Annotated in this window: 36 protein-coding genes, 2 tRNA genes and 1 pseudogene (1 of these 39 only partly in view); 28 read left to right on the forward strand and 11 right to left on the reverse strand. The window is 59.5% G+C overall.

The window, feature by feature from the left end:
• A protein-coding gene (paoC, locus tag ASF70_RS03530) for an aldehyde oxidoreductase molybdenum-binding subunit PaoC (protein ID WP_062454371.1) crosses the window boundary here: on the forward strand, window positions 1-1,857 show its 3' portion. 351 nt of this gene lie to the left of the window's left edge; 1,857 of the gene's 2,208 nt are visible here — the last part of the coding sequence; its start codon lies off the left edge, out of view; it ends in the stop codon at window positions 1,855-1,857.
• Between the two features lie 56 nt (window positions 1,858-1,913).
• On the opposite strand, the gene ASF70_RS24535 is transcribed toward paoC, so the two are convergent.
• Window positions 1,914-2,081 carry a hypothetical protein gene (locus tag ASF70_RS24535; RefSeq protein ID WP_244473943.1) on the reverse strand — a complete coding sequence of 56 codons (168 nt, stop codon included), beginning with the start codon at window positions 2,079-2,081 and terminating at the stop codon, window positions 1,914-1,916.
• A gap of 483 nt (window positions 2,082-2,564) precedes the next feature.
• On the opposite strand from ASF70_RS24535, the gene ASF70_RS03540 reads away from it, so the two are divergent.
• The 3 genes from ASF70_RS03540 (at window position 2,565) to ASF70_RS03550 (ending at window position 6,406) form a co-directional block, all read left to right on the forward strand.
• The gene (locus tag ASF70_RS03540) at window positions 2,565-3,332 is read left to right on the forward strand and encodes an EAL domain-containing protein (protein ID WP_062577464.1); all 768 of its coding nucleotides are present in this window, start codon (window positions 2,565-2,567) and stop codon (window positions 3,330-3,332) included.
• A 561-nt stretch (window positions 3,333-3,893) separates the two neighbouring features.
• Window positions 3,894-5,759, forward strand: coding sequence for a class I SAM-dependent methyltransferase (locus ASF70_RS03545; protein WP_062577466.1), 1,866 nt, complete (start codon window positions 3,894-3,896; stop codon window positions 5,757-5,759).
• Complete coding sequence (locus tag ASF70_RS03550) at window positions 5,726-6,406, forward strand: tyrosine-type recombinase/integrase (RefSeq protein WP_082471731.1); 681 nt, start codon at window positions 5,726-5,728, stop codon at window positions 6,404-6,406. The genes ASF70_RS03545 and ASF70_RS03550 overlap by 34 nt, the downstream gene beginning before the upstream one ends.
• 258 nt (window positions 6,407-6,664) lie before the next feature.
• Here ASF70_RS03550 and ASF70_RS03555 read toward each other — a convergent pair whose 3' ends face one another.
• A complete protein-coding gene (locus tag ASF70_RS03555; protein ID WP_156461741.1) occupies window positions 6,665-7,489 on the reverse strand; it encodes a calcium-binding protein in 825 nt (274 codons plus the stop codon).
• Between the two features lie 409 nt (window positions 7,490-7,898).
• On the opposite strand from ASF70_RS03555, the gene ASF70_RS03560 reads away from it, so the two are divergent.
• Entirely contained in the window at window positions 7,899-8,648 is a 750-nt protein-coding gene (locus tag ASF70_RS03560) for a hypothetical protein (RefSeq protein ID WP_062577472.1), read from the forward strand.
• Between the two features lie 441 nt (window positions 8,649-9,089).
• Window positions 9,090-9,494: a barstar family protein gene (locus tag ASF70_RS03570; RefSeq protein ID WP_062577540.1), complete on the forward strand. Its 405-nt coding sequence runs from the start codon at window positions 9,090-9,092 to the stop codon at window positions 9,492-9,494.
• 40 nt (window positions 9,495-9,534) lie between these two features.
• Here the strand turns inward: ASF70_RS03570 and ASF70_RS03575 are convergent, their stop codons facing one another.
• The gene (locus tag ASF70_RS03575) at window positions 9,535-9,912 is read right to left on the reverse strand and encodes a hypothetical protein (protein WP_062577476.1); all 378 of its coding nucleotides are present in this window, start codon (window positions 9,910-9,912) and stop codon (window positions 9,535-9,537) included.
• Window positions 9,913-9,948: 36 nt separating this feature from the next.
• Complete coding sequence (locus ASF70_RS03580; protein ID WP_062577478.1) at window positions 9,949-10,635, reverse strand: hypothetical protein; 687 nt, start codon at window positions 10,633-10,635, stop codon at window positions 9,949-9,951.
• 88 nt (window positions 10,636-10,723) lie between these two features.
• Between ASF70_RS03580 and ASF70_RS03585 the strand changes: the two genes are divergently transcribed.
• From ASF70_RS03585 to ASF70_RS03590, 3 genes and pseudogenes are all read left to right on the forward strand, one after another.
• The gene (locus tag ASF70_RS03585; RefSeq protein WP_062577480.1) at window positions 10,724-11,041 is read left to right on the forward strand and encodes a hypothetical protein; all 318 of its coding nucleotides are present in this window, start codon (window positions 10,724-10,726) and stop codon (window positions 11,039-11,041) included.
• A pseudogene (locus tag ASF70_RS24540) lies at window positions 11,038-11,286 on the forward strand (hypothetical protein). Before ASF70_RS03585 ends, ASF70_RS24540 begins: the two are co-directional and overlap by 4 nt.
• A complete protein-coding gene (locus ASF70_RS03590) occupies window positions 11,286-12,389 on the forward strand; it encodes a tyrosine-type recombinase/integrase (RefSeq protein WP_062577482.1) in 1,104 nt (367 codons plus the stop codon). The pseudogene ASF70_RS24540 and the gene ASF70_RS03590 overlap by 1 nt, the downstream one beginning before the upstream one ends.
• A gap of 91 nt (window positions 12,390-12,480) precedes the next feature.
• Here the strand turns inward: ASF70_RS03590 and ASF70_RS03595 are convergent.
• From ASF70_RS03595 to secA, 4 genes are all read right to left on the reverse strand, one after another.
• Window positions 12,481-12,565: transfer RNA gene (locus ASF70_RS03595), tRNA-Leu, on the reverse strand.
• An 82-nt stretch (window positions 12,566-12,647) separates the two neighbouring features.
• Complete coding sequence (locus tag ASF70_RS03600) at window positions 12,648-13,877, reverse strand: GNAT family N-acetyltransferase (protein ID WP_062577542.1); 1,230 nt, start codon at window positions 13,875-13,877, stop codon at window positions 12,648-12,650.
• Between the two features lie 53 nt (window positions 13,878-13,930).
• On the reverse strand, window positions 13,931-15,343 hold the full coding sequence (locus ASF70_RS03605; protein ID WP_062577484.1) for a lipopolysaccharide biosynthesis protein: 1,413 nt from the start codon (window positions 15,341-15,343) through the stop codon (window positions 13,931-13,933).
• 170 nt (window positions 15,344-15,513) lie between these two features.
• On the reverse strand, window positions 15,514-18,225 hold the full coding sequence (gene secA / locus ASF70_RS03610) for a preprotein translocase subunit SecA (protein WP_062577486.1): 2,712 nt from the start codon (window positions 18,223-18,225) through the stop codon (window positions 15,514-15,516).
• Window positions 18,226-18,486: 261 nt separating this feature from the next.
• Between secA and ASF70_RS03615 the strand changes: the two genes are divergently transcribed.
• From ASF70_RS03615 to ASF70_RS03640, 6 genes are all read left to right on the forward strand, one after another.
• Window positions 18,487-19,365 (forward strand): peptidylprolyl isomerase, encoded by an 879-nt coding sequence (locus ASF70_RS03615; RefSeq protein WP_062577488.1) that lies wholly within the window; start codon window positions 18,487-18,489, stop codon window positions 19,363-19,365.
• Window positions 19,366-19,422: 57 nt separating this feature from the next.
• Complete coding sequence (gene argJ / locus ASF70_RS03620) at window positions 19,423-20,664, forward strand: bifunctional glutamate N-acetyltransferase/amino-acid acetyltransferase ArgJ (protein ID WP_062577490.1); 1,242 nt, start codon at window positions 19,423-19,425, stop codon at window positions 20,662-20,664.
• An 8-nt stretch (window positions 20,665-20,672) separates the two neighbouring features.
• Window positions 20,673-21,443 (forward strand): GNAT family N-acetyltransferase, encoded by a 771-nt coding sequence (locus ASF70_RS03625; protein WP_062454968.1) that lies wholly within the window; start codon window positions 20,673-20,675, stop codon window positions 21,441-21,443.
• An 8-nt stretch (window positions 21,444-21,451) separates the two neighbouring features.
• Complete coding sequence (gene mutT / locus ASF70_RS03630; RefSeq protein WP_062577544.1) at window positions 21,452-21,856, forward strand: 8-oxo-dGTP diphosphatase MutT; 405 nt, start codon at window positions 21,452-21,454, stop codon at window positions 21,854-21,856.
• 111 nt (window positions 21,857-21,967) lie between these two features.
• Window positions 21,968-22,288: a hypothetical protein gene (locus ASF70_RS03635; RefSeq protein ID WP_062454284.1), complete on the forward strand. Its 321-nt coding sequence runs from the start codon at window positions 21,968-21,970 to the stop codon at window positions 22,286-22,288.
• Window positions 22,289-22,349: 61 nt separating this feature from the next.
• Complete coding sequence (locus tag ASF70_RS03640) at window positions 22,350-22,523, forward strand: Flp family type IVb pilin (RefSeq protein WP_062454283.1); 174 nt, start codon at window positions 22,350-22,352, stop codon at window positions 22,521-22,523.
• A gap of 27 nt (window positions 22,524-22,550) precedes the next feature.
• Here the strand turns inward: ASF70_RS03640 and ASF70_RS03645 are convergent, their stop codons facing one another.
• Complete coding sequence (locus ASF70_RS03645) at window positions 22,551-23,429, reverse strand: methyltransferase domain-containing protein (protein ID WP_062577492.1); 879 nt, start codon at window positions 23,427-23,429, stop codon at window positions 22,551-22,553.
• Window positions 23,430-23,522: 93 nt separating this feature from the next.
• Here ASF70_RS03645 and ASF70_RS03650 point away from each other — a divergent pair, with 93 nt between their 5' ends.
• From ASF70_RS03650 to ASF70_RS03670, 6 genes are all read left to right on the forward strand, one after another.
• Window positions 23,523-24,281 (forward strand): ComF family protein, encoded by a 759-nt coding sequence (locus ASF70_RS03650; RefSeq protein WP_062577494.1) that lies wholly within the window; start codon window positions 23,523-23,525, stop codon window positions 24,279-24,281.
• Window positions 24,282-24,337: 56 nt separating this feature from the next.
• Window positions 24,338-24,595 (forward strand): glutaredoxin 3, encoded by a 258-nt coding sequence (gene grxC / locus ASF70_RS03655; RefSeq protein ID WP_062454280.1) that lies wholly within the window; start codon window positions 24,338-24,340, stop codon window positions 24,593-24,595.
• 12 nt (window positions 24,596-24,607) lie between these two features.
• A complete protein-coding gene (locus ASF70_RS03660; RefSeq protein WP_062577496.1) occupies window positions 24,608-25,468 on the forward strand; it encodes a carbon-nitrogen hydrolase family protein in 861 nt (286 codons plus the stop codon).
• Window positions 25,465-25,893 carry a DUF1178 family protein gene (locus ASF70_RS03665; protein WP_062454278.1) on the forward strand — a complete coding sequence of 143 codons (429 nt, stop codon included), beginning with the start codon at window positions 25,465-25,467 and terminating at the stop codon, window positions 25,891-25,893. Before ASF70_RS03660 ends, ASF70_RS03665 begins: the two co-directional genes overlap by 4 nt.
• A 143-nt stretch (window positions 25,894-26,036) precedes the next feature.
• Window positions 26,037-26,110: transfer RNA gene (locus ASF70_RS23860), tRNA-Ala, on the forward strand.
• 151 nt (window positions 26,111-26,261) lie between these two features.
• Entirely contained in the window at window positions 26,262-27,347 is a 1,086-nt protein-coding gene (locus tag ASF70_RS03670; protein ID WP_062577497.1) for an acyltransferase family protein, read from the forward strand.
• A 3-nt stretch (window positions 27,348-27,350) separates the two neighbouring features.
• Here the strand turns inward: ASF70_RS03670 and ubiG are convergent, their stop codons facing one another.
• Window positions 27,351-28,097: a bifunctional 2-polyprenyl-6-hydroxyphenol methylase/3-demethylubiquinol 3-O-methyltransferase UbiG gene (gene ubiG, locus ASF70_RS03675; protein ID WP_062577499.1), complete on the reverse strand. Its 747-nt coding sequence runs from the start codon at window positions 28,095-28,097 to the stop codon at window positions 27,351-27,353.
• A 292-nt stretch (window positions 28,098-28,389) separates the two neighbouring features.
• Here ubiG and ASF70_RS03680 point away from each other — a divergent pair, with 292 nt between their 5' ends.
• The 7 genes from ASF70_RS03680 to clpB all read left to right on the forward strand — a co-directional run bounded on the left by ASF70_RS03680 (window position 28,390) and on the right by clpB (window position 39,547).
• A complete protein-coding gene (locus ASF70_RS03680) occupies window positions 28,390-29,289 on the forward strand; it encodes an SH3 domain-containing protein (protein WP_082471734.1) in 900 nt (299 codons plus the stop codon).
• 293 nt (window positions 29,290-29,582) lie between these two features.
• Complete coding sequence (locus ASF70_RS03685) at window positions 29,583-30,857, forward strand: aspartate kinase (RefSeq protein WP_062577503.1); 1,275 nt, start codon at window positions 29,583-29,585, stop codon at window positions 30,855-30,857.
• Between the two features lie 81 nt (window positions 30,858-30,938).
• Window positions 30,939-33,206 (forward strand): phosphoenolpyruvate--protein phosphotransferase, encoded by a 2,268-nt coding sequence (gene ptsP / locus ASF70_RS03690; protein ID WP_062577545.1) that lies wholly within the window; start codon window positions 30,939-30,941, stop codon window positions 33,204-33,206.
• A gap of 32 nt (window positions 33,207-33,238) precedes the next feature.
• A complete protein-coding gene (gene prfA / locus ASF70_RS03695) occupies window positions 33,239-34,321 on the forward strand; it encodes a peptide chain release factor 1 (RefSeq protein ID WP_062577507.1) in 1,083 nt (360 codons plus the stop codon).
• Entirely contained in the window at window positions 34,318-35,232 is a 915-nt protein-coding gene (gene prmC / locus ASF70_RS03700) for a peptide chain release factor N(5)-glutamine methyltransferase (RefSeq protein ID WP_062577510.1), read from the forward strand. The genes prfA and prmC overlap by 4 nt, the downstream gene beginning before the upstream one ends.
• A gap of 314 nt (window positions 35,233-35,546) precedes the next feature.
• The gene (locus tag ASF70_RS03705; RefSeq protein ID WP_062454272.1) at window positions 35,547-36,554 is read left to right on the forward strand and encodes a DUF4167 domain-containing protein; all 1,008 of its coding nucleotides are present in this window, start codon (window positions 35,547-35,549) and stop codon (window positions 36,552-36,554) included.
• A gap of 392 nt (window positions 36,555-36,946) precedes the next feature.
• Window positions 36,947-39,547, forward strand: a complete 2,601-nt coding sequence (gene clpB, locus ASF70_RS03710) for an ATP-dependent chaperone ClpB (protein WP_062577547.1) — start codon at window positions 36,947-36,949, stop codon at window positions 39,545-39,547.
• Between the two features lie 68 nt (window positions 39,548-39,615).
• On the opposite strand, the gene ASF70_RS03715 is transcribed toward clpB, so the two are convergent.
• Window positions 39,616-41,553 carry a M23 family metallopeptidase gene (locus ASF70_RS03715; protein ID WP_062577514.1) on the reverse strand — a complete coding sequence of 646 codons (1,938 nt, stop codon included), beginning with the start codon at window positions 41,551-41,553 and terminating at the stop codon, window positions 39,616-39,618.
• Window positions 41,554-41,995: the final 442 nt, after the last annotated feature.

The following is a 41,995-nucleotide window of genomic DNA, read 5'->3' on the forward strand; positions in this document are numbered from 1 at the left end:
GAAACCTTTGAGCAGGCTCGCGCCGCAGCGAGCCTCATCAAGGTGGATTACGTTCGCGCTCCCGGTTCCTACGATCTGGAAGCAGCGAAGGACACGGCCAAGAAGCCGGAGGGCTCCGAAGGTGAAGACGCAGACACCTCTGCCGGCAACTTCGACAAGGCGTTCGCCGAGGCAGCGGTCAAGTTCGACCAGACCTACACGACACCCGACCAGTCACATGCGATGATGGAGCCGCATTCGTCTCTTGCCATGTGGGACGGCGACGAAGTTACGGTCTGGACCTCGAACCAGATGATTGCCTGGAACAAGTCAGAAATGGCGATCACGCTCGGCATCGATCCGGAGAAAGTCCATATCATGTCGCCGTTTGTCGGCGGTGGTTTCGGCTCAAAGCTTTTCCTCCGGTCGGATGCGGTGCTTGCAGCGCTTGGTGCGAAAGCGGCGGGACGCCCCGTCAAGCTTGCGCTTCCGCGTCCCTTCGTGATGAACAACACGACGCACCGCCCGGCAACGATCCAGCGTATCCGCATCGGCACCACGCAGGAAGGCAAGATAACCGCGATTGCTCACGAAAGCTGGAACGGCAATCTGCCGGGCGGCAGCCTGGAGACAGCCGTGGCGCAGACTCGTCTTCTCTACGCCGGCGAAAACCGGATGACGTCGATGCGGCTTGCGGCGCTTGATCTGCCAGAGGGCAATGCGATGCGCGCACCGGGCGAAGCGCCTGGTCTCATGGCGCTTGAAATCGCCATGGACGAACTGGCCGAGCAGCTCAACCTCGACCCCGTCGAATTGCGGATCATCAACGACACGCAGGTTGATCCGGAAAAGCCTGAACGGAAGTTCTCGCACCGTCAGCTGGTCGAATGTCTTCGCCGGGGTGCTGAAACCTTCGGCTGGGACAAGCGCAACGCCGAGACGGGTCGCGTCAAGGACGGACGCTGGATGGTTGGCATGGGTGTTGCGGCAGCGTTCCGCAACAACATGAACATGAAGTCTGGCGCCCGCGTGCGGCTCGATTCCGAAGGCGTCGTGACTGTCGAAACCGACATGACGGATATCGGTACGGGCAGCTACACGATCATCGCCCAGACCGCGGCCGAAATGATGGGCGTAACGATCGATAAAGTTGCCGTAGAGCTCGGCGATTCCCGCTTCCCGGCGTCGTCGGGATCGGGCGGACAGTGGGGCGGAAACAGCTCCACCGCAGGCGTCTATGCCGCATGCGTGGCGCTGCGGGATGCGATCTCGCAAAAGGTCGGCTTCAACTCCGCAGATGTCACGTTTGCGGACGGCCAGATCCGTTCCGGCAACCGCAGCATTGCTCTCGCAGAGGCAGCTGGCAAGGACGGTGTCGTTGCGGAAGATACGATCGAGTATGGCGATCTTGCAGAAGAGATGCAGCAGTCGACATTCGGTGCCCATTTCGTCGAGGTCGGCGTCGACATGTACACGGCTGAAATCCGCGTTCGGCGCATGCTGAGCGTCTGTGCAGCAGGGCGCATTCTCAACCCGATCACGGCCCGCAGCCAGGTCATCGGTGCGATGACGATGGGCGTCGGCGGCGCCTTCATGGAAGAACTGGCCGTCGACAAGCGTCGCGGCTTCTTCGTCAACCATGATCTCGCCGGCTACGAAGTTCCTGTCCATGCCGATATTCCGCATCAGGATGTCATCTTTCTCGATGAGACGGATCCGACCACTTCGCCGATGAAGGCAAAGGGTGTTGGCGAACTCGGCCTTTGCGGTGTGGCGGCAGCGCTTTCCAACGCCGTGCACAACGCAACCGGCGTGCGTATCCGGGATTACCCTGTCACGCTCGACAAGCTGCTGCGGGACATGCCGCAGGTCGGCTGATCCGCTCGGAACGATTACGCAAACCTCTGGCCGGAGCATTCACGGATGCTCCGGCCTTAAATTTTTAGAACCTCGTCGCGCCAGAAGACGATAACATAGCCGCCGCGTGCTTCAGCGTTGGATGCCCATGCCTTGAACTGCGGCATATAGGGCGGATGACGCCACAGATCGGGATAGTCCGGATCGGCAAGGACCGTAATCTGCTGTCCTTCCCCATAGACCATCAGGTGGGATCTTTGAGGAGCCCACTCGTCGCCCAGTCCTTCGCGCGTTAGCCAATGGCACACGAAGTCGCGGCAAAGCATCGGTCGATCCTGGTAGATGGAACAGCCTTGTCCGGCAACGCAGTGCCTGCACCACTCGTCCGCAGGCTTGTTGAGATCATCGATGTCCGGCAACCGGCAGCAAAGAGTGCAGGTTCCGCACGCGCGGCCCTCGACAATGGCTGGTGTCATTCTTGCGATACGCTTCCTGCGTCTTGGGGATACCCCCGGTCTGCGACCTTCAAACAGTTTCGTTCAAGAGCCGCACGCGATTGAAGAGGCTGCCGGATCCAGAGTTGGGTGCGGGAGGCCGCAAAACGGCACCGCCCGGATATCACCGCAGGGGTGTGTGACGCAAGAAAAGCGCTTTGGTTTCGACGCATGCGGGAAACGGAAGTTTAATCGATGAGCCTTAAGTCTGATGCAAACGGAGATTTTTCCATAATGACGACGAGTTGCCAAGGCTGCCGCGACGGCGCAGCATTCGAACTACCGTTCTCGATGGCATTCCAGCCGATCGTCGACATCGCAACAGGCAAGATTTTCGCCCACGAAGCGCTTGTTCGAGGTCCAAGCGGAGAAGGTGCCGGCTCTGTCCTGTCGCAGGTGCAGGCCGACAACCGCTATGCGTTCGATCAGCAGTGCCGGGTCAAGGCGATCGAACTTGCCGCGCAGCTCTACGACCCCGCTGACGACGTGAAACTGTCGATCAACTTCATGCCGAACGCCGTCTACGAACCGCGGGCGTGTATCCGCCTGACGCTTGCCACGGCCATGAAGACGGGTTTTCCGCTTGATCGCATCATCTTCGAGTTCACAGAGAACGAGGAGTTGGATACCAAGCACGTCCTTCACATCCTACGGACATACCGGGATATGGGCTTTAAAACTGCGATCGACGACTTCGGTTCAGGCCACTCCGGCCTCGGCCTCCTCAGTCATTTCCAGCCCGATATCGTCAAGCTGGATATGGACATGATCAGAGGGATCGACACCGATCCGGTCCGGCGCACCATCGTCAAGCACACGTTGCGGATGCTCGAAGAACTCAACATCGTGCCGCTCTGCGAAGGCGTCGAAACTGTCGGCGAAATGTCGGCCCTGCGGGATTTGGGCGTGTCCCTCATCCAGGGCTACCTGCTCGCCAAGCCAAGCTTCGAACACCTCGCCATCCCGGCTTCCGCGAAGGCGATGCTTGCTGCGGCGGCCTGAGAAACGGTGGGATAGGCGAACCAAAGCGGAATGAAAGGTCCGGTATCGGTTTCGACGCAGTGGAAACAGGCAGAGATGCCGACTGGACACTGGCAAGGGCAAGCTCAGAGCTCGATTTGACAAGTGAAACAGCGCGTTCGTTCACGTTCGAGACAGCTTGACGTCAATCGAGACAGTACTTTTCGCGCCGGAATGCAGGTGATGAAAGAGGAGGCGAAAGCAACTTTCTCGAGAGCGAGCGGTGCCACATGCTGGCGCACCTGAAGCCAAGAGAGACAACGATTTCAGCGAGCATCTGGACAAGTTTTCGCCTGCACACGCATAATGTTTTTTTGGAAGATGTTCGAACAACTCAAGAGCGAGGATCAACGACGATTGGTATCGCGCGGCTGCTTAGGATATTTCACAACAAAACGCGATTCTGTCTCGGTTAACAAAATGGGAACGGATCGGTGAAAATGCTTGCGCGTCGGCAGCGAAGCTGGCGATATTAGGCGCGATCGACATGACGATCCGAGGCGAGATCGCAAACTCGGCATGCTCGAAAACGGAAGCTAGCCGATGACTATCTCCGCCAGCGACGAGAGCGAGCCTCTCACATCATCTGCTCTATCGACCTCGCTTGGCGAGCTATTTTCCAAACTGCGAGCGACACAGCTCACAAGTACGATTTTTTGTGACAGCCATGGCGCTTTCGACGGCTTTTTGGGTTGTGGATACATTTATTATGGTCTCGCCGCCGCCATCCGCAGTCAGGTCAGCGTTTGCATTGGATCCGGTGGCGGGTTTGTGCCGGAAATCCTAAAGCAAGCCCAGCGCGATCACGGTATCGACACGGCCGCAACCTATCTGATCGATGCAAACCTTTCAGACCTTGGCTTTGGCAGCCCCAGCCAGAGTGGCGGCTGGCTCGACGTCAACAACGATTTCACCAAGCGCGCAGGGGACGTTATCATCCTCAAGATGCTGTCTACGGACGCCGCGGCCCTGTTTTTTAATCAGGGCGTGCTGATCGACTATCTCCACATCGACGGGGACCATTCGAAGCGGGGAGTCATCGCCGACTTCGAGGACTTCGCTCCAGTTTTGTCCCCCGGTGCGATCGTGAGCCTTCACGATACGACAATGCCAAGCGTTACCGCAGCGATGGACGTAATTCGGTTGCGCAACCCGGAGTGGGAATACTTTACGCTTGGAGAGGTCGGCGTGGGAACCGCATTCATGCGAAGGCGAACGACAGTCGCGCCTAAGCGGCTGGCTGAGAACCGAGCAGCCTTTTCAGATACAAACCGGCAGGTCCTGTTCCGCAAGCCCGAGGAAGTCGACGAAGCGATTCAGGCCAGTCGGAGGAAATCAAGCTTCGAGCGCTGGCATTACCTCAGCACCGCAGCATACCGTATCCGCTATCTGATCGCCGCGGACCTCATCGATGAGCCGGGCGCGACCGTAATCGAAGTCGGCGGTTTTCCGAACTCGGTTGTCGATTTTCTAGACAAATCGCGTCGTGTGATCGCGTTTGATCCTTATACACCGGCTGATTACATCGAGCGCGTGAGCAAGACGGCAGCTGGTAAGGATATGGCCTTCATGTTCTCATCGCGGCCGATTTCCCAGGCAATTGAGGAAATCGACAATATCGGAGCCTATAATGTCGTCTGGCTTGGCTTGGACATCAGTGCCGATATTCACAGTACCCAAGTCTACCGTGCAGAGCTCAAGGGCATGCTCCAGATTATGGGGAACGCAAAAGCGTGCGTCATCGAACTGCCGCAATATGTCCCATCCGCGCTGACGTGGAAACTGGTTCTGGACTGCCTGCACCCTCAAATCCTGCGCGATGTTAAACTCGATTTGTCGGAGGACCCAGTTGCCGACGAATTCTTTGTCAGAGACGGTCGTTCGCAGCGGCGCGTTATTGTGTTCAATGCAAAAAGGCCATTCAGCGGAGAAGTGCATTCGGGTCTGATTGACCAATGTGCGTCCGACCTGATGGATGTACGCAACAAGCAAGCCGGCACGACTGCCGATGGCGCCAACCGGCTCTATCGTTACTGGGCGTCCGAATTGCCAGCCCGTGGCGGTAAGATCATCGACGGGCTTGAACGGTTTGCAGAGGTCGGAAAGGAGTCAAAGGGCTGCCTTACCTTTGGGCCCTATCTTCGCTTGGCTTCCGGCAATTACGCATTTGAAATCATCTATCGGAGCTGGGGGGACATGGAAAGGACGCCGGATCGATGGGACGTATGCGTTGGGGTGAGCAATGTCATTGCGGCAGGTGATTTGCCCGCCAACGATGCAAGACTGTCGACCGCCCGAGGCCATTTTACCTTGTCAAGCGATCACAGCTTGATGCCCGTCGAGATTCGAACCCACTTTGCGGGAGCCGGCGACTTGTGTATTCGACAGATCGTCATACATCAGCTTTAGTAGCCTTGCCGCGTCATAACGTCGAGGATCCGACAAACGGTGTTGAAGCAGTCAAGTACAAGTCGGATGCCTTCGAACCTTGGGTGGCGGAAGACGTTGCGAAGTTCTGCACCACATGGCAGATAGGCACCCGCCAGCGACTGGCCTTCGAGCTACTGCTGTGTTCGGGCCTCCGGCGATCGGACATCGTGAGGGCAGGGCGCCAGCACATGGTTGGCAATACCTTCAGCATGCGAACGCAGAAGACGGGTGCTGAGATGACCGTAGAGTTTCCCGACCGGCTGATGAGCGTCATCGCTCAGACACAGACTGGCGATCTCGCCTTTATCGGTGGGGAGAACGGTCAACCGTTTACGACGGAGTCGTTCGGAAACTGGTTCCGGAAACATTGCACTAAAGCAGGCGTCGAAAAGAGCGCTCATGGAGTGCGCAAACTATCGGCAACCTTGGCCGCCAATGCCGGCGCATCGTCTCATGAGCTGATGGCACAATATGGATGGGCAACATCTCGCCAGGCTGAAACCTACACGAAGCAGGCGGATCGAAAGCGTCTTGGAGTCAGAGCCTCTAAGCTGGTTGCAGAACAAATCGAGGTCGAACTTTCCCCGCACCTAAATCCGAGTGCGAAGAAAACTGCGAAAAGCTGAATGAAATCAACGCTCTCTAGAGCGAGTGGTGCCCCATGCCGGCGCACCTGAAAGCAATATAAACAATGGGGTTAGCAAGCGTCTGGACACTTTCGGACCCCACGCGATCATTATGTTTTTTCGGAAAGTGTCCAGACGTCCTAAGAGCAAAACTTTGGAGTGACGACATGAAATTAAGGTTTGTTCTTTGCCTCGGAAGAATTTTGTGATCGACCGGCGCACGCGGAATGCGGGCGCCGGTTCTGTAGCGAATACGGATCAGATCAAGTCGAAGTCTGCAGCAGTGAGCTTTAGCCCCGGATCGAGGTGCGCGAAACGCACGGCCGGACCGGCGCCACTACCGTCCGCATCGTAAAACAGGTCGCCGGTCTTGGAATTGTATATGACCCTGTCCGACGCATCATGCGCCTTACCGGTGGTGCTGGAATGAAATGCTGCATCTTCCAGATCGCCGACTTTGCCGACGGTTCTGAAAACAAGGTGATCGAGAACGATTGTGTCGTCGCGACCCGAGAAATCGTCGATGGTGTCCATATTTTTGGGACCGGCCTTCGTGTCGAACACGAACATGTCCTTACCCGATCCACCGATGAGGAAATCGTTTCCAGTGTTACCGTTGAGGATATCGTTTCCGGAACCCGCATCGATCCAGTCATTGCCAGATCGCGCATCGATGTTGTCATCGCCGCCGAATGTAGCGATGCGATCGTTGGCAAAGCCTGTGGTCACTTCATCGTCACCTGCAAAGATGGTCTTGAAGATCTTTGCTCCGGACTCCGCCGTATTTTGACGCATCAGGCTGCTTAGAACCTTCGCACTGATCTCGATGTCAGCGATGTAGAGGCTGTATTGACCATCGACAACAGTGATTCCGGAAACTTCTCCCGAAATCAGTTTCTGGTTTTTGTAGGCAAGGTCGGTTCCGTGAACAATGAAGTAAGGGCCGTTAAGGAGCTCGTACCCAGGAGCAAGAGTGATGTAAGTCGGTTGATTATGCCTCACCTCCCAGTTCGCAAGATGCCCCCATCTTTCGGCTGCATCATATGACCAGTTGAAGCCAGTCCGTAAATCCATAGTCGCCATTTCGCCCCCACGCGTGGTTGTATTTTTGATCTATGTCGCATCGAAATGACGATGAAAAGCCCCATCAAAACGAGCTTTCCTAATTATCGAGGGAGACGGGTTTTTGCCACAGCGCGATGGTAGGCTAGTGCTTAGATATTTGAATCCCAATTGGACAGCGAAATTTCCGAAATTTGCGATTAAAAACAACTAAAATCATGATCGGTGAGGGGTTTGAAAGCCCAATTGATATCACTTCGAAATTTTAAACACTCCCCGCACCGCTCTAACCTATCATTTTCTCGATGCTCGTTGTGCGCTATTCAGCGGGACATTAGGAAGATCATTGAATTTCATGCTGGAGGATTAGCACTTCCCGTACCAGTGAGGCCCTGCAATGATGATTTGATCTAAATCGCGAGGGTCTAAGATGCAATCTTCTGTCTACGACGACGCATGGTGGATCGCACTCGTTCTACCTCTCATCATCTCACTGTTTATCTTCCTGACTGCTACAGCTATCAAAGCTACGCGTCGGACATCAAGTCTAACCTATGTACTTCAAGAGGAGAGGAATGCGCAGATCTCATCCGTCACGACGTCTACACTCACTGTCTGGAATGATGGAACCGAGATTATCGAGCTATCAAATTTCGCAAGAACGGCACCTTTTGCTATCCACCTAAGCGGCGCCAACATATTCCGCAGCGAGCTCATCCGGGTTTCGAGACCCGAGAACGATGTCTCAATTACGGAGGCCGATCCATTCGGAAATGTATCTATAGACTTCGACTTCCTTGCACCAGGTGATGGGTTCAGGTGGCAAGGAGACCACGATCTGACTCCAGGGGTGTTTAGGCTCGAAGGTTGGATCAAGGGTGCGGGCCACCCCGTACACGATTACAGGCCAACACCGTATCAGCTCAAGTTAGGGCTAACCATAGCAATGTTTGGCGTGTGGTACGACATGCTGGTGTTGGGAACCAACCTGATCATACACGAAGGCATAAGGTCATGGATGTTTATCACATGGCTGCCGGCTCCGATCTTCGGTATCTTAGGTTCAGCGATGTCAATCGCGAGCTTAATCAACGAATGGAGAGACCCAGGGCCTAAACTTCTCAGGGCTTGGGATAGAGACGCCCTTGGAGGGAAGCTGCCTGAGCTTGCAGCTCGGTAACGTTAGATGAAGCATTGCGCCACCTCTCCATACTCAGCTTGGGAAGCTTCCAGAACAAGCAGGAAAATCAAGTCGTCGTTTCACTGAACAGCGACCTCGTCGACTTCCCGTCGACGGGGTTACTCGTTCACAGATCGGGCCGTTCGCTGGAAGCCGCCGTGTCATGACAGCGCGTCTGCGCTGATCTCGCTTTCAGCATCCTCTGGATCAGGGTCCTCCTCGTAGGCGGCGGCCCTGTTCCAAGCTACGCTCTGCAGCGCAACCATGACGGTTCGCGTATCCCACACAGATTGTACGGCGTTATCGATCAAATCCTGCACAGGCAGATTGAGATCCCGCAGTCGAAACTCACGGTCAAACGACACCCCTCACGCCGGAAAATCGTTCAGGCAGATCACGACAGCATTGTGGAATCAAGCTCTGTCCAGCATGGTCAGGCTCATGACCAAAGAATACATTCTTGATGGATCGAAGATCACATCGCTCGAGGCGTTTTATGATCAAGTAAGTGAAGTGCTCATTCCCGACACATATTGGGGCAACAACCTGGATGCCTTCAACGACATTCTGCGCGGGGGCTTCGGCACACCTGAAGAGGGATTTGTCCTTCGGTGGACCCATTCAGAAGTTTCTCGCAAAAACCTGAGCCACTTAGAAACGATAAGGCAGCTAGAGAAGCTGCTGGAGAGTTGCCACCCTAGCGGTGAAGCGCGTTTCCGTAATGACCTAATCCGAGCGCGACAAGGGCAAGGGTCCACGGTTTTCGACTGGCTTATCGAAATCTTCCGAATTCATGGTGCTTGGGGTGATGAGGCCCAACATCATGTCAGACTCGTTTTGGAATGACCTGAGTTTTCCCACACCTGCGGCCTTGAGCGTGACTTGATCACTGCTGGCCGATCCGCTCCCGCTCGACGCGGTCTAGGCGCTGTCTCAAGTCCATGATGACGTCTCTCGCCCCATAGACGCTGCCTTGAGCTTGCTTCAGCTCATCGACCTGGCGCTGCTGATCCTGGAACCGCTGATCGTAGTTCGCCCAGACGCGAGCGTGCTCGTCTCTCGGCACCAACCCCTCCCGAAGTTCCTTGATGGCAGCTTCCGTTCGCTGGCGATCCTCTTGGCCACGAGCTGTCCGCCACTCCATCTCTTTCTGCGTGACCATGCTCGCGACGATCGTCGACAAGCTGTCCTTTGTCTCGATCGCGCGCAGCCGTACGTCCTCGCGCATCGTGACGATGTTATCCTTGATCGGCTGTAGCGCCATGAAGCCCAAGCCGCCTACGAGGGAAAGTCTATGAGCTTAGAATTGAACTTTTCCGCGCGTGCTCAACAAGATCGTTCGTGCATCGCTACCTTTGAGTATGCATTCCAATTCGACGCTGTAATCGTACTCATTCCAACGTTCGATATCTCGGGCATCTATGTCAAAAATCTTCTCGTCGCGATAAATGTTACAGAGAATGACACAACGCTCCGCAGCAGCGCCGTCTTCCTTGCCGTCCAATACTTGGCTGACACCAGTATTCCGGAAAGAACGAGGGAAATAGGCGCGCTTGACCTCACCCCGGTGTTCGACTTGGCGGACACCAAATTTGAGTTTCTCGTCTATTCCTGCAGTCAGTTTTTTGACCTCGAGCGGTCGTCTATTCCTGTTGATTACCGTGATTCCGATTGCGGGGTACCATTCATTGTCTTCTTCGTAGGCAGTTCCAGTCGCGTAGATCTCTGGTTCCGCATTTCCCATCAAGTGGTCTGTTTGGCGCTTCTGCTCGGCGAGCTGTTCTCGCATCACCGCTACAGTCAAAAGGGCGCCAAAAAGGGCCGCCCACCCGCTCAACGCGCCCACCCACGTCGCTATGCAGTTTTCGGTCGTACTGCAAACGAGGATTTGTCCACGCGGACTTCCGACAATGAACAGAGTTCCTATCCCGATGATCACAGAAGGTCCGAGCCATCGGATGATGTTGTCGGGAGTACGAAAATTCATGGTAGCCCCCGCCAGTTAGACGGCGAACTAATCATTTCGCGCCGAGAACTTCAATGCGCGTCCCCAGTTGAAATGGAGGGCCAGCCTAATGGCTAAACTCACTGCCAGCGAGGTCCAGCCAGCACCGCCGCAAACGAATTTGCACGTGGCAACAGCAGAACTGAAAGGCATCGAACTGGCTGGCGTAGCAGAGCAGCTTGAGCAGGACGCTGGCGCTTGGAGGGCTTGCTCCGGTTGCCATGAGTTAATCGAGGGCCACCCGACCGGCCCATGGAGCGAAACGCTGAAGAGCTACATGGGCGGCGGTTGCCGTGAGTGCGGTGGCATCGGCGCGATCTGGGACAACACCGATTATAGCCAGGTCAATGACCCCGCACCGATCGCGAGAAGGGACGGGGACAGATGAGAGCACAGCGCGCAGAAGTTCTACCGATCTCCCTCCCGCCACTCGGTTTGGCACGTGACTAGGCTGCGGCGTACATCGGCGTATCTTCCAGCCTATTTGACGAAATGGTTGGCGATGGCAGAATGCCAAAACCAAAGAAGGCCAACGCCCGGACAATCTGGGACCGTGTGGCACTTGACCGGGCGTTCACGCGTCTGCCTGGTGGAGATCCTGACGACGCAGACGATTGGTCCGTGGAAGTGTGATGCCGAAGAAGTTTGCAAAGAAGTACGTGATTGAGGATCGCACGGACGGCGTCCTGCGCTTCTATTTCCGAAAGCGCGGCCAGAAGAAGATCCGGCTTCCTGGCGTGCCGGGTAGCGACGAGTTCAATGAGGCCTATTATATCGCTGTGAATGGCACCGCGGTCGAAGAGGCGAGGGGACCGAAACTATCGACGAAAAACTCCCTTCGTTGGCTCTGCGAGCAGTACTTTCAGTCATCTGAATACAAGCGCCTGGACCAGCGGACCCGGCATGTCCGTAAACTGATCATCGAGCACATGTGGGCCGAACCCCTAAAGAAGGACAGTACGCGCCTTTTCGAAGACATGCCGATCGCCGCCATCACTGCGAAAGCCGTCCGAGTTTTGAGAGACCGCAAGGCAGAGAAGCCGGAAGCGGCCAACAGCAGAATCAAAGCGCTCCGCGCTATATTTGCATGGGCCTGCAAAAGCGACGTCGAGCTGATGCTGACAAACCCGGCGAGGGACGTGTCCTTTTTCGCTCAGCAAGGTGACGGCTATCATTCCTGGACGGAAGACGAGATTGCGAAGTTCGAGGAGAAGCACAAGGTCGGGACGAAGCCTCGGCTAGCGCTGGCGCTGATGCTCTACACCGGTCAGCGTCGAAGCGACATCATCCTGTTCGGCCGGCAGCATCTCAGCAACGGCAGCCTCAAATTCACCCAGTTCAAAGGCCGGAAGAAGAAGCCAATTACGCTGGAGATCCCGGTTCATACGAAGTTGCAGAAGATCATTGATGCATCGCCTGTTGGCGATCTCACGTTCCTTGTGACCGAATTTAACAAAGGCTTCACCGCCGCAGGGTTTGGAAACTGGTTTCGCAAGCAGTGCAATGCTGCGGGCCTTCCACACTGCAGCGCGCATGGCCTGCGGAAATCCGCATCAGCCAGGCTGGCTGAGAGAGGTGCCACCGAGAAACAGATTATGTCCGTGACCGGTCATACGACATCGAAAGAGGTGTCGCGATACACGAAGGCGGCAAATCAGAAGCTACTGGCGGAGAGCGCCATCAGCCTGTTCGACGACATCGACGACATCGACGAACGGAGCGAGGGGGGGAAATAAGAACAAAAGTGTCCAGCTTTTTCAGGCAGTTTAAGTTTTCTGGACGTTTAGGACCAAAATTCACAGTAAAAACAATGGTTAAAAAAGTGCGTGGTGCCCCATGCCGGAATCGAACCAGCACTCCTTTCGGAACTCGATTTTGAGTCGAGCGCGTCTACCAGTTCCGCCAATGGGGCACGGAGGGTATGGTGAAGGCCTCTAACATGGCCTCGGCGGCGGATGCAAGAAGAACTATTCGGATCCTTGCAAACCGCGATGTCAGGTATTGCGTCCGGCAATTGCCAGGATCTTTTCGCGCAGCAGACGCGCCATGTTGCGGGTGTTGCGGTAGAGGTGAAGCTGTGTCGCCACCTGTCTCACGTCGCGGTCGCTGTTGCGGGCAAGGCCGATCACCAGCGTTCCCATTTCCTCGCGCTCTTCCCATAGCCTGCTCATGATAGGATGGTCGGGCACGGCGCAGCTGTCGGTGCGCAGGATGTTGGCATCATCAAGGTGCCAGTCGGTCAGCTTCATGACCAACAGCTTGCCGGGCGAATAGCGGCTGAGGCTCTCGTCATAGGCGGTCTTCCAGGTATAGGCCTCGCCGGCCATCAAGAAGATCACGATCGAGGCGATCGCGCGGCCGTCGAGATTGATCGTGTGGATGCGCACGGCGTCCACTTCGGCAAGATTGGTGATCGCTTCGCGAGCAAAGGCTGCGCGGTAACGGTCGTTGATCAGGGCCGAACGCTTGCGGCCTTTCCAGCCTGTCGATTCGAGCGCCAGGAATTCCTCCATCCGCTGGCGCACCTCTTCCGGCTGACGGGCGACGGCGTATTCAAGCCTTCCCAGCTGTCCGAGCTTTCGCCACTGGCGCTGCATCTCGCGGTAATGGTGCGGCGAGACGGAGGCCTTCATATAGGTTTCGCCGTCCTGAAGGCTTTCCAGCATCGGCCGGCGAAAGCTGTCGGTGACGGCAACGGGCAGGTCGCGGCCGATGGCAACGGCGCGCGCAAGCTGGGCAAAGCGGCCGCCTAAGCGCACATCGGGCAGAACGAGAACGGAGGGAAGTTTTGCTTCCCGGGCAGTCAGGGCCTCCAGGAGGTTGTCGATGGTTTCGGCCGCATCTTCGGCATCCACCAGTGGCGTACCGAGCGGACCGAACGGATTGGACCAGACGCGGATGATCGGAGCACCCATGGCAAAGCCTGGTTTCTCCACGGTAAACGGCATCAGAAGGCGAAGGCGGCTATGGCTTTCGCCTTCGTCACGGATAAGCGCCAGTCGCACCTGGCGGTCATCGATGCGCGGCATGGCGGGGGCAAGAAGCCGCGCCGAGAAGAAGATGTTGGGCTCCATCGCGCGGTGAGACAAAAATTCGAGTTCTTCCTGCAGATCGTAACCGAGACCTGCCGGATAGAGGCAAAATTCGCGGCCGGGCCGGCCGATTTCTACCCGTGTATCGGCATCCGGGCGGTCTGCACGAAGACGCGACGCGACGTTCGGCATTGTGACGTCGTCGTATTCCTTTTCGCTCCTGTTCGGGGGAAGAGCCATTGTGTCTATCGAACCTTGAACGAGGGTCTGGGCAGTGGATCGGAAAAAGCGAATAGCACGATTCCGAGCGTGCGGCGTACTGCTATGTGCAGCAACGTCGCCTCGATCATCATGGCGCCGGCGGTCGCCATCGCCGCACCGACCAGCCCATAATGTGGTATCAGCACGACATTGAGGACGATGCTGCCGGCAAGCGTTGCCGTATAGACTGCAACGCAGAGCTTTTGCCTGCCCGCCATGCTGAGCAGAACTTCTCCGGGGCCGACGAGCGACTTGGACAGAATGCCAGCAAACAGGATCACCATCAGGATATAGCCTGAAGTGAAAGCGTCGCCGAACAGCGACAGAAGCAGTTCACCCGCAGCAAGCGTGGTCAACCCGACGACGAGCGACGGCCAGAAGGTCCAGCGGACGGTCTGGCCCGCGAATGTGGCCAACGCCGTCATGTCGCCTTCCGCCATGATGGCGGCGAAACGGGGAGCCGCGGCCGCCTTGATGGAGAAGTAGACGAACTGCACGAGGACGATCGTTTTCGACGCCGCAAAATAGATCCCGACATCGTCCGGCGGCAGAAAGATGCCGACCACGACCACGTCCGCATTGGTCAGCAGGAAGCCGATGCCGTCGACCACAAATAGCGGGATCGAGTATCTGATCCATGAGCCAAGCCGGTAGCGCCGCGATGCATTGCCGTAGCTGCCTTTCAGCCGAAGAATGAGCTGGGTCAGATGCGCAAACGTTGTGGCGTATGTGGCGGCAAGCGCGGCCAGCATGGCGGTCTGCGCATCGCGCGGCGCATCGGACAGGACGGCTGCCGTCATGAAAGTGAGGATCAGGATGGGCCTGAGGATGTAGGTTGGCGCCAGCGCCGATATCGTCCAGCCATGGGTACGGGCAAGCCCGTCGAGGATGTCGCCGATGCCGATCATCGGAATGATGAAGAGAGCGATCGCAACCGGCACGATGTAGTAGGGCTCGATGCTGCTGCCGAACGCCCAGAGAAAGGCAAAGCCGAGGCCGCCGATCACGGTCGAGGTGACGAGCGCGACAAGGCAGGCGGCAAGGCTCAAGCCGCGGATCTCGCCGTTTTCACCCTCTGCCGAATGTTGTTGGATGAAGCGGATGATCGAGGTGTGAAAGCCGAGGCAGGAGAGATTGCCGACGAGGATGACAATCACCCAGACGAAGGCGAACAACCCGTATTCGAACTCGCCCATCAGCCTGGCCATGACGATCTGGGACAGGAAGGCGATAGCGGCGCTGAAAATGCGGATCGCAAACGCGGTCATGGCCTGGCGTTGCGCCCGCGCCGTATCACTGTTTTCGGTCACAGTGGCTCTGATCCTGCCCGTCAGCGGTGCGACTCTGGCACGCAAACCGGCCGGCAGCAGTCTTTCCGCTGTTTCGATCACCGCCATGATGGGCACGCAATACTCGTTACGCTACAGGAGCCATGCTCGCAAATCTGCCACAGCAGGGTTAAGAAACGGTTGGCTCAGCCGACCCGAACGTTAAGAGGGCGACGATCCCGCAAACGAAAAACGCCGCCCGAAGGCGGCGTTCTATCGATAACACTGGTGTTGCCCGATCAGGCCTGTTCGAAGGCGCCGTGGCAGTGCTTGTATTTCTTGCCCGAACCACAGGGGCAAGCCTCGTTGCGGCCGACGCGCCCCCAGGTAGACTGGTCTTCGGGATGACGATCGGCAGGCGCTGCGATGAAGTCGCTGCCGTCTGCGCCCGACACCTGGTCTTCGCCGGTCGTCGGGTCGAAATGATGCTCCTCGAACACCGATGGCGGTACCGGCGGCTCGGGGTTCTGCACAAGCTCGACGCGCATCATCTGGGCGGTCACGGCTTCGCGCAGGTTCGCAAGCAGCGCCTGGAACAGCTCGAAGGCTTCCGCCTTGTATTCCTGCAACGGATCGCGCTGCGCATAGCCGCGGAACCCGATGACGGAGCGCAGGTGGTCGAGATTGACGATATGCTCGCGCCACAGGGCGTCCAGCGTCTGCAACACCACGGAGCGTTCGACGTAGTTCATCACGTCGGCACCAAACCGCTCTCGGCGATCCTTGACGGAAGCTTCAGCGGCGGCGGTGATCCGCTCGCGGATATCGGTTTCGCCGATACCCTCTTCGGTCGCCCAGTCTTCGATCGGAAGATCAAGGTTCAGCAGGCGATCAACGTCTTCGCGCAGTTCCTTGACGCTCCACTGTTCGGCATAGGCCCGCTCAGGGATGTGCTTGGCAACGAGAACCTCGATCACTTCGTTGCGCATGTCCTCGATGGTCTCGGATACGTCTTCCGAATCCATCATCTCGATACGCTGTTCGAAGATCACCTTGCGCTGATCGTTGGTGACGTCGTCGTATTTCAGAAGGTTCTTGCGGATGTCGAAGTTACGCGCCTCGACCTTTTTCTGGGCCCGCTCGAGCGCCTTGTTGATCCAGGGGTGGACGATCGCTTCGCCTTCCTTGAGACCAAGCTTTTGCAGCATCGAATCCATCCGGTCGGAACCGAAGATGCGCATCAGATCGTCCTGGAGCGACAGGTAGAATTTAGAGCGGCCCGGGTCACCCTGACGGCCGGAACGGCCACGCAGCTGGTTGTCGATGCGGCGGCTTTCGTGGCGCTCGGTGGCGATTACGTAGAGGCCACCGGCTGCCAGAGCCTTGGCCTTGAGTTCTTTCACCTCGGCACGGACGGCAGCCTCCTTGGCAGCGCGTTCGCCCTCGTCCTCGATGCCTTCGAGCTCGCGCTCAAGGCGCATGTCGATATTGCCGCCGAGCTGAATGTCGGTACCGCGACCGGCCATGTTGGTGGCGATCGTGACGGCACCGGGCACGCCGGCCTGCGACACGATATAGGCTTCCTGCTCGTGGTAGCGGGCGTTCAGAACGTGGAATTTCTCAAAACCGGACTCGCGCAGCATGGTTGCCAGAAGTTCGGACTTTTCGATCGACGTCGTACCGACCAGAACCGGCTGGTTGCGTTCGCTGGCCGCCTTGATCTCGACGATGATCGCCTTGAACTTTTCCTCAAACGTCCGGTAGACTTCGTCATCTTCGTCGATACGCTGGATCGGCAGGTTGGTCGGAACCTCCACCACTTCCAGCTTGTAGATGTTGCCGAATTCTTCCGCTTCCGTCTGCGCCGTACCGGTCATGCCGGCAAGCTTGTCGTACATGCGGAAGTAATTCTGGAAGGTAATCGAGGAGAGCGTCTGGTTCTCCGGCTGGATCTGCACCTTTTCCTTGGCTTCCAGCGCCTGATGCTGACCTTCGGAATAGCGGCGGCCCGGCATCATGCGGCCGGTAAACTCGTCGATGATGACGATCTCGTCGTTGCGGACGATATAGTCCTTGTCGCGGGTGAAGAGCTTGTGGGCCTTCAGCGCGTTGTTGATGTGGTGCACGATCGCCACGTTCTCGACATCGTAGAGCGATTCGCCCTTCAGCAGGCCGGCCTGACGCAGCAGGCCTTCGAGCTTTTCGGTTCCCTCTTCGGAAAAGTTGGCCGAGCGCTGCTTTTCGTCGATTTCGTAATCTTCCGGAGACAGCAACGGAATGTAGGCGTCGATCGTGTTATAGAGATCGGAACGGTCGTCCAGCGGGCCTGAGATGATCAGCGGGGTGCGGGCTTCGTCGACCAGGATCGAATCGACTTCGTCGACGATCGCGAAGTTGTGGCCGCGCTGCACCATCTGGCCGCGCTCGTATTTCATGTTATCGCGAAGATAATCGAAGCCGAGCTCGTTGTTCGTCGCGTAGGTGATGTCGCAGCCATAGGCCTCGCGGCGTTCGTCGTCCGACAGGCCGTGGACGATGACACCGGTCGACAGGCCAAGGAACCCGTAGAGGCGGCTCATGATGCTGGCGTCGCGCTGTGCGAGATAATCGTTGACGGTCACCACATGCACGCCCTTGCCCGACAGTGCATTGAGGTAGACGGGCAGGGTTCCCACCAGCGTCTTGCCTTCGCCGGTCTTCATTTCGGCGATTGCGCCGTCGTGAAGGATCATGCCGCCGGTCAGCTGGACGTCGAAGGGTCGCATGCCGAGTACGCGAAGGGCCGCTTCGCGAAGCACCGCAAAGGCAGGGATCTGGATATCCTCCAGCGTCTTGCCGTCTGCCAGCATCTGGCGGAACTCCGCCGTCTTGTTGGCGAGCTGCTCATCGGTGAGCGCCTTGGTGGCTTCCTCGATTGCATTGATCTTCTCGAGCATCGGCTTGTAGCCCCGCACGCGGCGCTCGTTTGCAGATCCGAACAGTTTGCGGGCAATGCCGCCAAAGCTGACCATACGAATGGCCCTTTCTGATGTCAGTCCCTGATGTCACTCGTCGAGACCACGATTGAGCTTGTCGGCCGGCGGCGCCTCTGACAATTCGACCCGTGGCGCCCGCAAAGCTTCTGGACGCGAAGTTGCGTGACAGATAAGAGGGGGTCCGAATTATGTCAACGGTGACGGCCGATACAGAATGGCCACAATCCGGTGTTTGTGAAGGTTTTCCGGCCGGTGCCAGACGTTCTGGATCCGGTTCACCAATCGAAAGGTAACTCGATGCTGCGCCACAAACTTCTCGTATCGGCTGCTATTGCCGCTGCGATCTTCGTCCAGGCCCCGGCTTTCGCCGCTGACGATACGGTCGTCGCCAAGGTGGGCAGCCTGAACATCACTCAGGCCGAACTCGACGTCGCGGTCCAGAACCTCGACCCGCAGCTGGCCCAGCTTCCCGAAGAACAGAAGAAGGTTGCGGCCCTTTCCGGCGCAATCGACGTGAAGCTTCTGGCAAGCGGTGCTGCCGCCGAAGGCCTTGGTAACACCGAGGACTACAAGAAGCGCATGGCCTATATCGGCGATCGCGAGCTGCACAACGCCTACTTCCGCAAGCACGTGGTCGATGCCACGACGCCCGAAGAAGTAAAGGCACGCTACGACAAGGAAATCGCGTCGATCCCGAAGCAGGAAGAGGTCAATGCCGCCCATATCCTGGTAAAGACCGAGGATGAAGCAAAGGCCGTGATTGCCGACCTCGACAAGGGTGGCGATTTCGCAGCCATTGCCAAGGAAAAGTCGCAGGATTCGAACAAGGACGAAGGTGGCGATCTCGGCTGGTTTGCCCAGGGCCGCATGGTTCCGGAATTCGAGCAGGCCGCGTTTGCCCTCGAAAAGGGCGCCTACACCAAGACCCCGGTCAAGACCCAGTTCGGTTTTCACGTCATCAAGCTGATCGACAAGCGCGAAGCCGCTCCGCCGGCACTCGACCAGGTCGAAGACCAGGTCAAGCAGCTCGTGATGCGCGACAAGTATGTCGCCATCATCGAAAAGGCGAAGGCCGACCAGAAGATCGAGATCATGGATGAGGGCCTGAAGAAGGGCTACGAGGACGTGAGCAAGATGCAGGACGGTGCAGAAGCGCCGGCACCGGCACAGCAGTAAAATTCGCATCTGGGCCCGGTATATCCGGGCCCTTTCCTATTCAGCCAGGTTGTTCAGATGTCCTCTTCCGTCTCGCCGCTCGCCCCGAAGTCCTATCCCGAAATGCCGGCCCTGCGCGGCGTCCGCATGGCGACAGCTGCCGCCGGCATCAAATACAAGAACCGTACCGACGTGCTGTTGATGGTGTTCGACGCACCGGCAGCGGTGGCCGGCGTGTTCACCAAGTCGAAATGCCCGTCGGCACCGGTGGATTTCTGCCGCGCGAACTTAGCCCATGGCACCGCGCGGGCCGTGGTGGTCAATTCCGGCAATGCCAACGCGTTTACCGGCGCCAAGGGCCGCCAGGCAACGGAACTTACCGCACAATCGGCAGCGGCTGCTGTCGGATGCAGCGAGAATGAAATTTACCTCGCATCGACAGGCGTCATCGGCGAACCGCTCGATGCCACGAAATTTGCAGGCGTGCTTGGCGATATGCACGGGTCGGCCACGGGCGATTTCTGGCAGGAGGCTGCCAAGGCGATCATGACCACGGATACCTATCCGAAGGTCGCGACCCGCATGGCGGAGATCGGCGGCGTCGCGGTTACGATCAACGGCATTGCCAAGGGTGCTGGCATGATCGCGCCTGACATGGCGACGATGCTGTCTTTCGTCGTCACCGACGCCGATATCTCGTCTTCGGTGCTGCAGTCGCTTCTCTCTGCAGGCGTCGAGCCAAGCTTCAATTCCATGACGGTCGATAGCGATACGTCCACGTCCGATACGCTGATGCTGTTTGCAACGGGGGCTGCTGCTGCAGACGGCCAGGCGCAGATCACCGATCCCGCCGATCCGGCGCTGTCGTCTTTCCGGGATGCGTTGAACGCGCTTCTGAAGGACCTGGCGATCCAGGTTGCCCGCGATGGCGAAGGCGCCACCAAGATGCTGGAAATCACTGTCACGGGTGCTGAAAGCGATGCTAGCGCCAAGACGATCGCGCTGTCGATCGCCAATTCGCCGCTGGTCAAGACCGCCGCCGCCGGCGAAGACGCCAACTGGGGCCGTATCGTCATGGCCGTCGGCAAGGCCGGCGAAGCGGCGGACCGCGACAAGCTGGCGATCTGGTTCGGCGATGTCCGCGTTGCCGTTAATGGCGAACGCGATCCTTCCTATTCGGAAGAGGCCGCGTCCAACGTGATGAAGGGACAGGACATTCCGGTCAAGGTCGAACTCGGACTTGGCTCCGGCACCGCCACGGTCTGGACCTGCGACCTCACGAAGGAATACGTCGCCATCAACGGAGATTACCGGAGCTGATGACGGATATGACCGCATCTCCCGTTCAAGCCGATCTGCCCCTGGTTCGAAGGCTGGAAGCGGTCGGCTTCCGGGCCTGGCCCGCGGCGTCCGTGGTCTATGACGGCAGCTGGCAGGTTCGGTTGACGGGGAGCCATCCGTCGAAGCGGTTGAACTGCATCGTGCCGCTCGACCCGTCGGATTATCGGGACATGGACCTGCGGCTCTCGAAGGCCAGAAAGCGTTTTGCCGATTACGGACGGTCTCTGGTGGTGCGCGAAACGCCGCTCGCACCGCCGCACCTGATCCGTCATCTGGAGGATGATGGCTGGCAGATGTTCGAGACCGCAGATGTGATGATCGGCGATCTCGCCCACCTTCCGCTGCCGCCGACGCTCGGTCATCTTCCCAGCCACGATATCGGCCGTTTCGTCGATGCCTGCATTGCAGTGGGGCAGGACGACGCAGCGCTGAAGCCGGCACTGGCGGAGATCCTCAGTTCCATCAAGCCGCAATCGGGCTTCTTCATCAAGGAAAGCCCACGTCACGGCGCCGTCGCCGTGGCGCTTTGCGTGCAGGACAACGATCTTGCGGGCGTCATGTCGTTTGCCGTGTCGCAAACGGTTCGGCGGCAGGGCATCGGCTCGGAAATACTTGCCTCGGCACTGCGCTGGGCGCGCGTCAGCGGTGCCCGTTCGGCATGGCTGCAGGTGGAGGCAGACAACGAACCGGCGATTGCCCTCTATCGCCAGTTCGGCTTTCGCAAGGTCTATGAATACCGCTACTGGCGCAAAGGGTGACCGATCTCATGTCGAGGAAAATTCTTCTCGTTGCAGCCTGCGCGCTGATCGATGCCGATGGCCGCATCCTGCTTGCGCAGCGCCCTGAGGGCAAGTCGCTGGCCGGGCTCTGGGAGTTTCCGGGGGGTAAGGTGGAGCCTGGCGAAACGCCCGAGGAGACGTTGATCCGTGAACTCGACGAGGAGCTCGGGATCCAGACGAAGGAAGCCTGCCTCGCGCCGCTGACATTTGCGAGCCACACTTATGAAACCTTCCATCTGTTGATGCCGCTCTATGTCTGTCGCCGTTTCGAGGGCATTCCGCACGGGCGCGAGGGGCAGGCGATCAAGTGGGTCAAGCCGAACGCGCTTCGGGACTATCCGATGCCGCCCGCCGACGAGCCTCTGATCCCGATCATTCAGGATCTTGTCTGATCGAGATCAATCGAATTAGCGCAGTCGAATTCAGAGCCTGTTAACCTTTAATTCAGCCCATCGTGGCATCGTCAGGGGGATCAGTGACTGCGTTGACGAGGCTTTTCAGCGATGGAAGACGAATTCTGGAAAACTGTGCAGGCCCGCCAGCGGGCAAAGCACAGATCCGGTAGGACCGGCGCCCTCAATATTGCTCTGCTGTTTGGCACCGCTGCGGTTGCGCTTGCGCTGATCGTGACGCCGATGCTCGCCGGTCACGATGACCAGCAGCGGCTGGCAACGGTCAAGCAGGACTTCGACATGATCACCACCGGCTCGATCAAGCCGGTCGAGAAGGGCACGAAAACCTACACGATCCGCCGTAGCGTACTTCAGGACACGCCGGGCTCCGTCTGCATCGTACAGGGCTACGGCGCAAACGATGGCTGCTAATTAACGATTAGTCGCTATAGTCGGGCGACAGATCAGCGGTTTACCGGATAAAGGGCAAGTCATGCGTCTCCTGCGTTCCTTCATGCGCGATGAATGTGGGGCGACGGCTGTCGAGTACGGCCTGATCATCGCAATCATATCGGCCGCCTTGCTCGCCGGCTTCGGCGCTTTTTCCTCGGCGCTCAGCAATATGTTCAGCTTCCTCGGCGGCAAGGTCGACAAGCCGATTACCTGAGCCTCCCCCGATCGTTACCCTGACCTATCAGTTTTCGTTCTGCGATCCGCGCAGCGCATCTTCCAGCCGCATCTTGGCCGATCCCGGCTTCAGGGGCTTTTGCTGGCTTTCATGCGGCGCCCATCCCGATGCGTAGATGATCGAAAACGTGGCCCGGATGCGCCCATCCGGATCCGAGTAGCGCTCGGCATAAAGCTCGGCGGCTTTCAGGAAAAAGCTCTTCGTCAGCGGCTTGCGGCTGCGGCCAGCGAGCGCATTGGTCATGCCCATGCCGCGCAAGTCCCGCATCAATGCAAACAGGTTGTCGTAGCGCACCGTATAGGTTTCCGCATCGATCACGGGCAGGGCAAAACCCGTCCGCTGCAGTAGCCCGCCGACGTCGCGCACGTCCGCAAACGGAATGACACGCGGGCTAGCGCCCCCGGTCATTTCCACCTCGGCCGACAGAAGTACATCGCGCAGCTCGGCAAGCGTGCCGGATCCGGGAATGGCGGCAAGGAACAGCCCATCCGGTTTCAGCGCCCGGCGGATGCGGACCAGCGTGCCGGGAAGATCGTTGATCAAGTGAAGGGCGAGCGGTGAGACGATGAGATTGACCGTATCCGGCTCAAGCGGCACATCGTCGAGCGGTGCGACCGTGATGTCTTCGCCAGAGACGGCGAAGGTAGGATCGCTCTCGACCCGGACCATGTTGTCGATCTTGCCGGTTGCTTTCGCTTCGCGGGCTGCAGTGCCGGTACCGCCATGCAACTCGACACCCTGTTCGAACTGCCGTTCGACCACGGACAGCCGCTCGGCCAGTTCGCGTCCGGCTATATCCAGCAAAAACGCCGCGTTGTGGTCGCCAGCGGTAATCGCACGCCGGCGCCGTGCTTCGACCAGTTCGGCGTCAAAAATGATGTCCATGTTTTCCACTCAATTTCCGCGGGTCGCAAAGTCGCTCTCCATCGATTAATGTCAAGCATGTCTTCGTCCCACGCCTTGCGATCGCTAAGGAGCATGGTATCGGCCGCGTCCGTCTGGACACGCCGGATAGGCGACGTCGTCTACCCGCCAGCCTGTCCCGGATGCGGCGTGATCACCGGCAGCCATCGCGGTTTCTGTGCACAGTGCTGGCGCGGTCTGCGCTTCATCGAACGTCCTTACTGCGAGGTTCTAGGCCTTCCGTTCTCCTATGATCCTTCCGATCCCGCTTTGGATGAGCAATTGCTGATCTCGCCGGAAGCGATCGCCAATCCCCCGGTGTTCGACCGCCTGCGGGCTGTGGCAATCCACGAAGGTGCGGCACGCTCGCTCGTCCATGCGCTGAAATATAGGGATCGCACCGACCTCGCCGCAATGATGGCCGGGTGGATGCTGCGCGCTTGCGAGACCCATGTGGCCGATTGCGACGCTATTCTCCCGGTGCCGCTTCATCGCTCGCGCATGTTCTGGCGCCGGTTCAATCAGGCAGCCGAGCTCGGCCGGCATCTCGCCGCTCAATCCGAAAAGCCCTTTCTTGCAGCAACATTGCTGCGCACGAAGAGCACGCGGCGTCAGGTGGGGTTGACCGCGCGGGGCCGCGAGGAGAACGTCCGCGCCGCGTTCAAGGTGGCCGCGGGTCGCGAACAGGACGTGTTCGGCAAGCATATCGTACTGGTCGACGACGTGTTCACGACCGGCGCGACAGTGTCTTCCGCAACCCGGGCGCTGAAGCGGGCCGGGGCTGCCGAGGTGACGGTTTTGACCTTTGCAATGGCCATTGCCGGGCCTATATGACAGAGACGGCAATTGTGACGCGCTGCACAAAGTCCTGACAGTACGTGGAGAAAATCATGGCAGATGTGATCATTTACACCCGCGAATATTGCGGTTACTGCGCCCGCGCCAAGGCGCTGCTCGAATCCAAGGGCGTTGCCTTTACCGAGCATGACGCGACCTATTCGAAGGAACTGCGCGCCGAAATGGTGCAGAAGTCGAACGGCGGTTCGACATTCCCGCAGATCTTCATCGATGGTCGGCATGTCGGCGGTTGCGACGACCTGCATGCGCTCGACCGTGCCGGCAAGCTCGATCCGCTTCTGGCGGCCTGAGGAGATTTTTCAATGACCGCGGTCAAGGTTGCAGCGATCCAGATGTGTTCGGGCGTCGATCCGGTCAGGAATGCGGCCGACATGGCGCGCCTTGTCCGTGACGCTGCAGCCTTAGGCGCGACCTATATCCAGACGCCAGAAATGACTGGCATGCTGCAGCGCGACCGCAAGGCAGCGCGCGAGGTGCTCCGGGGCGAGGCGGACGACGTGATTGTCTCGACGGGCCGGGATCTGGCGAGAGAGCTCGGCGTCTTCCTGCATATCGGCTCGACCGCCATTGCCCGCGACGACGGCAAGATCGCCAACCGCGCTTTCTTGTTTTCGCCGGACGGAGCCACCGTCTGCAGCTACGACAAGATCCACATGTTCGATGTCGATCTCGACAACGGTGAAAGCTGGCGCGAGAGTTCGGCCTATGAACCCGGCAACGAAGCGCGGGTTGCCGACCTCGGTTTCGGCAGGCTCGGTTTCGCGATCTGCTACGATGTGCGGTTTCCGCAGCTGTTTCGGGCCGAGGCCTTGGCCGGCGCCGAAATCCTCACGGTTCCGGCTGCCTTTACCCGCCAGACGGGCGAGGCGCATTGGGAAATCCTGCTTCGGGCCCGCGCCATAGAGAACGGCACGTTCCTAATAGCTGCGGCGCAGGGCGGCACCCACGAAGATGGCCGCGAAACCTTCGGTCATTCGATGATCGTCGATCCCTGGGGTAAAGTTCTGGCGATGGCTGGCGGCACCGGCGAAGAGATCCTGATCGCCGAGATCGATCTCGACCAGGTCCGGGCGGCACGCCAGAAGATCCCCAACCTCAAGAATGCCCGGGAGTTTTCCGTGGCGATCGTCCCCGGCCGCGGTGACGGGGAAGAGGCGGCGTGATCAAATATTCGCTCGGCTGCGAGAACGGACATGCGTTTGAAGGCTGGTTTGCCCAAAGCGCCGATTTCGACCGCCAGGTGGAAAGCGGCTTTTTAACCTGTCCGGTCTGCAATTCCACCGCGATCTCAAAATCCCTGATGGCGCCCTCCGTTTCGACAGCACGGAAGAAGGAAGCCAAGCAGGAGTTGGCGATGAATATGGCGCGCCATGAGGTGATGGCGAAGCTCAAGGAAGCCGTCGCCGGTATCCGCGCCAGTTCCGAAGATGTCGGCGAGAAATTTCCGGAAGAGGCGCGCAAGATCCATTACGGCGAGGCCGATGCGCGCGGGATTATCGGCAAGGCAAGTTTCGACGACGTGCGCGAGCTGATTGATGAGGGCATCGACATCGCCCCCTTGCCGACGCTCCCGGAAGACGGCAACTGACGCCGGTCTTCAAGTTCATTAGCGATGTCGGAAGTATCTTGTAAGTATTTCTTCCAAGACATGCATCTTTACCATGCCGGTTTACCGAACTCTAACCTGACTGCGCTATCTCTGCGGACGGGCTGCCGAAAGCCGTCCGTGATGAACTGGTGCCAGACTGAAATGGAGCGGGCCCGCAAGCCCGTACATGCAGGTTCAAATCCTGCCCAGTTCTCCAAGGGCCACACTCCGGCGACGAATTGGCAGACGTTGACACCAACATCGCATTCGACATGACCCTTTGGATTTAGACCGAACAGGCCGGATCGTTGCGATCACATCGCAAGGGCGTCCCCGTAACCTTGATCAGACAGAAAGTGCTCTGCAGCATGGAAAAGATTGATCGTTTAGCGTGGGTCGACGCCGCCAAAGGTGTCTCGATCATCCTGGTTGTGATGATGTACTCGGCCTACAATACCGGCGAATATACCGGGCAGGTCGGCTTTCTACACTATGTCATCGGTTTCGCCACGCCATTCCGGATGCCGGAATTCTTCCTGATCTCGGGTCTGTTCCTGTCGCAGGTTATCGCCCGCCCGTGTTTGCAGTTCGTCGACCGCCGGGTGGTCCATTACCTTTATTTCTACGTGCTCTGGGTCACGATCATGCTTGGCCTCAAGATCGGGGTCTACGAGCTCGATCTCAGCAAGATGCTGAAGGAGCTGGCGTTTGCGATGGTCCAGCCCTACGGCGTTTTGTGGTTCGTCTATCTGCTTGCCATTTTCGGACTGGTGACGAAGCTGTTCTACCAGCTGTCTGTCCCGGCCTGGGTGGTTCTTCCGGTCGCGATCGGCCTTGAGGTCTGGTCGCCGCACTCGGCGAGCTACGTGGTGACGCAGTTTGCCGCGTATTTCGTCTTCTTCTATCTCGGCTTCCTGACGGGTCCCGCTATTCTGAAGCTGGTCGATCTCTGCCAGCGCTATCCGGCGAGAGCCTGGGCTGCGCTGTGCGTCTGGGCGCTGGTCAACGGAGTGCTCGTGTTTTCATCCGGCTATGCGGTTCAACCGGTCGGGATGCAGATGGGGTCTGCGGTGTTGCCAGGGATGCATTTCGTGCTTGCTGTCGCTGGAACGCTGGCGCTTTGCATCGCTTGCGGCCTCGTCGTCCAACTGCCGTTCTCGCGCTGGCTGGTCTGGCTCGGCAAGCATTCGCTTGTCGTCTACCTCGCCTTTACCATTCCGATGTCTCTGTTCAGGGCAGTGGCGCTCAAGACCGGACTGATTACCGACACGGGACTGCTGAGCGTTTCGGTGATGATCGTGTCGATCGTGAGCTCGCTCATCGTCTACGCGATTGTCAGGGCGACAGGGATCGGCAACTTCCTGTTCGAGCGGCCCCGTTGGGCCTCGCTTTTGCACCGCAAGGGTGGATCCGTCGACGCCGCAACACCCGTCACGGCTGTCGTCAAGAACTGAAGGTCAGCCCGGACGCCGCGCCAGCAGCATGTAATTGACGTCCATGTCGGATGACAGGTTCCAGCGGTCGCTGAGCGGGTTGAAGAACACGCCGGTGCGGTGAATGATCTCCATGCCGCTTTTTGACAGCGGCTTTTCGATCTCTTCCGGGCGCACAAGCTTGTCGTACTGATGGGTGCCGCGCGGCAACCAGCGGAGAATGTTTTCCGCAGCAAAGATCGCCAGCGCGCCGGCTTTCAGCGTGCGGTTGATGGTCGCCACGAACATCAGGCCGCCTGGCTTCACCAGCGACGCGCAAGTCGTGATGAAAAAATCGACGTCAGCGACGTGTTCGACTACTTCCATGTTCATGACCACGTCGAACATTTCGCCGGATGCGGCCAGGTCTTCGGCGGTGACTGCGCGATAATCGACGGTGACGCCGGTCTCAGCGGCGTGGGTGGAAGCGATGCCGATGTTCTTTTCTGACGGGTCCGCGCCGACAACGGTCGCACCCATGCGGGCCATCGGCTCCGACAACAGACCGCCGCCACATCCGATATCGAGGATGCGAAGACCGGCAAGCGGCTGGTGACCGTTGGGGTCACGGCCGAAATGCTCGCAGATCCGGTCGCGAAGATAGGAGAGGCGGACCGGATTGAACTTGTGGAGAGGCCGAAACTTCCCTGTCGGGTTCCACCACTCAGCTGCCATTTTCGAGAACCATTCAACCTGGTCCTTATCGACTGTGCTGCGTGTGGTTTCGGTCATATCGTCATCCTCTCGTACTAGGGCCTGAAGTCGGATGATCCCGGGTTGATGTCAAGGGGTGACATCGCCGCGGAGGTCGCGCGACAGCTTAGTCATTGTTTTCCAGTGAGCAGGCGGGGATGAACCGTTGCTTACGGCGAGGAGAAAAAGGGTGAATGACAGTCAAATACATCATTCATTCGCCATTCAGCCGACAACTGGAACAATAGGCCGTTCCGAGCATTTAGGCTGAAAATTACGGGGCGCAAAACGGAAGCAATTCCGACCGCTTATGTTTTCCAGGAGGAAACAGGTGAAAAAGTTACTTTTACGGGTAGCCGCTCTCGGCGCCTTGATGCTGGCGCCGTCGATTGCTTCGGCTGCCGTGCAGGGATTCGCAACCGCGAACGTGAACATGCGGTCAGGTCCGAGCACCGCCTATCCGGCGGTCACAGTGATCCCGGTCAGCGCGACCGTTACCATCAACGGCTGCATGAGCAGCGTGAACTGGTGCGACGTTTCGTTCTACGGCGGTCGTGGCTGGGTGTCGGGAAACTATGTCCAGGCGGCGTACCGTTCGAACCGCGTCTATGTCGCGCCCGACTACTATCAGGGTCTCGGCATCCCGACGGTGACCTTCGAAGTCAACGACTACTGGGGCCGCCATTACAGAGAGCGCAATTTCTATCGCGAACGTGATCGCTGGCGCGATTACAATTGGCGCGCCGATCGTCAGCCGCCGCCACCGCCGCGTTGGGATCGTGACAGACGTCCGCCGCCACCGCCTCCGGGTTGGGACCGCGACCGCGATCGTGACCGCTGGGACAACCGTCCCGGTTGGGACCGTGATCGCGGTGACCGCCGCGACCCGCCACGCGTCGACCGAGACCGAGACCGGGACGATCGTCGCCCACCGCCGCGTATCGATCGTGACGACGACCGTCGCCCTCCACCACCGCGTATCGACCGCGACCGGGATGACCGCCGTCCGCCACCGCGGATTGATCGCGACGACGACCGTCGCCCACCACCGCCGCGCATGGATCGTGGCGATGACCGCAGGGACGATCGCCGCCCGCCGCCGCGTGCCGAGCGCAATGACGAACGCAGAGAAGAACGTCGTCAGGAACCGCGTGCAGAGCGTAATAACGACCGTCGCGCCCCGCAGGGTGAAACTGAGCAGTGCGTCGGCCCGGGTTGCCGCAATCGCTAAGGCGATAACGGTGGACGAGCTCCGCCGTGAACGGTTATAGTTGATGATAGTCGGGGGCCGCGAAAGCGGCCCTTTTCATGTTCGGCGATTTTCCGCGGATAATCGCGAAATACTGCCTCCGGTTTTTGCCGGGCGTACCGTTCTGGCCTGTTCCGGCCATTGCACCGCCAGCCCCTTTTCGATATGAGACCCCCGCAACTTTGTGACTCCAGGCCTTGAGGCCTGGATAGCAGAGAAACGGGAAGCAGACGTTCCAGCGGTTCGTGCCGGGACGAAACAGTGGTTTTTGTCGAATGGCTCGCATCGTGATGAAGTTCGGCGGCACGTCCGTCGCCAATCTTGACCGTATCCACAATGTGGCACGCCATGTGAAACGCGAGGTCGACGCGGGCCATGAAGTGGCCGTCGTCGTTTCCGCCATGTCGGGCAAGACCAACGAGCTGGTGGGCTGGGTACAGGACACGCCGAAGGTCAATGGTGCTGACTCTCCCTTTTACGACGCGCGCGAATACGATGCCGTCGTCGCCTCCGGCGAGCAGGTGACATCAGGTCTGCTTGCGATCGCGCTTCAGTCGATGGGGATCAACGCGCGTTCCTGGCAGGGCTGGCAGTTGCCGATCCGCACCGACAATGCGCACGGCGCGGCACGCATTCAGGAAATCGACGGTTCCGACATCATCAAGCGGATGGGCGAGGGCCAGGTGGCCGTCGTTGCCGGCTTCCAGGGCATCGGCCCGGACAACCGGATCGCGACGCTCGGTCGCGGCGGTTCCGACACTTCGGCGGTGGCGATTGCTGCCGCTCTCAAGGCCGATCGTTGCGACATCTATACGGATGTCGATGGCGTCTATACGACGGACCCGCGCATCGTGCCCAAGGCGCGGCGCCTGAAGAAGATTTCGTTCGAGGAAATGCTCGAAATGGCATCACTCGGCGCCAAGGTGTTGCAGGTGCGTTCTGTGGAACTTGCCATGGTTCACAAGGTCCGCACCTTCGTGCGCTCCAGTTTCGAGGATCCCGATGCACCGGGCATGGGCGACCTCATCAACCCGCCCGGTACTTTGATTTGCGACGAGGAAGAGATCGTGGAACAGGAAGTCGTCACCGGCATCGCCTACGCCAAGGATGAAGCGCAGATCTCCCTGCGTCGTCTCTCCGACCGGCCCGGCGTTTCTGCCGCCATCTTCGGCCCGCTGGCCGAAAATCACATCAATGTCGACATGATCGTCCAGAACATTTCCGAGGACGGATCAAAGACCGACATGACCTTTACGGTGCCTTACGGGGACGTGGCGAAGGCCATCAGCGTTCTCGAAGACAACAAGGACAAGATCGGCTTCGACGTCGTGCAGAGCGAATCGGGTCTCGCCAAGGTGTCGGTGATCGGCATCGGCATGCGCAGCCATGCTGGCGTTGCGGCGACCGCTTTCAAGGCACTTGCCGAAAAGTCGATCAACATCAAGGCGATCACCACCTCGGAAATCAAGATTTCGATCCTGATCGCCGGCGACTACTCGGAACTTGCAGTTCGGTCTTTGCATTCCGCCTACGGTCTCGATAAGACTTGATCGTCAACCGGTTCGCCGCGTGGGTGTGAAACTCGCGCGGCCACTTCCGGATTAAAGATGCATTCGGGAGCAATGATGCCGATGAGAGACATGTCGGCCGGGCCGCGCGTTCTTCTGAAGCGGCTCCGCGAGTTGATGGCCGAGCCACTTGAGCCGCAGGAGCGGCTTGACCGGATCGTGCGCCAGATCGCCAGCAACATGGTGGCGGAGGTTTGCTCCGTCTATGTATTGCGCTCCGATGGTGTGCTCGAGCTTTATGCCACCGAGGGCCTCAACAAGGAGGCTGTCCATACATCGCAGCTGAAGATGGGGCAGGGTCTGGTCGGCACGATTGCCGCCTCGGCACAGCCGCTCAATCTTTCCGATGCGCAGGCGCATCCAGCATTCCGCTACCTGCCCGAGACCGGCGAAGAGATTTACCATTCGTTCCTTGGCGTGCCGATCCTGCGCGCCGGCCGCACGCTCGGCGTTCTCGTCGTGCAGAACAAGGCCAGCCGCAACTACCGCGAAGACGAGGTCGAGGCGCTCGAGACGACGGCGATGGTGATCGCCGAGATGATCGCGACCGGCGACCTGAAGAAGATCACGGCACCGGGGCTGGAGCTGGACCTCACCCGCGCCGTCACGATCGCGGCCAACGGCTATAACGAGGGCATCGGGCTCGGCCATGTCGTGCTGCACGAGCCGCGCATCGTCGTTACCAATCTTCTCAACGAGGACTCGGACAAGGAAATCCTCCGTCTGGCCGAAGCGCTCGGATCGCTCCGGATCTCGATCGACGACATGCTGCAGCGCCGCGACGTGGCGCAGGAGGGCGAGCACCGCGAGGTTCTCGAGACATACCGCATGTTTGCGCACGACCAGGGATGGGTGCGCCGCATGGAAGAGGCGATCCATAACGGGCTGACAGCGGAAGCCGCTGTCGAAAAGGTGCAGAGCGACACGAAGGCGCGGATGATGCGCCTGACCGACCCATATCTGCGCGAGCGGATGCACGATTTCGACGATCTGGCCAACCGGCTGCTGCGCCAGCTGACCGGCTATTCCGGCCGGGCGACGGACGAAAACTTCCCGATCGATGCGATCATTCTGGCGCGTGCCATGGGTGCGGCGGAACTGCTCGATTACCCGCGCGAGAACCTGCGTGGTCTTGTGCTGGAAGAAGGCGCTGTCACCAGCCATGTGGTGATCGTGGCCCGTGCCATGGGCATTCCTGTTGTCGGCCAGGCGACGGGTCTGGTGGCGCTTGCCGAAAACGGCGATCCGATCATCATCGACGGCGACGACGGCCAGGTGCATGTGCGCCCGATGGCCGATCTGCAAAAGGCCTATGAGGAAAAGGTCAAGCTGCGGGCCCGGCGCCAGGAGCAGTTCAAGGCGCTGCGCTCGGTCGAACCCGTCACCAAGGACGGTAAGGCGATCAGCCTCAACATGAATGCCGGCCTGCTGGTGGATCTTCCGCAGCTTGCCGAATCCGGCGCGCAGGGCATCGGCCTGTTCAGGACCGAGCTGCAGTTCATGATTGCCTCGACCATGCCGAAGCTTGAGGAGCAGGAGGCGTTCTATCGCGCCGTGATCCGTCAGGCGGCTGGCCTTCCCGTGACGTTCCGCACGCTCGATATCGGTGGCGACAAGGTGGTCTCCTACCTGCGCAGCCAGGAAGAGGAAAACCCGGCGCTGGGATGGCGGGCGATCCGCCTGTCACTTGACCGGCCCGGCCTTTTGCGCACCCAGATGCGCGCGCTGCTGCGGGCATCCGCGGGTGCAGAGCTTCGCATGATGCTGCCGATGATCACCGAGGTTTCAGAAATCCGCGCGGTGCGCGAGCTGTTCCAGAAGGAAGTCCAGCATCTCTCCAAATTCGGCCACAGCCTGCCGCGCAAGCTGCAGTTCGGCGCGATGCTGGAAGTGCCGTCGCTGATGTGGCAGCTGGATGAACTGATGGCGGAAGTGGATTTCGTGTCGGTCGGTTCAAACGACCTGTTCCAGTTCGCCATGGCCGCCGACCGGGGCAATGCGCGTGTTTCCGACCGGTTCGATATTCTCGGCAAGCCGTTCCTGCGCATTCTGCGCGACATCGCGCGTGCCGGCGATAAGAACCGCACGCCGGTGACGCTGTGCGGCGAGATGGCCGGCAAGCCGCTTTCGGCCATGGCGCTGATCGGCGTCGGTTTCCGCTCGGTGTCGATGGCGGCAACCTCGATCGGGCCGGTGAAGGCGATGCTGCTCGGTCTCGATGCGGGCCTGCTCGCTGAGGAACTGAACGCCGCGCTGGACGACGTGCGCTCGGACGAGCCGATCCGCAATTTGCTGTTGCGGTTTGCGGAAACCAACAACATTCCCGTATAGAAAAACACAAAGAACAAGAGTGGAGTGATTGGGTGGCGAAGCTTCCTGTCGAAAAGATGCGCGAACTGGAACGCCGGTTCGGCGAGATCGAGGCGCGCATGTCGGAAGGTCCGGCTGCCGATGTCTATGTAAAGCTTGCGTCGGAATATTCCGAGTTGCAGCCGGTGGTCACCAAGAGCCGTGAATATGAAAAGACGCTGACTGAAGTCGCCGACCTTCGGGCGATGCTTGTCGACAAGGCGACCGACCGCGAGATGCGCGAGTTGGCCGAGATGGAGCTGCCGGATGCGGAAGAGCGCATCGAGCAGCTGGAAAAGGACATGCAGATCCTGCTGCTTCCCAAGGATGCAGCCGACGAGCGCAGTGCTATCCTGGAAATCCGCGCCGGCACCGGCGGTAACGAGGCGGCGCTGTTTGCCGGCGACCTGTTTCGCATGTACGAGCGTTACGCGAGTGCCCATGGCTGGAAGGTGGAAGTGCTGTCTGCCAGCGACGGCGAAGCGGGCGGTTTCCGCGAAGTCATCGCCACCGTGACCGGCCGCGGCGTGTTTTCCAAGCTGAAATTCGAAAGCGGCGTGCACCGGGTGCAGCGCGTGCCCGATACGGAAACGCAGGGGCGCATCCATACCTCGGCTGCGACAGTCGCAGTTTTGCCCGAAGCGGAAGAGATCGACATCGAGATCAAGGCGGACGATATCCGCATCGATACGATGCGGGCATCCGGCGCCGGCGGCCAGCACGTCAACACCACCGACTCTGCCGTTCGCATCACCCACCTGCCGACGGGGCTGGTTGTCACCAGTTCGGAGAAATCGCAGCACCAGAACCGTGCAAAAGCCATGCAGGTCCTGCGCTCGAGGCTCTACGACATGGAGCGGCAGAAAGCCGACAGCGAACGCTCCGCAGACCGCAAGAGCCAGGTCGGCTCGGGCGACCGTTCGGAGCGCATCCGCACCTACAATTTCCCTCAAGGACGTGTGACCGACCACCGTATCAACCTGACGCTCTACAAGCTCGACCGGATGATGATCGGCGAGATCGACGAAGTCGTCGATGCGCTGATTTCGGATTATCAGGCCGGACAGCTGGCGCAGCTTGGCGAGCAGCACGGATGAGCCAGCACCCGGCGTCTGTGCTGAAGGCGGTGGTGGCGGATGCAAGGGCGCAGCTTGCCGCAGCAGGGATCGCCGATGCGGCCATCGAGGCAAGGCTTCTGATCGGCGGCTTGCTGGGACTTTCCTCGACCGAGGTGTTCGTTGATGGCGACCGTGTTGTCGATGCCCTCGACATGGCCCGGATTGCGGACGCGGTGGCCAGGCGGCTGGGTCACGAGCCGGTTCACCGTATTCTAGGAATGCGGGCGTTTCACGGGCTGGACCTGTTGCTCTCGAAAGAGACGCTGGAGCCGCGGCCGGATACCGAACTCCTGGTCGAATGCATGCTGCCCGTGCTCAGACGGATCGTTGCGGATAAGGGCCATGCCCGCGTGCTCGATCTTGGCACCGGGACCGGCGCCATCATTCTGGCACTGCTGAGCGAGGTTCCGCAAGCGACGGGCGTCGGCTCCGATATCTCTGACGATGCGCTTTCGACGGCGACGCGCAATGCGCAACGTCTTGATCTTGGCGAGCGGTTTCAGGGCGTCAGAAGTCATTGGTTTGACGCAATTGACGGGCGTTTCGACATAATCGTGTCAAACCCGCCCTATATCAGAAGCGATGTCATTCCTGAACTAGAGCCGGAAGTTCGCGATTTCGATCCGCCGGCCGCGTTGGACGGCGGACCCGATGGCCTGGATGCCTACCGGGCAATCGCATCGCAGGCCGAGCACTTTCTCGAACTGCGCGGTCCACAGGAAGACGGCTCGTTTCCCAAGGACGAAGGGTCGATCGGCGTCGAGATCGGGTTCGATCAGCGAGACACGGTGACACGTATCTTTGAGGATGCAGGCTTCATCTTGACGCAAGCAAGACGTGATTATGGTAACAACGATCGCGTGCTTGTCTTTACGAGAGGTGGCCCTTGATTATCCAGGCTTTCGATGTTGCAAAGCAAAAGAAAGGGCTTGGAATCCTTCAGGAAGCGAGTTAGCGTAAATCACGCATCGGGGCGGCTGGGAGTGAACAACGATTCGTTCTCGCTAAAAGGTCAACCGTAGAACCGGCTCTTTTCGAAGACCGAGCAGGTTGAGCAGATCCAGTGCGTGATCAGGTAATTTGACTTTGAAAGCGGCAGGCCGCCTTGGTCGACCTGCGCATGGCACGCGAAGTCCTGTTCCGGCGATGACCGGCGGGCCGCGTGGCCTTTTATCAGCGAAGACAGAGAGTTGGTGAACGATATATGAGGCCAGGACAGCAAAACAAGCGCGGTCGGGGGCGTGGCAGCAACAATGGCGGCAGCAGCAATGGCGGCGGCGGCGGCAGCGGCGGTGGAAACAACAATTTCAATCGCAAGGGCGGCAACCCGCTCAGCCGGTCCTATGACAGCTCCGGCCCGGATGTAAAAATCCGCGGCACCGCTCAGCACATCGCCGAAAAATACTCGACGCTTGCTCGTGATGCGCAAAGCGCAGGCGACCGTGTCATGGCCGAAAACTACCTGCAGCATGCGGAACACTATTACCGCATCATTGCTGCAGCGCAGGCACAGATGCAGGACCGTTTCCAGCATCAGGAGCGTGGCGAATACCAGGACCGCGACGGCAACTCGATCGATCAAGACGATATGGATCAGGGTGACGGCGACGATATGGGCTACGCACCACAGCCGATGATGGACGAGCAGCCACGCCGCGAGCATAATTCCAGCCAGAACTCTGGACAGCACTCAGGCCAGAATTCCGGTCAAAACTCTGGACAGAACCCGGGTCAAAACTCTGGGCACAACCAGGGCAGCCAGTCCGGCCAGGACCAGCAGCCGCGCGAAAACCGGCGTGACCGAAACGAGCGCCGCGAGCGTCGCCCGGAACGTCCCGACCGCCCAGAGCGTCAGGACCGTGCAGAGCGCGCACCTGAACAGGGCAGCGAGCAGCCGATGGAGCAGCCTGCTGCACCGGCTGCCGAACAGCCGGTCGCTCCGACACGGACCAGACAGCGCGCGCCTCAGGTCACCGAAGCTCCGGTAGCCGTTGCGCCTGTGGTCGATGGATCCGGCCCGCAGCCTGATATCGAGGGCACGCCGGTCGAGGTTTCGGTCGAAGAGGAATCGCAGACGGAAGCCACGCCACGCCGTCGCCGCACGGCAGGTAACCGTCCACGTCGCCAGACCCGCAAGGATGCCGATGCGGCAGACGGCGGAGATGCCGGCGACGGTGACGACAAGCCGGCCTTGGCAGAAGCTGGCGAATAAGCCGGTCTGACACTACGATTGATATGAAAACTCCGGTCGAAAGGCCGGAGTTTTTCTTTGAGGGGTAGCCGAATGCTCGTGCGGGAGATCGCCATGCTGCACCTGGCTCGTCTTGGATCCTGTCCCTTGCACGTTTTGCACCTGTTACCTTGCCGGTCTTACCCGGGTGCGGCGGCGAGTTGTCGGCTCGACGACATCGCGCGATCCCGGCTCGATCGACGCCGCGCCAATATCGCCTAAATCCTCTTGTCCGCTTCTTTAAATCGCAAAATCGCGCTCCCATATCTTCATCAAGGCCGGTTGGCCGGCCGGGTTCGCCTTTGAAGGGAGCCCCATCTCAATCATCGGTCTGTGCCTCCATGGAGGGCAGGGCGATTCAGGAGGTTTATCTTATGAACATCGAAAAATATTCCGAGCGGGTACGGGGCTTCCTTCAGTCTGCCCAGACCCAGGCCCTGTCCGCTGGTCATCAGCAGTTTACGCCAGAGCACCTGCTCAAGGTTCTGCTCGACGACGACCAGGGCATGGCTTCCGCATTGATCGAACGCGCAGGCGGCAGCGCCAAGGATGCGCGGATTGCAAACGATGCGGCGCTTTCCAAACTGCCAAAGGTTTCCGGCGGCAATGGCGAGATCTATCTTTCGCAGCCGCTGGCGAAAGTGTTTTCGACGGCCGAGGAAGCTGCCAAGAAAGCCGGTGACAGCTTTGTCACGGTCGAACGACTGCTGCTGGCGCTTTTGATCGAAAGCTCGGCCTCGACATCGGCCAGCCTGAAGAAGGCGGGGCTGACGGCGCAGGGTCTCAACCAGGTCATCAATGACCTGCGCAAGGGTCGCACCGCCGACAGCGCGACCGCTGAACAGGGCTTCGAGGCTCTGAAGAAATATGCTCGCGACCTGACGACCGAAGCGCGCGATGGCCGGCTTGATCCGGTGATCGGCCGTGACGACGAAATCCGCCGCACGATCCAGGTTCTGTCGCGCCGCACCAAGAACAATCCCGTCCTGATCGGCGAGCCCGGCGTCGGCAAGACGGCGATCGCCGAAGGTCTGGCGCTGCGCATCGTCAATGGCGACGTGCCGGAAAGCCTCAAAGACAAGAAGCTGATGGCGCTCGACATGGGTGCGCTGATTGCCGGTGCGAAATACCGCGGCGAGTTCGAAGAGCGGCTGAAGAGCGTGTTGAACGAGGTGCAGTCGGAAAACGGCGAGATCATCCTGTTCATCGACGAAATGCACACGCTGGTCGGAGCCGGCAAGGCGGATGGCGCGATGGACGCGTCCAACCTTCTGAAGCCCGCCCTTGCCCGCGGCGAGCTGCATTGCGTCGGCGCGACCACGCTCGACGAATACCGCAAGCATGTGGAAAAGGATCCGGCGCTTGCCCGTCGTTTCCAGCCGGTCATGGTCGAGGAGCCGACGGTCGAGGATACGATCTCGATCCTGCGCGGCCTCAAGGAGAAATACGAGCAGCACCATAAGGTCCGCATCTCGGATTCGGCGCTGGTCGCGGCCGCGACCCTGTCCAGCCGCTACATTGCCGACCGGTTCCTGCCGGACAAGGCAATCGACCTGATGGACGAAGCCGCATCGCGGTTGCGGATGCAGGTGGATTCCAAGCCCGAAGAGCTGGACGAACTCGATCGCCGCATCATGCAGCTGAAGATCGAGCGCGAGGCGCTGAAGAAGGAAACCGACACTGCTTCGGCCGACCGGCTGGTGCGGCTGGAAACCGAAGTGACGTCGCTGGAAGAGCAGGCAGATGCGCTGACCGCGCGCTGGCAGGCTGAAAAGCAGAAGCTTGGACTTGCCGCCGATCTCAAGGGCAAGCTCGACGAAGCACGCAACGAACTCGCCACTGCCCAGCGCAAGGGTGAGTACCAGCGGGCCGGCGAGCTGACCTACGGCGTCATTCCCGATCTCGAAAAGGAGCTCGCACAGGCGGAAGCACAGGACAGTTCCACCAATGCCATGGTGCAGGAAGTGGTCAATCCCGATGCGATCGCGCATGTGGTGTCCCGCTGGACTGGTATTCCCGTCGACAAGATGCTGGAAGGCGAGCGCGACAAGCTGCTGCGGATGGAAGACGAGTTGGCGAAATCGGTCGTCGGTCAGGGCGATGCAGTTCAGGCCGTGTCGCGCGCGGTTCGCCGTTCGCGTGCCGGCCTGCAGGATCCGAACCGGCCGATCGGCTCGTTCATCTTCCTCGGCCCGACCGGCGTCGGCAAGACCGAGCTCACCAAGTCGCTCGCGCGCTTCATGTTCGACGACGAGACGGCGATGGTGCGGCTCGACATGTCGGAATACATGGAGAAGCATTCGGTCTCGCGTCTGATCGGCGCGCCTCCCGGCTATGTCGGATATGACGAAGGTGGAGCACTGACCGAAGCCATTAGGCGCAAGCCCTATCAGATCGTTCTGTTCGACGAGATCGAGAAGGCGCATCCCGACGTGTTCAACGTTCTCCTGCAGGTTCTCGACGACGGGCGCCTGACGGACGGGCAGGGCCGCACGGTCGACTTCAAGAACACGATGATCATCATGACATCCAATCTCGGGGCCGAATATCTGACCGGCCTTCGCGAGGACGAGGATTCTGAAATCGTGCGCGAGCAGGTGATGGGCGTGGTGAAAGCCTCGTTCCGGCCTGAGTTCCTCAACCGCGTCGACGAAATCATCCTGTTCCACAGGCTGAAGCGCAACGAGATGGGTGCGATCGTTGATATCCAGCTGCAGCGCCTGCTGAAGCTTCTGGCCGATCGCAAGGTCGAACTGGAACTGGACAGCGATGCCCGCGAATGGCTGGCGAACAAGGGTTACGACCCGGTCTATGGCGCTCGTCCGCTGAAGCGGGTGATCCAGAAGTTCGTGCAGGACCCGTTGGCCGAGCAGATCCTTGCCGGACAGATCCCGGACGGATCGACGATCAACGTGACGTCGGGCTCAGACCGGCTGCTGTTTCGCATCAAGGGCAGCATGAGCGAAGCGGCATAAACGCAAACCGCGATCGAAAAATGAGGCCGCACCGGAAACGGGGCGGCCTTTTTCGTATTAGGGCAAGATTAGCGGCTGGCGACTTCGGCCGGTTTCGATGTGCTCTTCAGCAGCGCATCGATGCGGGTGCGTTCTTCCTCGAACCGCGCCAGTGCCTTGCCGTCGAGCGACTTGCCGCCGGGCAGGCGCACCTTCATCGGATCGACCTTGGTTCCGTTGACCACGAGTTCGTAGTGCAGATGGGCGCCCGTCGACTGGCCGGTCGAGCCGACATAGCCGATCACCTGACCCTGGGTTACCTTGGCGCCTTCGCGCACGCCCTTGGCGATTGCGCTCTGGTGATTGTAGGACGAGACGTAACCGTTGGCATGGCGCACGAGCGTCTGGTTGCCGTAACCGCCGCTGTCCCAGCCCGCCTTTTCGACGGTGCCGTTGCCCGTCGCGATGATCGGCGTGCCGCGCGGGGCCGCCCAGTCGGAGCCGGTATGCATCAACGCACGGCCGAGGATCGGATGGTTGCGCATGCCGAAGCCGGATGTGAACCGTCCGTTCGGAACCGGATTGCGCAGCAGGAACTGCCGGACACTGCGGCCGTCCTGATCGAAGTAGTCGACCGAACCGTCATCCTGGTCCTGGAACCGGTAAAACCGGGTGGTCGTGTCGCCGAACCGGGCGTTTACATAGAGAAGTTCCGAATCCCGGCTGGCCTGGCCCTTTTCGTCCGCGACGGAGAAGAAGGCCTCGATCATGTCGGAGGGGCGCAGCTGTGCCTGGAGATCGACATTGCTGGCCAGAAGCTTGACGAGCAGGGACGTCATATCGCTGTTCATGCCGTAGGAGAGGGCGGCGCGATAGATGCCGTCATAGACGTCGGGCAATTCACGACCGGCGACGATGGCCGGTTGCTCGCTGAACGCGGATGCCACCGCATCCAGCATCTGCGGTTCCTTGCCGTCGATGAAATGACCCTTGTCGTCGGCGGCAACCGTGATCTGGTGATTGCCGCGGCGATAGATGCTGGCGCGCACGACGAGGACCATCTGGCCCTCCTGGATCACGCCGATGCGGATCACGTCGCCGGCGGCCACATCCTCGCTGCCGATCCGCGACTTGAGATAGCCGGCAATTTCGCGGGCCTTGGTCTCGGGGTAGCCGACGGAGGTCATTGCCTGGGCGATCGTGGTCGGCTGGCGGACCGGGATGATATCGTCTGCATATTCGCGGCTGCGGGCGGTAAACGGTTCGGGCGTCGAGACCGACATGTTCTGCTCGACGATGCGCGCAGCGAGACCCGATGTCAGGTCGACATCCTCATCTTCGGAGGAGAAGCGCTGCGGGTCGACATAATAGAGCGCCGAGAGCTGCGTATTGCCCGAAGTCAGCACGGATCCGTTGGAGCGGACGTTTTCTTCCACTTCCTCCAGCGTCATCGGCGCCGCATAAGCATAAGTGCCGCCCTTCACGGGGAAGGGCACGGTCTGCAGGCTGACATCGGATTCCACATTGGATCCGTAGATCACGCCGGTGCGGCTGTTGGGCGGCGGCGGCGCTTCGCTGGAAGAGAAGATGCTGAGCGGATCGAATTTCGGATAGGCTTCCGGCGCGACGTTGTTGACGGCAAGGTTCATCTTCACATGCGCGAAGGGCCGGCGGCGCACGACTTCCTTATTGCCCTCGTGAACGACGGTCGACACTTCCATGATCCGTCGATCGGTCGGCATGGCGACGATATTGCCGCCGAGCAGGCGCTTGCCGCGCGACGTGATGTCGTCGTCATGATCCGAGGGGACCGCGGCAGAGGCTTCGGCAGGGGTGGCAAGCTGCTGGCGCCCATCAAGCGCTGCAAACAGCGCGACGCCCATCAGGAGAGACGATGTAATGCCGGTCAGGAACGTGCCGGAAAGCCAGCGCATTGAAATTTCGCGCCGATCCGGCGCGCGACGGCCATCGGCGAGGATCGGCGGTTCGTTGCCGAGCGTGCGTATCATGCTGCGGGCCGTCATCATGCCAGTCTTTGCCAGTCCCGTGATGCGTGTTCTTCCATAGACAGCAAGGGAATGCTGCCTGCAGTACCTTGGGCCAAACATGTGCCCGTTTCAGCGCCATGAGTCAAACTCGGCTCGGGGGTCGAAGACCCTGGCCTTCGCGCGTACTCTATAGGGGCGAAATCACTCTTCATATGCAAAGCTCTTCCCATGCGATTGTGAAGATGTCGGGGCGGTTTCAAGGCGGGGCCAAAGACAGGGTGGATTGCACACATAAACCTGGCGCCAAATACCCCGTTTTGGGGCTCTTTCTGGTGGATTCCGATTTTATAGCGTCAAATCAGCAACTTACCGTTTTCTTGAAGTTTTTGCGACTAGGCCTGTTGACTTGTTCTGGGGGTCGGATCTATAACCCGCTCACTGAACGAGGGCGGCGGCGCTGCTAGCGACGGACTTCTTCGTT

The organism is Rhizobium sp. Leaf321, from assembly GCF_001423215.1.
Classification (GTDB): Bacteria; Pseudomonadota; Alphaproteobacteria; order Rhizobiales; family Rhizobiaceae; genus Neorhizobium; species Neorhizobium soli.

What these genes read in the sequence shown, in the direction of transcription:
- ASF70_RS24535 (WP_244473943.1), bottom strand. Translation starts at nt 2,081, where the DNA reads ATGGTCTATGGGGAAGGACAGCAGATTACGGTCCTTGCCGATCCGGAC.
- ASF70_RS03540 (WP_062577464.1), top strand. Translation starts at nt 2,565, where the DNA reads ATGACGACGAGTTGCCAAGGCTGCCGCGACGGCGCAGCATTCGAACTA.
- ASF70_RS03545 (WP_062577466.1), top strand. Translation starts at nt 3,894, where the DNA reads ATGACTATCTCCGCCAGCGACGAGAGCGAGCCTCTCACATCATCTGCT.
- ASF70_RS03555 (WP_156461741.1), bottom strand. Translation starts at nt 7,489, where the DNA reads ATGGCGACTATGGATTTACGGACTGGCTTCAACTGGTCATATGATGCA.
- ASF70_RS03560 (WP_062577472.1), top strand. Translation starts at nt 7,899, where the DNA reads ATGCAATCTTCTGTCTACGACGACGCATGGTGGATCGCACTCGTTCTA.
- ASF70_RS03570 (WP_062577540.1), top strand. Translation starts at nt 9,090, where the DNA reads ATGACCAAAGAATACATTCTTGATGGATCGAAGATCACATCGCTCGAG.
- ASF70_RS03575 (WP_062577476.1), bottom strand. Translation starts at nt 9,912, where the DNA reads ATGGCGCTACAGCCGATCAAGGATAACATCGTCACGATGCGCGAGGAC.
- ASF70_RS03580 (WP_062577478.1), bottom strand. Translation starts at nt 10,635, where the DNA reads ATGAATTTTCGTACTCCCGACAACATCATCCGATGGCTCGGACCTTCT.
- ASF70_RS03585 (WP_062577480.1), top strand. Translation starts at nt 10,724, where the DNA reads ATGGCTAAACTCACTGCCAGCGAGGTCCAGCCAGCACCGCCGCAAACG.
- ASF70_RS03590 (WP_062577482.1), top strand. Translation starts at nt 11,286, where the DNA reads ATGCCGAAGAAGTTTGCAAAGAAGTACGTGATTGAGGATCGCACGGAC.
- ASF70_RS03600 (WP_062577542.1), bottom strand. Translation starts at nt 13,877, where the DNA reads ATGCCGAACGTCGCGTCGCGTCTTCGTGCAGACCGCCCGGATGCCGAT.
- ASF70_RS03605 (WP_062577484.1), bottom strand. Translation starts at nt 15,343, where the DNA reads ATGGCGGTGATCGAAACAGCGGAAAGACTGCTGCCGGCCGGTTTGCGT.
- secA (WP_062577486.1), bottom strand. Translation starts at nt 18,225, where the DNA reads ATGGTCAGCTTTGGCGGCATTGCCCGCAAACTGTTCGGATCTGCAAAC.
- ASF70_RS03615 (WP_062577488.1), top strand. Translation starts at nt 18,487, where the DNA reads ATGCTGCGCCACAAACTTCTCGTATCGGCTGCTATTGCCGCTGCGATC.
- argJ (WP_062577490.1), top strand. Translation starts at nt 19,423, where the DNA reads ATGTCCTCTTCCGTCTCGCCGCTCGCCCCGAAGTCCTATCCCGAAATG.
- ASF70_RS03625 (WP_062454968.1), top strand. Translation starts at nt 20,673, where the DNA reads ATGACCGCATCTCCCGTTCAAGCCGATCTGCCCCTGGTTCGAAGGCTG.
- mutT (WP_062577544.1), top strand. Translation starts at nt 21,452, where the DNA reads ATGTCGAGGAAAATTCTTCTCGTTGCAGCCTGCGCGCTGATCGATGCC.
- ASF70_RS03635 (WP_062454284.1), top strand. Translation starts at nt 21,968, where the DNA reads ATGGAAGACGAATTCTGGAAAACTGTGCAGGCCCGCCAGCGGGCAAAG.
- ASF70_RS03640 (WP_062454283.1), top strand. Translation starts at nt 22,350, where the DNA reads ATGCGTCTCCTGCGTTCCTTCATGCGCGATGAATGTGGGGCGACGGCT.
- ASF70_RS03645 (WP_062577492.1), bottom strand. Translation starts at nt 23,429, where the DNA reads ATGGACATCATTTTTGACGCCGAACTGGTCGAAGCACGGCGCCGGCGT.
- ASF70_RS03650 (WP_062577494.1), top strand. Translation starts at nt 23,523, where the DNA reads ATGGTATCGGCCGCGTCCGTCTGGACACGCCGGATAGGCGACGTCGTC.
- grxC (WP_062454280.1), top strand. Translation starts at nt 24,338, where the DNA reads ATGGCAGATGTGATCATTTACACCCGCGAATATTGCGGTTACTGCGCC.
- ASF70_RS03660 (WP_062577496.1), top strand. Translation starts at nt 24,608, where the DNA reads ATGACCGCGGTCAAGGTTGCAGCGATCCAGATGTGTTCGGGCGTCGAT.
- ASF70_RS03670 (WP_062577497.1), top strand. Translation starts at nt 26,262, where the DNA reads ATGGAAAAGATTGATCGTTTAGCGTGGGTCGACGCCGCCAAAGGTGTC.
- ubiG (WP_062577499.1), bottom strand. Translation starts at nt 28,097, where the DNA reads ATGACCGAAACCACACGCAGCACAGTCGATAAGGACCAGGTTGAATGG.
- ASF70_RS03685 (WP_062577503.1), top strand. Translation starts at nt 29,583, where the DNA reads ATGGCTCGCATCGTGATGAAGTTCGGCGGCACGTCCGTCGCCAATCTT.
- ptsP (WP_062577545.1), top strand. Translation starts at nt 30,939, where the DNA reads ATGAGAGACATGTCGGCCGGGCCGCGCGTTCTTCTGAAGCGGCTCCGC.
- prmC (WP_062577510.1), top strand. Translation starts at nt 34,318, where the DNA reads ATGAGCCAGCACCCGGCGTCTGTGCTGAAGGCGGTGGTGGCGGATGCA.
- ASF70_RS03705 (WP_062454272.1), top strand. Translation starts at nt 35,547, where the DNA reads ATGAGGCCAGGACAGCAAAACAAGCGCGGTCGGGGGCGTGGCAGCAAC.
- clpB (WP_062577547.1), top strand. Translation starts at nt 36,947, where the DNA reads ATGAACATCGAAAAATATTCCGAGCGGGTACGGGGCTTCCTTCAGTCT.
- ASF70_RS03715 (WP_062577514.1), bottom strand. Translation starts at nt 41,553, where the DNA reads ATGATGACGGCCCGCAGCATGATACGCACGCTCGGCAACGAACCGCCG.